The following is a 43194-nucleotide window of genomic DNA, read 5'->3' on the forward strand; positions in this document are numbered from 1 at the left end:
GTTCAAGATAATGCCATCAGTAATTACACGCAAAATGGGATTCATTTGACTCATATATTTTCTCAAGGTAAATCAAATATACCTACAGAACCTCATCATGAAGCTGATATTAAAAAAGACAGCCTATATGATAATTATCAATCCCAGTCTAAGCCTTTTTTAGTTTTAGGTGTTGGTTCGGTACATTATCGAAAAGGAGTTGATCTATTTATTGCAACGGCAGCAGAACTTAAGCGATCTTACCCGCAATATAATATTAAAATGTTATGGGTTGGTTCAGGATATGATCCTGAGCATGATATTTCTTATTCCTGTTATTTAGCAGCACAAATTGAACGCTCCGATTTAACGGGTCACTTTGAATTGATTGATGAAGTTTCTAACTTAGAGGCGTTGTATCAACAGGCCGATTTGTTTTATTTGTCCTCTCGTTTAGATCCCCTGCCTAATGTGGCTATTGATGTCATGATACTTGGAAAACCTCTGATTTGTTTTGATCAAGGAACTGGAATAGCTGAGATCTTACAGCAGGATTTCAATACTGCTGAATGCATCATACCTCATTTAAGCATTATTAAAGCAACACAAAAAATTGTTCAACTCCATCAATCGCCCGAATATTATTCTTTAATTTCATCAAAAATCAAAACAATCGCTCAAAATAATTTCAATATGGCTGGTTATGTTTCTAATTTGCTGCTTCTTTCGAAGAATCAAAGCTCGCTGGTAAGGCAAGAAGAACTTGATTGTATTACTCTAGAAAGTTCCGCTTATTTTAAAGAGGATTTCTTTTTAAAAACGGGTGTGAGTAGACAGGAGGCTATACGAAAATATGTTCGATCTTGGCATAGTAAAGTAGGTTTACTTAGAAAACCAGCACCAGGATTTAATCAAACAATTTATCATATTTATAATCCAGACAGAGGGGGGATAGTAGAGCCCTTTGCCGACTATCTTCGTTCGGGAAGGCCAGAAGGACCTTGGCAGGAACAAGTAATTACTCCAAATGATAGTTTTATTATTCATGAGAAAAAAGTACGATGCGCTATTCATATCCATGTTTTTTATGCGGATCTTTTAAAGGACCTCATGGATCGGATTCAACTTAATGAAACAGCTTTTGATGTTTATGTCAGTACTAATGAATTCTTATTCGAACAGGTGTCTCAAATTTTAGCAGATTACCAACAAATTAGTACTAAAGTTAGAATTGTTCCCAATAGAGGTAGAGATATTGGCCCATTGATAAGTGAGTTTGCTGATGAATTACAAAAATACGATGTAATCGGCCATTTCCATACTAAAAGAAGCTTAGACATTAAAAATGCTCAATTTGCTCGTGATTGGTTTCTTTTTCTTATAGAAAATTTGTTAGGCGGCCAACATTTAATGGCTGATCGAATTATGAATGAATTTAAAAAGGATGTAAAAATTGGTTTAGTTTTTGCTGATGATCCGTATTTATTAGATTGGGGAAAAAATAGAAGTTTTGCTGAGGAATTAGCAAAGCAAATGAAGCTTTCTGATATACCCGATCATCATTTTAATTTCCCTGTAGGGACTATGTTTTGGGCAAGACCTGAAGCAATTAAACCTATATTTGAATTACAATACTCATGGGATGTGTATCCTGAAGAGCCATTACCTTATGATGGTTCGATCTTACATGCAATGGAAAGACTTATTCCAATTATTGTATCAAATCAAGGATTTACACAGGCATTAACTAATATACCCGGTCTAACACGTTAATTTATAAGTTGATCTGAATTTATGAAGATATCTGATCTCAATATCTTAGTATTAGGTGGTAATGGCTTTATTGGCTCTCATTTAGTAGATGCACTTGTGGAGCAAGGCTGCTCAGTCAGAGTATTAGCACGCTCATCAACCCCTGCCTATTCAATCAATATCAATGCAAAAAACTTTCAGTATATTAGAGGTGATTTTGCTAACGAGTTAGATATTGCCAAAGCGATGCAGGGTTGTGATATCTGCTTTCATCTGATTTCTACTGTCTTACCAAAAACATCTAATTTAGATCCTATTTTTGACTTAGAAACAAATTTAATAGGGTCGGTTAGATTATTAAATCATGCAGTTAAGGCAGGGATAAAAAAAATTATTTTTCTTTCATCAGGAGGAACGATTTATGGTGCTCCATTGTATCTGCCGATTGATGAGAATCATCCTACAAACCCCATTTGCTCCTATGGTATTGCAAAGTTAGCAATTGAAAAATACCTGGCGTTATATAATCAACTTTATGGCCTTGACTATACAATATTGAGATTATCTAATCCATTTGGGGAAAGGCAACGCATTTATTCAGCACAAGGTGCTATTGCTGTATTTTTGAGAAAAGCTTTATATCAAGAACCAATAGAAATTTGGGGCAATGGATCAATTATAAGAGATTATATCCATATATCAGATGTAATAAAAGCAATGCTTAAGTCTATGACTTACAAAGGATCAGAGCACATATTTAATATAGGATCAGGAAAAGGAATCAGCTTAAACGAAGTACTCAATGAAATTGAAATCACTACTGGAAACAAAGTTGAGCGAACTTACACACCAGGTAGGAGATTTGATGTATCAACAAGTATTCTTGGGATTGGGCTTGCGGTACGAGAACTTGAATGGAGTCCAAGTGTAACATTTAAAGATGGGCTTAGGCATATGGTAGATTGGATTCATGAAAACCAATATAAGGAAATGGATTTCAGTGTTCGATGACATATAAAAATCATTACATTTGAAAGGAAAAATGTGTTTATTCATTCAGTTAGCTTTAGGTGATTTATATTCCCAAATCCAAATAATCAAGAATTGGCAGAAGTTGTAATAATATCAATTTTATATAAAAATAAGTTGTAATTTATAATAAGGACAGTTTTAATGTTAGGAATACTTTCAATTAGGGAACGCTTTTCAGCCGTAATTGCATCCTTTGTTCTCGCTATAGTAGCTCTTTTTATTAATTTCAATTTAAGTTTTTCTCCACATTATACGGATTTTATAGTGGGCAACATTACATGGGGTGCTCAAACAAAACTGCAAGATTTAATTGCTGTACCATTGTTTATAACTGTTCTATTTTTGGGATTTTTATTGCTTCAATTGGCACTCGCGAAGCAAAAACATATATTTGGTAATGAATATACTAATAAGTTAGCAAGCCAGTTTCTTTGGTGGTCATTGCCTTCTATCATTTCCCTTTCTAGTCTTTTTTTAGGTAAATCGATGGATAAGCAGTTAATTTACCTATCCGCTGTGGGTATCATAGTGCTAGGAGTTAGTGTTTCTTACCACACTTGGAAAAACGTAGAAACCAATCCACTTGTCATTAGTTTATGTATGTTAATGGTTTTTTTAATTGGTTTTTTTCCAATAGAGACTGCACTTTTGTTGGGCCGTTTTTCAGTAGTTAGTAATGTTAATCTGGATTATTATGTAAAAATAATGCACATCATTTGGGGAGTTGGTACTCTATTTATGATGTTGTATTCAATTAAATATCCAAAAAAATTAAATCAACTGCTCACCCAACTTGTTTTTATTGGTCAAATCGGGTTACCAATACTTTTTCTTACATTGTATCCCGCTAATCTTTTGAAACCTGACGGTGCTTTAACACATTACCAAACACAAATATCTCTTAAAATTCTTGTGTTAATCATGGTTATCTGGGGGATATACGATGTAGTAAATCGATATTGCAAGTATAAGTATACTTCTGAAGATTGGCTCAATATTTTTTCTCCAGTAGCTTTTTTTGCCTTATTTCTTGGATTTAAAATTGGAATCACTTCTGCGCCGTTAATTAACCCTGACGATTATCATTTTGGAGAAAAACTGTTAGGTTGGTGGTCTTATATGAAGGGCTCACTTCCGTACGTGGACTATATACCTAGTCATGGATTGATTGATGATGATTTAGGTGCTTTTATATCTTATTTTTTTTATGATGGAAGTGCGGCTAGTATATCTGAAGCCTCCCGCCTTGGATTTGCGATTTTATCATTTTTTGCATATATGTCCTTATATCTTTATTCAAGAAGTATTCCTTTAGCATTAGTTTCTTGTTACTTTGCTGGAATTCGATTCAGTTGGCTCTTTTTGACTCCATTTATTTGTCTCTGGTTTAGTGAGTTTTTAAGAAAAAAACCGGAGAATTGGTTGAGTGTCTGGATACTTACAGCCCCATTTTTGATATTGGGAGTACCCCCACAAGGGTTTATATTGGCAGCCGCATCCGGCATCATGGTTTTATATTTCACATGGATATTACTAGTCCACTCTAAAAAAGTAAGATGGAAAAATATTATATTATCATTGCTTTTTTTGGCCATTTTAGGGTTGACAACGTCATTGATTCCATTGCTTAAAGCTGCAATTCAATATGTAATAGAAAATGGAGCCATCAATCAAGAGGCTTATGGAATTCCTTGGGTTAGCAGCTGGAACATGGAAAGTGGTAGTTTTTTATTGGAATTGATCCGTAATTCTTGGATCCTCATTCTTATGGGGGCTCTACTTTTAATGTACTCAAGTACAAAAAATAAAGAATTGCGTGAAAGTGTTTTATTACCATCTATGGTGACTCTATTATTTTTTGTTTTATTAATTCCATACGCAATGGGGAGAATTGATCCACAAGCTATTTCCAGGCCAGGTCTAGTATCTATTTTTGGATGGTCAATTTTTATCCCTGTTTTAACCTGGAGTTTAATCAAACCATATAATAGAGTGCTTTTAATTTTAGTGGTAGCGTCAATGGGGGCTCTTGAATATGGCTCGTCTATTTCTTTAAATGCGTTTATTTCAGCAGCGACCTCAAAGGTTCCTACAGGCCTGCTCCGGGATGGGCCTAGTTCTGGTCTCCCTAATGTTGGTTATGCTTTCGTTGAAAATGAACATTGGGAGCGACTGATTAAGCTTAATGATTTGCTAAATAAAAAATTAGCACCAAATGAAACTTATCTTGATCTAACGTCTAGAAATGCTCAGTATTATTATTTAAATCGAAAACCTGTGGTGGCTATAACAGCACCATACAATATGGTTTCACCTTACCAACAAAAGAGAATAACAGCACATCTTTCTTTAAATCCACCAAAAGTGGTTCTTATTGAGGGAGCTAATATAATACATGATGGAGGCGGGCTGGCGCTTCGTAATCCATACTTATATCGTTTTGTAGTTGATAATTATCTACCCAGATATGAAAACGGCTTTATTATCGGTGACCTTAAGACTGATAATAAAAATCAGCATACACCATTAATTGATGTTGAGCTTAAAAATTTTACAGATGTTAATTGGGAGCGAGGAGTAAATCGTAATAATGCTGCTGTAATTATTGATAATCCTTTTTTAATTACGCTTCTTAAAATTGGTACTAAAGTACGAGTGAGTAGTAATGACGTTCGATCAATTACCAATATATCTCCTGAAAACAATACAATCTGGTTTGATGGCCCAGTTTTTGATCCTACCCAAATAGGTTACCCACATCGAATTGAAATTGAAAATGATACTCAGTTTGATCAAGACTATAGAAATTTATTATTTGAAAAAGCATTTGCTCATCCTGATCTTCATAAAATACCAGTTGCGTGGGGCAACTCTGAAAATACCTTAAAGAAAAAAATGAATCTAGTTAAAAAATTCGACAACATTACTCCTTCTTTATATGAAATGAGTGTAACAAAAAATGGTTATGAAATTACTGGAGCCGATCCACAGTTAATATTTGATATAAGTGGCTATAGTGTATCTGGACATAATGCAGGCCTTTTGCGACTTAATTTCTCATGTGTGGATAGACAAGGAGAGCCTAGGTTGCAAATATTCTGGTGGGGAGATAAGGAGGGAGGCCCATCAGAAACCGCAAGTATAAAATTCACTGCGGATGATGGAGTATTAATAATACCACTGGATTCTTCGTCACGATGGTTAACATTGAATCAAATCAAAGGAATTAGAATCGATCTTGATAATGCAGTGGCTTGTAAAGCAATTACTGTCAATAACGTTGGTTTATATCAAAGGAATTTTAATTTGTTATAACGTTTGTTAATCAAGATACTATCTATTTGCGTTATGGGAGAAACTAGGTGATGAATATATTTCATCAAAAGAGACTAGTGGGGGTTATCAGTTTAGGCTTGATAATAGTTATAAGCACTCTTATTTTTTCAAATAATATCACTAAAAGTGCTTCTGAATTTCAATTTCGCTCTTATCGAGATGGTTCAGAAGCCCTTGTTTTAGGAAAGATTTTTGCTGATTTAGAAAAGATATCTACTAATCAAGCGAATCTGGGATTTATAGAAAAGGATAAAATAACAAAAAATGCAAATGTATTAGCAAGTTACATGCGAATTGATCATCCCAATATTTTAGTTCCTGTAGATATTAATGATCCTAATTGGGTTCATGGTTTTGGTGTTTCTACTTCTGTTTTTTTGTTAGCACGAGCACAGGTCGCGAAATTAGGTTATGCAGAAAATGAATTAAAGAATGGACAGAAAATACGTTTTTCTAATGGTGAAACAAGAATCATAACAAAAATAGAAGTAAATGATGCGTTTATACAGGTCTATTATTCCGGTGTAAAAATTCCTTTTACCCAGCTTACATTTCCCAGTCAAATAAAAATATTGGATAAAAGCAACTATGTTTTTGATGAATACAAATCTCAATATGGATTGCGAGGGATATTTTTTTCATGGCTTTATAAACATTCTTATTTTTTTTCGACAGTTTATTCACTCCAATTTTTATGTGCTGCCTTAACTGCAATGGTGCTCATTTTACTTTGTCGAGAATATGGATTAGTCTTTGGTAGAGCATTTGGTGTAATATTTGTAGTTTCTGTCTTAGAATCACCTTGGATTGTATCAATTGCACGAAATCTATATTGGGTACCATTTCTTTGGTTTTTTCCTGCACTAATAACAACGTGGATATATAGGTATTCTAAAGACTCGAAGAAAATTGCTTTTTTATATATTCTCTTTTTTTTAGCTATTTTTTTGAAAAGTTTGGCTGGCTATGAATATCTTTCATCTATTGTTCTATTTTCTCTGAGCATTTTTTTTGTAGATCCTTTCTGTCCTATTCCCAAATATAGTATTACAAGTACAATTAAAATTATTGGTGTTCTTTTTGTTTTAAGCGTTTTAGGATTTAGTGCTGCTTTACTTTTCCATGGGAGTATCCGAAGTGATTCAATTATTAATGGGATCAAGAACATATTTCAAAGCGAGGCAATAAAATATACACAATTAAGCAAAGTTGTTGGCAATATTTCTCTTGGTATGGATATGACTCTTTGGGATGTATTAAAAAAATATATCGCTCATTGGGAGAGTCCTGTTATCTTAAGATTAAATAATTCATTTGTTTTTCTTACATTAATTATTTTTACATGTATTTCAATTGCAGTGCAATATCTTATTTCTGATAGCTTAAGACATAGAGATCTGGCCCTAGTAATCTTTATGTCGCTGCCGCCACTTAGTTGGTTAATACTTATGAAGGGCCATTCGGTTATCCATACTCATCTAAATTATGTACTGTGGAATTTTGGATTTTTACCTACAATTATTTTTGTTGCATGGAGGGGCTTGATTTTACTAATTACCAATCATCAAAGAATTTTTTCCTATCAAATATTATTAAAAGAAAAAAAATATTAAGTTTAAAGATGTTGCTGTTTTCAAAGGAATATAATAATGGCTAGAGTAATGTTGTCTGATTTTGAAAATAGTAGGACAAATAATTTCACTGTTTTAAGATTAATTCTTGCTTGGATTGTTCTTATGGGACACTCTTTCCCGATATGTGGAAAAGGTTCTGATTTCATTTCTCTTTTGATTATGCCCTATGCATGGATTGGGAGTATTTCAGTTAGCCTTTTTTTTGCAATCAGTGGCTATCTTGTAACTGCTTCGTTTATAAAGCGAGGTATATTTACTTATTTAACATCAAGAATTTTTAGGCTGTATCCCTGTGTTATTATGTACTCATTTATTATGATACTAGTTATTGGTCCTCTGAGTACAGATATACCGATTTTAGATTATTTTCAAGCACACCCATGGCCGTATTTGTTAAATTCGTATTTATGGGAGTGGAATTATAATTTACCCTATGTTTTTAACAGTAATCCTCTTTCCACTACTAATGGATCTGCATGGACTTTACCTGTTGAATTAAGATGTTATGTATTAGTGGCTTTTTTGGGACTACTAGGTTCATTTAATAGGCGCATAAAAGCAAATATTATATTATTAATAGTACTCTTTATTATAAAATTTCACTTCTCATATCTTCTGATTTTTAGTGAATTGACAAGAGCAGAAGAGCCTCTTACCTATTTCATTCTAGGCTCCCTATTTTGGGTGAACCGACACCTCATTCCGCTTAATTGGTTTATTGCCACCATTGGATTTTTCTGTCTTTTTCTTGGGGTTAAGCTCAACATATATCCTTTTATTGCTCCCCCAATAATCACATATCTTTTATTTATGTTAGTGTACAAAACACCCCATTTAAATGCGGATAAATTTGGAGATATTTCTTATGGAATTTATATTTATGCATGGCCTATACAACAGATGGTGTGGGCTCCTGGACAGAGTGCTTATATGAACATAGTATTCTCAACAATTATAGTTGTTCCTTTGGCATACATTTCTTGGTGGTATATAGAGGCTCCCTCTTTAAAACTACGTTATACACTTGCAGAAAAAATAAAAACTTTTAAATTATTAGGAGCAAATTTCATTTTTAATAAAGAGTTATCTCCGAATTTGTCTTTTTCTGAACGTAATTTTAAACTTCAAACTTTAGATAGGAAACTGCTAACATTTTTTTGTATTTCATTTATTATGATTGCATATACCTATTCCGTTTACTCCATTAACTTAAAAAGACCATCTATAACTCCGTATTATCTAACTGATCAAAATTGGTTAAATGGCATAAATAGAAATGTAGCCGGATTTTTTGTTAGAAACTCACCATTAAATATGGAGTTATACAAAATTGGTAAATTAGTAAAATTTTCTGATGGAGTTTCAAGAGAGATTATTCAAGTAGGAGGCACCGCTACTTATTTAAATATATTTTTAAGTGGAGCTCCTCTAGATGGGAAAAAAGTTGGTTTTCCACATAAAATCGAAGTTGTTTAGTAACCAATTATCATTGCTAATTCATCTAATTACCAAATATACAGATGATTTTTACTTACTAAAGCTATAAATCAGCGATAAGGTAATTGATAAATTGACTTATTTTATATTTACAGATTAGAATGACCTAGATTTTTAAAAGGCTATACCCACTAACATTAAGTATTCTGGGGGGGTAAATGGATTTTTTCCCGATTTTCTTTTCTGTCGTTCTTGTTGTGCATAATCAGTCGGATCAAATCAAAAAAATTGTAATGGATGTTAAAAATGCTATTTCTGACTTGGTTAGTGATTATGAGCTGATTATTATTGATAATGCTTCTGAGGATGAGAGTATTACTACTCTTAAAACCCTTACAGATCAGAATGGATTTCCTAATCTTCAGGTATACGCGTTAACCAAACGTGTTGATACAAATACAGCCTCCTGGGTTGGTTTGGAAAATGCTTTAGGAGATTTTGTTGCGGTCATTGATCCATTTATAGATGATATTAACTTTTTGCCTGAAATGCTTAATAAAGCTGTTTGTGGTGCTGATGTGGTTTTTGCAAATAATAATCAAAAGCCCAAGGAAACCTTTGCTTACCGCTGTGCTTTCTTAATGTTTAACAATCTTTATAGATGGTTCAACGGTGTTAATTTGGCTAAGGAAGCACCGCAATATCGTATTTTAAGTAAGCGAGTCATTAATTTTATTCTTCAGCATCCTCAGCCGGCAATTACTTATAGACATCTGCCAGCTACGGGAGGTTTTACACGAGTTAATCTTAATTACAGTGCAATGCCAAAGATCTCACATACTAAGCGATTAGGGGAGAGTATTAATAGAGGTGTACGACTATTAGTTTCCACCACTCAAGGGCCAATGCGTTTAGTTACTTCGCTTTCTTTGTTTGGTGCTATAGCTAATATTTTCTATTCGGTATATGTTGTCCTCATAGCATTTATTAAGTCAAATGTTACACCTGGTTGGGTTAGTCTATCTCTCCAGCAGTCAGGAATGTTTTTTTTAATTTCTTTGGTTTTACTCGTCCTGGGAGAGTATATACTACATATGACGCGTCTTTCCAATGATGGTCCTCTTTATAATATTGCTCAAGAGTTCACTAGCTCTCGCTTGCTTCGTCATGAAAAATTGAACATTGAAGAAGTAATGTCAAAACCGATTCATCGAGCAAATAAAATTCCAGAGGTAGTCTAAAGATGTCTGCCCTAGATGCAATTATTATCGGAGGCGGATTTTATGGATCTGCAATTGCAATTTATTTAGCGAAACAACGCGGTTTTAAGCATATAGTTCTTGTGGAGCGTGAAGATAGACTTTTAAAGCGCGCTTCTTATAATAATCAGGCTCGAGTCCATAATGGCTATCATTATCCCCGTAGCTTTACGACAGCTTATAGAAGCAGAGTTAATCTTCCTAAGTTCGTACGGGATTGGCCAAATGCGGTGAAACAAGACTTTACTAAACTTTATGCTATTGCTCGGCAAAATTCAAAAGTTACTGCAAAACAGTTTGAGCGTTTTTGTTATGAAATTGGTGCAAAAATTCAATTAGCAAAATCAACTTATAGTTCCTTATTTAATCCTCAACTGATTGAACGTGTATTTCTGGTTGAAGAATATGCTTTTGATACAAGTAAATTAGAAAAATGGGCTATTCAAGAGCTTGAAGAGGCTTGTGTGACTCTACATTTTAAATCAAGAGCAACAGCAATATTTAAAGGTCCTGACAAACTATTAAATGTTGTTGTGAAAAAAGAAAACCGCACTGAAGAATTATTAACTTCTCACTATGTATTTAATTGTACTTATAGTGGACTCAATCAATTTAATGGGGATTATACGGGTACTCAAACTCGTCTTAAACAAGAAATAACTGAGATGGCATTAATGCAAATGCCTTTGGAACTGGAAAATTTGGGGATCACAGTAATGGATGGGCCTTTTTTTTCTATGATGCCATTTCCAGCTCTTGGTATGCACTCATTATCGCATGTACGATATACACCTCATATAAACTGGCTTGATCAACAAGGAGTCGACCCTTATGAACGCCTTAACAATTATGAACAGGCATCTCGCGTTGACCGTATGATAAGAGATGTTAGCCGTTACCTTCCTGCTTTATTCGGAGCTAAATATATAGATTCATTATTTGAGATTAAAACAATTTTAGTTAAAAATGAAAGCGATGATGGTAGGCCTATTTTATTTGAAAAGCATTTAAATTTGTCAGGATTGTTTTCTGTATTAGGCGGAAAGATTGACAATATATATGATGTTTTTGAGAAATTAGATATGGAACAATTTGAGGCAATTAAACCTCTCGAACAAGTGGTTATGGAGTAACGCATGGCTAACGCTTTAATTGGATTTTCTGGTTTTGTTGGTAGCACTTTATTGAAACAAACAAAATTTCACTCTCTTTATCGCTCCAATAATATGAGTACCATTCATGGGCATTCATTTAATCATGTGGTTTGTGCTGGAGCTCCCGCTCAAAAGTGGCTGGCAAACAAAAATCCAGATAATGATTGGCAAAATATTAATACTTTAATATCCCATCTAAAATTAATTCAGTGCCAAACATTTATTTTAATAAGCACAGTAGATGTATTTCACAACCCTATTGAAGTTGATGAAGATTCAGTTATTGATGAGACAGGGCTCCATGCTTATGGTTTGCACCGACGTCAATTAGAAAAATTTATTGTGAGTTTTTTTCCCAACCATTTAATTGTTCGTCTTCCAGGGCTTGTTGGGCCAGGATTGAGAAAAAATGTTATTTTTGATTTTCTAAATAACAATAATTTACATATGATTGATAGCCGATGTATTTTTCAATTTTATCCAATGGTTAATCTTTGGTATAACATTCAACGTGCGTTAGATTTGGGTTTAAAATTAATCCATCTTACTGCAGAACCGATTTGTGTCAGTGACATGGTTGCGGAAGGTTTTGGTAAAACATTTACTCAATCGTTATCTAATATTCCCATTCGTTATGACATGCGTACTCGATATGCTTCATTATTTGACACTGCTGGTAACTATCAATATAGCGCTCGCGAGACTATTCAAGCAATAAGAGCATATGCACAATCAGAACCTCGTCAAATACATGCTGATACTAGTGTGTCATTATGAGACTCGCTATTTCAAATATCGCATGGGATGCAGTCGAAGATAGCGCTGTTGAGCGTTTGCTTCATCGTTATGAAGTAAATGCAATTGATGTAGCGCCTGGGAAATATTTTCCTAATCCAGCATTGGCTACAGATGCAGATGTAACAAGGGTGTTTGATTGGTGGACTACGCGTGGGATTGAAATAACCGGCATGCAAGCATTATTATTTGGCACAACAGGATTAAATGTTTTTGGATCCAAGGAGTCACAAATTAATTTATTAAGCCATCTTACTGATATATGCAGGATTGGCAGCGGATTAGGAGCAAAATATTTGGTTTTTGGCTCACCAAAGAATAGAGATCGTAGTGGAATGAATGATGATGAAACATCTGAAGTGGCATTGTCATTCTTTCAACGTTTAGGAAATATCGCACAAACCTATGGTGTGTCAATCTGTCTTGAACCAAACCCACCTTGTTATGGGGCTAACTTTATGACAACAAGTGCTGAAACAGCACGAATAGTAAAACAGATATCACATCCAGCTATTAAAATGCAATTTGATACAGGGGCTTTAGCCATTAATGAAGAAGACCCTCTTAGTGTATTAGAGGATTGTGCTGCTTTTATTGGTCATGTCCATGCAAGTGAACCAAATTTACTTCCGTTAGGGGATAGCAACACTGATCATAACCGAATAGCTATTGCCTTAAACAAAGCATTACCTAATCATGTAGTATCAATAGAGATGCTTGCAACTCAAAATGAACCTCACATAAAGTCAATTGAGCGCGCAATAAAAACCGCTATTCATTACTATAGGGATAAATAGTCTGGAGTTAACAATGAAGTGGGTTATTTTGATTCTTGGTATTGCATCAAATGCTTCGGCAAGTGTTCTGATTAAAATGGCAATGATGCCACCACGAATATTCCCAACCTTTAGCAATTTTTTTTCAATTTTGGAAAATTGGCCCTTTTTGCTTGGCCTAGGACTGTATGGTTTAGCCTTTTTATTGTACTCAGCATCATTGACACATCTCCCCCTTAATATAGCTCATCCGGTTCTTACTTCTGGAGCTGTTGCAACTGTTGCGTTATTTTCTGTGCTGATATTCGGAGAGCCATTTCATTGGACTACAGGGATAGGGATTATTTTTGTTCTTACAGGTGTAGTCATGATCACTTACAAAGTAGCATAATTTTAAGGAGAGGAGCACAATTATGATTAATGATATTGATCCCAAAATACGTGCTACTTGGCAAATTCCATCATTTAAAAAACAATTCTGGTTGGGGCGCTCACAACCCTGGTGTGTAGTCATACCCGTTATTAATGAAGGCAAACGAATCTCTAGCTTGCTTTCGCGAATGATGTCTCTTGGAATATGTCAAATAGCAGACATCATTATTATCGATGGAGGAAGCACTGACGGTTCATTGCATCAAGAGTTATTACAAAAAAATGAAGTGAGAGGCTTATTGGTTAAATCAGGGCCAGGTAAATTAAGTGCTCAACTTCGTTGCGCCTATTCCTTTGCACTAGATCAAGGATATGAAGGTATTATAACTATAGATGGAAATGATAAAGATGATCCAGAAGCCATTCCCAGGTTTGTAGATGCAATGAAGCAGGGAATAGATTTTGTGCAGGCTTCGCGTTTTATTCAAGGAGGGACGGCAGAAAATACACCTAAAATACGCGATTTTGCCATACGTTATATTCATGCTCCTATGCTCAGTTTATTTTCTGGTTTTAAATGGACAGATACTACGCAAGGATTTAGGGCATATAGCCGAAAAGTCCTGCTTGATCCTAAAGTAGCACCTTTTCGAGATATTTTTATGACATATGAGTTATTGGCTTATCTTTCCTATCGTATACCTAAGCTTGGATATCATTGTGTCGAACTTCCTTCCATTCGGCGATATCCCATAGGGGAGATACCTACAAAAATTAGTGTCTTTAAAGGGAATATATCTGTTTTAAAAGTTCTTTTTCTAGCCTGCTTTGGTCAGTATAACTAATTTTTTAATACAGTTTTTCAGTTACTCTTCCACAAGGAATCACGAAGCGAATTATATTTAATTAATGGATAATAATAATGAATATTAATCAATTGACTATTCGTAAAGCTGTTTTTCCCGTTGCAGGTCTAGGAACTCGTTTTTTGCCTGCCACTAAAGTCTCCCCTAAAGAAATGCTTCCCATTGTAGATAAGCCTTTGATTCAATATGCAGTTGAAGAAGCTTATGCAGCAGGTATACGCCAAATGATTTTTGTGACAGGACATAATAAGCGAGCAATTGAAGATCATTTTGATACCGCGTATCAGTTAGAGGCTGAATTATACAATAATAAAAAAAATGAACTTCTCTCTATAGTTCAATCCGTAAAACCTGAAGATATGGATTGCTTTTATGTGCGTCAACCAAAAGCATTAGGTTTAGGTCACGCCGTTTTGTGCGCAGAGCAACTAGTAGGGACAGAATCATTTGCAGTTCTTCTTGCAGATGATTTGATTATGAGTTCGAAACCTATTATGCAACAAATGACAGAACTTTATGCTGAACATAGATGTAGTATTTTAGCAGTGCAAGATGTGCCTTGGGAACTCACACAAAGCTATGGTATCGTTCAAGGCGAAGCTCAAAATGATCGTTTATTGCGAGTCAACAATTTGGTAGAAAAACCTAAACCTAGCATGGCGCCTTCTAATATTGCTGTAGTGGGGCGTTATATTCTTACTTCTTCTATTTTTGACCAAATTCGTTCTTTACCAACGAGCAGTTTTCCTGGTGAAATTCAACTTACAGATGCAATAGCAACATTATTAAAAAAGGAGGATGTATTAGCTTATCGCTATGATGGAGTACGATATGATTGTGGAAGTAAGCTAGGCTTTTTAAAAGCTAATGTTGAGTTGGGGAAAATCCATCCGGTTGAAGGAGAGGCATTTTCGCAGTGGCTATTGGACACACTTAGCTAGTATTTTTATAAGTATATTTTTAATGATTTCTATACTAGAGCTTAGTGAGTCTTTTGTCATTTCCTTATAAGGACGCTCCTGGGATTTTGCATCTATTTATGCTATCTTAAATTTTTAAATATCCAATGTACAAGGTAGTTTCCATGAATATTTTAGATACAAGAATACCAGAAGTTAAAATTATAGAACCTTGTATTTTTAATGATAAACGAGGTTTTTTTTATGAGTCGTTCCAGGTTAGGCGTTATGAGGAATTGCTGGGTATTCAAGAAGCTTTTGTCCAGGATAACTTATCTAGATCGTCTAAAGGAGTTTTGCGGGGATTACATTACCAAAGTCAACGGACTCAAGGAAAGTTAATCTCTGTTTTAGCAGGGGAAGTTTTTGATGTGGCTGTAGATATTAGATTAGGTTCACCCACCTTTGGATTGTGGGTAGGGGCTATACTTTCTGGAGAAAATAAGCGCCAGATTTGGATTCCTAAAGGTTTTGCTCATGGGTTTTATGTATTAAGTGCTACTGCGGATTTTTTTTATAAGTGCACGGATTATTATCATCCAGAAAGTGAGTTATCAATTAATTATCAAGATCCCGAGTTAGCTATTGATTGGCCTTTAAATGATGATATTCAGCTCTCAGCAAAAGATGTTCAAGCCAAGCCTTTGAATTTGATTGATCCAAAATTCTTACCGAGGTATCAATGAAAATTTTAGTTATAGGGGCTAATGGTCAAGTAGGTTCAGAAGTTATTTTGCAGTTTAGGTCTTCAGGGCATGCAGTTATTGCTCTGACAAGAAAAGACCTAGACTGTGTTCATCTCGATGAAGTGGATTTAGTCTTCTCCTCAATACAACCCGAACTGGTTATTAATGCAGCTGCATATACGGCTGTAGATAAGGCCGAGGATGAAATCAGCTTGGCTCATACCATAAATGCAGAGTTTGTGCAGCAATTAGCTGTATATTGCGCACAGAAGAAAATACCATTAGTTCACTTGTCCACGGATTATGTTTTTGATGGTACTAAAGAGGGGGCCTATAATGAAACAGATATCACTTGTCCTCAAGGCGTATATGCCCAGTCCAAATTAGCGGGTGAGCACGCAATTACCTCCCAACTGAAAGAACATATTATTTTACGGGTGAGTTGGGTATTTGGGATTTATGGAAATAATTTTGTAAAAACAATTTTAAAATTGGCTTCGTCTAGGAATGAATTAAGAGTTGTTGCAGATCAATGGGGTAAGCCTACGGCAGCTCGAGATATTGCCAGAGTATTACTCGCAATTGTTACCAAAATAGATTCCTCATCTTTTAAAGATTGGGGAATTTACCATTATGCTGGAGCGGGTGTAACTAATTGGTATGAGTTCTCGCGAGTTTTTATTGATCTTGCGCAAAAAAAGGGAATGATTTTGCCACTCACACAACTCAGTCCCATCAAAACAGAAGAGTATCTTACTAAAGCGGCAAGGCCAAAGAATTCAGTTTTGGATACAACGAAAATCGAACAAATATTAGATATTCGGTGCCAGAGCTGGAAAGATTATTTGCCCGAAGTTGTGGATAATTTCATAAAACAGAGCACACATCTGGCGGCAAACACATAGCATAAGCTTTTTGATTCCAACGAAACTTTATCCTATTTTTTAAATTAGAAGTAATCGCTTACTCTCCTAGGTTAAAATTAAACTAGGGGCAGCTTTATTCGCCTCACGGATTGGATATTGTTTTGGAAAATTGGTTAATTTGGTGTGGTTTTATACCAACTTATTTATTGAGGATAGACCTCCCGCTTTCGCGGAAGGTGACGAGGTATTTAGATGTTAGACCATCCGCTTTCGCAGAAGGTAACGAGGTTCTGGATGGTAGACCTCCCGCTTTCGCGGAAGGTGACGAGGTATTTAGATGTTAGACCATCCGCTTTCGCAGAAGGTAACGAGGTTCTAGATGGTAGACCTCCCGCTTTCGCGGAAGGTGACGAGGTTCTTAGATATAGCCTCCTGCTTTCGCGGAGGGTAACGAGGTTCTTAGATATAGCCTCCCGCTTTCGCGGAAGGTGACGAGGTTCTTAGATATTAGCTTCCCGCTTTCGTGGAAGGTGATGAGGTTCTTAGATATTAGCTTCCCGCTTTCGCGGAAGGTAATGAGGTTCTTAGATATTAGCCTCCTGCTTTCGCGGAAGGTGACGAGGTTCTTAGATGTTAGACCTCCCGCTTTCGCGGAAGGTGATGGAAGTTCATATACGTGAGGATTTTATGTAGGTTAATAGACTAATAATCTTTTCACATCACTAATTGTTCCACATCAAATTTAATTTGCCTTTTATCATTTTGATCCGCCAGCTGAAGTAAATAAGTCCCATAACTATTTTTACAGAGCTTTCTACCAATTTCTGCAAGCATTTCTTTACTGATCCAACTGTTTTTGTAAGCAATTTCCTCTAAACAAGCAATTTTTAATCCCTGACGATGTTCAATAGTTTGGACAAAAGAACTCGCTTCTAAAAGACTTTCATGGGTTCCTGTATCAAGCCAGGCAAATCCACGTCCAAGCAATTCTACTTGGAGATTGCCGCATTCAAGGTAGAACTGATTAATACACGATATTTCTAATTCGCCTCGATAGGATGGTCTTACTTGTTTGGCAATATCTACTACTTGGTTGTCGTAAAAATAAAGTCCAGTCACGGCATAGTGTGATTTGGGATTTTTAGGTTTTTCCTCAATAGAGATAGCCCTCATTTGAGCATCAAACTCTACGACGCCAAAACGCTCAGGATCCTTTACTGGATAACCAAAAACGGTAGCACCTGTTTGGCGGGCAGCCGCTTCCCGTAACTGTTTGGTAAAGCCATGGCCATAAAATATATTATCACCAAGTACCAAACATACATTATCTTGACCTATAAACTCTTGGCCAATAATAAATGCTTGGGCTAAACCATCGGGTCTTGGTTGTAATGCATATTGTAACTGTATGCCAAACTGTTCCCCATTTCCTAAGAGTCGTTGATAGGCGGGATAATCTTCTGGAGTAGTAATTACCAAGATTTCACGAATACCCGCTAACATTAAAACGGATAAAGGATAATAAACCATGGGCTTATCATAAATAGGGAGCAGTTGCTTTGAAATGCCTTGGGTTATAGGATAAAGACGTGTTCCGGAGCCTCCTGCGAGCACAATTCCTTTCATGCTGATAATTCCTTTTCAATAACTTTGGATTGTTTTTGTTGTAGTTTGTTTAAAATAGCTTGGCACCAATTTTGATGATCGAGATACCAAGCTACGGTTTTCCTCATTCCTGACTCAAAGGTTTCTTGGGGTTTCCATCCTAATTCTCGTTGAATTTTTGTTGCATCAATTGCATAACGACAATCGTGGCCTGGCCGGTCTTTAATATGCGTAATTAAGTTTTTATACGAAGAAATGTATGGCGGTTTTTGCGGCACTAATTCTTCTAATAATTCACAAATTGTATGGACTACTTCAATATTTTGTTTCTCATTATGTCCGCCAATATTATAGGTGGAACCGATAATGCCATTTTTTAAGACCATGTAAAGGGCATGAACATGATCGTTAACATACAACCAATCTCGAATCTGAGTTCCATTGCCGTAGACAGGTAAGTTTTTTCCGGCAAGGGCATTGAGAATGATGACTGGAATTAACTTTTCAGGATATTGGTATGGGCCATAATTATTAGAGCAATTCGTGATTATTGTGGGTAATCCATAAGTTCTGTACCATGCTCTTACTAAATGATCGGAGCTTGCTTTACTTGCTGAATAAGGAGAACTTGGCGCATAAGGAGTGGTCTCCGTGAAGAGCTCTTTGGTATTATCTAAATCACCAAAAACCTCATCTGTAGAGATGTGATGAAAGCGAAATGATTCACGTCGATTTATTGGCAATGATTGCCAATAAACCCGGGCCACTTCAAGTAAGTTATAAGTCCCAATTATATTCGTTTGAATAAATTCAGCAGGCCCATCAATCGATCGATCCACATGACTTTCTGCTGCTAAGTGCATGATTGCATCAGGCTGAAATGCGGAAAAAATATGATTTATTTGATCATGAGAGCGAATGTCGACTTGTTGAAAAATATGACGTGGATTGTTGATAATGTTATTAAGTGATTCTAAATTTCCAGCATAGGTGAGTTTATCTACATTGATTACTGTATCTGTTGTGTTCTCAATAAGATAGCGTACCATTGCCGAACCAATAAACCCTGCACCACCAGTAATTAAAATTTTCATATATTAAATTGATTACCTCTGAAACGTCCCTATTATCTTTAAGATGCTTAAAATTATATCTTATTGATTCTTACCAATTATTCTCAATCACATAGGTTATTGTCAAGAGTCAGGTATTTTATTAAACGTATTGTTAATATTGCTACTATGACCTAGTCAAAATGATATAGATTTCTCTGCATTATGCTTAGCGCGTGTTGTAGGTTACTATCCTTAAATACATCCTATTTTTATTCATTTTCGGGAGTGGTCAATAAAAAAATGAGGCAACTTGTTAGGATCTCAGTAAATGCCATTGGCAGTGTGAATTTACGCAAAGAGTGTTCAACTATCATGCATGATGAGATAATTTCAATCCAACTATGGCAATAATGATTAAAGCAATGCAGCTGATTCGTATTAATGTAGCGGGTTCTCCAAGAAAATAAATGCCATAAATAACTGCACCAACTGCTCCTATACCTGTCCAAATTGCATACGCAGTTCCAATCGGTAATGTTTTTAAAGATTGAGCAAGGAATGCAAAACTTAATACCATGGCAAAAATGGTTATGAGTGAAGGGTAAAGCTTTGAAAAACCTTCAGTATCTTTTAATTTTACTGCCCATACTACTTCTAAAAGTCCTGCCAGAAATAAATAAACCCATGCCATATTGTTCCTTAACTAATGTGTATTATCCTGGAAAAAATACGATTATTTTTATGAATTCTATTCTTTTTCCAGGATAATTAGAACTGATAAGTATAGAGAATTTATCAAAAAGCCTAGTTTTTTAATAACAAGTGCTATAATTTTTAGCATCCCCATTAAAATAAGTTTTATGTTGTATGGCTACAATTAAAGATCTCAGAGATGCTCTTGATAATTATTTATCAAATCCCCAGCTCAATAATCTTGCTTTATTTAATCGTATATTGAATGAACTATCAAAAAATGAGGTTCAACGATCCGAACTTAATTTATTAATGGAACAAGAAAAATGGCTGATCCAACTGTCGAAAGCTCAAAAAGATGATCGTGTAACGTCTATCTTAGAGGTTTTTAAAAATCATGACTTTAAGATCCCCGCAGAGACGAGTGCAGCACCAAATTTATTACCTTTTTATGTTCATCCCAAAAATAGGGCAGATTTAAGGCTTAAAGATTTTCTCGCCTATCCACAGGTGTTGACTTGGGATGAAGTATATTCCGATCATAAACCGCAACTAATTAGTTGTATTACTGAAAAAGGCAATTCACTTGATTTAGTGACTTACAATGTAGCATTAACCGGTCCCTTAATGGTTAATAACATTCGTGATAAAGATAATACGGTGCAAAGCAGTTTATGGAAGGGGGTTGTTGAAACAAAATATAATCTGAATCGCTTTAATGAAGCAAACGAATCACAAAGTAATGATGCCAAGGAAATAATGGGTCGTATGCATGCTGAGCGCGAGCAAAGACTCATTAAAACGTTAAAGAATCAAGCCATGTCGGGTAAGCCAATTCTTTTATTACAGGAAACTACTGAGGATTTTGCTAATAAATTGAAAAAAGAATTAGGTGACGGCTGGGGGGTTAAGTTTTCGGGTGATGGTAAAAATATTGCAACTTTATGGGATATGAGCAAGCTTACTTTAGCGGATGAGCAAGTTGAAGAAAATCCTAAAAATATAATTAGTTCAACAAATTTTATCTATCAAGGTGAAACTATTACTATCTCCAATGGTCATATCCCTCATGCAGATACTGCTAAAGAGGGTGAGCCCGCTGTAATTGAAACCTTACAAAACTCTAAAAATCATTTCTTTTGTGGTGATTTTAATCGCCGTCTTCCACCTCTTGATGATGGATTTCATCATAATGGCACAGGGAATAACAATTATAATTCACGTGAAGAATATGATTGTACGGATGGTGGATTTACATTTAGAGACGGGCAGATGGTTCGATTGGAATCACAAATTATCGATGAGCAAACAGGCCGTATTGCCAAACGGCGTGACGTAACGGTTGCTGAAGCTTTGGTAAGTGATACTTTTCAAGAATGTATTTTTCCTAAAAATTATTATCTAGATGGATTCCATGAAAAAATTTCTAGATTGAACATTGCGATGGACTCAATGTCACTTGAGAAAAATATTTATAATGTGTCTCGAGTAACGATTAAATCCAAAAATAACATCATTAATGAACTTGCAAAGGAATTTCCATACCTGGAAGGAGCTAAAAATAGTGAAGGAGAATTTACCTATGTAATATATACTAGTCCTTATGTGATGCAGGCTAAATTAATAAATGGACTTAATCAAAATCCGAATAAAAATATTGAGCCATTACTCAAAGCAACGAGTCAAGCTCTGGACTCTAATTCAAATTCTTCTTTAAAGCGACAAGCACTTAATGATTTTAAAGCTGCGACAGGGGCAATGGTTGCTTCAAAAAGTAAACGAAGTACCGGATTTAAAATATCTTCTGTGGTTGCCGCTGTTGCAACTGTAGCGCTAATTGCTCTAGCAATAGTCTTCTTGCCTCCTTTAGGCATTGCTGCTGGAGTTACTGCTTTAATCGCTACTGGACTTGGTGCAAAAGGAGTATCTGACGGAAAAAAAGCGAAGCAGATCACGGCAGCAATCACTGCTGGCGAACAGTTAATCAACAAGCAAATGGAACAAGAGAGGCTGCAAAGAAGGACAAAACCGCTAGGCGCTGATTCGCCTTCTGCACGCAAAAAAGCCGAGGAACAAATTAAAGCTTCAAAAAATGAAAGACTATTATTAGCAACTGGAGTTTCTAATCAAGCTCAAATGATACAGCAACTATTGGCCAAAGATAAGAAAATGTCTGTTTCTAAAGAAGAGAAACTTGCCCGAATTCATGAAAAAACTAAGGGTGAGTTACGAAATGAGGGGGCTACACAGGAGCAGATTGAACATGCTTTGGCAAAATTTACTATGGATACTCCCGATCATTTGGTTAATTTGGCCTACCAATCTACTTTAAGCAATGTATCTAAACCAATATTTGATGCTTATGACAGTGACTCTGAAATTGGTATGAGATGGCAAGCTCTTAGCAAAGAGCAATGGGAGAATATGTCCATGCTCGAAGAGTATTTAGATCAACAGGATTACAAGCAAGCCGCAGGAGTTTTAAAAAAACTTCCATCCGATATACGTCAAAATATAGGGATGTATTTTAAACCGGGATCTGCAACTTTAGAAAGTTTAAAGCATGCTATGTTAGATAAAACATTTAGAGAAGCAAGAGTCAGTAGGGATGTTAAATTAGATAGAACACAGCAGCAAGAGGATACTTCAGGAAATCTAAAACCAGAGGTGTCTTCAAACTCACCCAAGGATACCCTTCCCCCTTCTTGCATAATCTGATATTTTTTATTTGCATTCAATAAAATTATTTAAACAAATCTGAATGGGATCCAGTCCGAGACAGTCTTAATAACTGCACGCTTTCATTTTTAACAATTTTATATATCAGCAACCAATCAGGAGTTATATGACATTCTCGGTATCCTTGCCAGTCACCTGATAGATTATGATTCTTATGTTTTAACTCCAATGGCCTTTTATTGGTCAATATGCATGATTTGTGCAATAAAAATAACTATAATTTAATTACACATTTTAAAAAAGGATTGGTATGGAAGGGAATAAACTATATTTATTCACAATTTTCACAGCCATAAATACATGAGTTCTCGTTAAAATTGCTTGAGCAATGCCCACACTTTTCACATTGATAAATCCCATCAAAAACTGATAAGCAACTTGCGCAAACCAGGTGATCATCTAAATAGCCAATTGAGTTGTTAGTACTGCATTCTGTACAATATGCAAATTCATGAGGTGATCTATAATCGTCATAAATGGATACAATAGAATTAATAACTTCATCCCTATTTATATAAATTTTTTCATTACATTCATCATTAGTGCAAAAATTGTTCTAGCTCATACACAATTAACTGTTTTACAGTTGCATTTTAATTTTTGAATAGAATCAGATCATTTCTACTTAAAGTCTACTTTTCGAAGTAATCAGACTTATATATTGAATCCAAGACTCACCATAGCAACCTATCTAAGGACCTTCTCTTTGGTTTTGAGATTAGAATGTAATTACATTCCTTTGACCAAGATGGTATCGTAAGGAGTTGAAAATTGGACAGTTTGCTCTACAAATGAGAGCAAAAAATACTTTTCTTGATTTACACGTCTTTTTCTTTAATATGATTATAACGAGTTAGATAAAATCTGTTACAAAGCATACGAGGTTTGCTTCTCATTACAGTAAGCACTTCATATTAACGAAATTTTGGCAATTTAATTGAAAAATAAAGCAATACTCATTTCAAGCATGGGTAACATTATAGAATGGTTTGATTTTGGGTTATTTATTTTTATGGCCCCAATCATTGGGGCAAAATTTTTTCCTCAAGAATCAGCAAGCACTTCAACTATTGACGCTTTAATGGTATTTGCAATTGGCTTTCTTTGTCGTCCTATTGGCGGTATTTTTTTTGGTTATTTTGGAGATACTCGCGGCCGGGCAAAAACATTAAGAATTTCAATACTCATTATTACATTATCCACCTTCTTTGTTGGCATTATTCCATCTTATGATGAAATAGGATTATTAGCTCCGACCCTATTTATTTTACTGCGATTAATTCAAGGATTATCCATAGGTGGTGAATACAGCGGTATAATGATTTATCTGGCTGAATCAGCTTCACCTAAACATCGGGGATTTATCACTAGTTTTGCAGCAAGTGGAGCAAATTTAGGGTTTTTATTTGCAACATTAACATTAATATTACTTAATTTATTTTTTTCTGTAGAAACTATCAATACTTGGGCCTGGCGATTACCTTTTCTTGTAGTAGGTATATTCGGTTCATTACTTACATATTATCGTTTTCAATTATCTGAAACCAAGGTGTACTCATATTTAAAAACAAATCATCTTATTGAAAATAGACCCTTTATAACAGCTATGAGATATGCCCCTTACCTGCTCATTAAAATTTTGGGGCTTACTTGTATGAGCGCCACATTTTATTATTTTTTTGTTGGTTATATCTCCACCTATTTAGAACATTACATGGGTTTCCCCTTCAAAACAGCGTTAACTTTTCAAACTATCATATTAATTACCATGTTATTTATCGTCCCCTTTGGAGGAGTTTTTGGAGATTATTTTAGTCGAAAAAAAATGATAATAATCACAAGCTTAGCTATTATGTTATTAATTTTCCCTTGTTTTTATTTATTGCAGTTTAAATCATTATTAATGACTTCTTTAGCTCTAGGTATAGCAACCCTTCTTAGCTCCTTAGACCAAGGTAATACCATGACAGCAATTATTGAAAATTGCCCTGAAAATATACGTTACAGCGGCATAGCTTTTTCATACAATTTAGGAAATGCCTTATTTGGTGGGACTACCCCGCTAATTGTTACCTTACTTATAAACAATATTAGTCCTACAGCCCCCTCATATTATCTATTTTTTATGACCATTATAGGTTTGATTACAGCAATAACATTGCTTCCAAATAATCAATCCAGAAAGGCAATTTCTCCCGTACGGCCACCAGATCTATCGGTTTTGCCCATATTAAGCAAAACTAATAAGTAGGTGCAAAATCTAGAGGTATTTGGCTTAAATTTTTGTAAATAAAAAGTACACTATCGTATAAATATATCGAAAAAACAGTAGCCGTCACAATCAATTCTGCACTACATGGTTTTTAAGAGGTGCGTCTTCTGCATTAAGCGAACAAATTATCACCCAATGTGAAAACCGATTCAAAAATGCGCTATATTTAAACACACGGCACAGCTGGGGACAGCAATGACTGTGAGGGTATAAACGAAGGGGCCTCATTGCCGGCCCTTTCACCCCGCTAGGATATTTTTGGAGGGTATTTTTATGTTAACAATGTCTCTGTTCGGTAACATGAAAACTGGTTATTGAGAAATTTTCATCAGACTCATTCTTTGTAAATTCTCTTTATCAGACGATAAAGACAGAAACTCTAATGTATCTTAAAAAGATTTGTTTGAAGCTTAATTTAAACAAAAACTTAGGGCAGCCATTCAGTTCCCGACGTCCCGCGGGACGTTGCGTTTTGGACGACGAATTGTCAACAGTCCCTAATTCATCTCTTTCTTTAACATGGAAGTACCAAATTTTGATTATTGTTTAAAAAGTTTTATCCACCCGAGTTTTTGTTTGTGGCGAGACCTTTTGAGTAAAGCAAGATCAAGGATCTTTTTAATATCGGATCTTTTTAAAAACTCAATGAGTTCTTTTTTATTGCTAGTATGCGTGATGTCTTTTAGTTTTTCCAATCGCTTTTCAACGGCTTTGATAGACACATAACATGCTTTGGCGATTTGCTTATAACTCAAACCTTGAAGTAAATAATATCCTGTATGCGCTAAGGTATAATTCAGATCAAGGTGTTTTCCTTCTACATTAATTGAAATAGACTTAATTTGCGTATTTTCTATAAAATAATCAATTTCACGATAAAATTCTTGTTGCTTCAGTGCATTTTTTATCATGCCTAAATCACGTAAAGAAATGGCATGGTCCAACGCTCCCTCAATAATTTTTTTAGCCTTGTCTTTAAAATAAAGAATAAAGCGCTCTAAAATCTCTTGATGCTGTATGTAGAAGTTATTAATTTCATCGTTGTAACTCATGGCAGCAAAGTTAAAGTGCTCTTCTTTTGAATCAGAGCTTTTGATAATGGTCACACCATGAGCGATATTAAAATTTTCTCGAGCATCTTTCAAAATCGTCATCAAAGGGCTGTCTTTGGGCAGACCATCCCAAAGGATAAAATCATGTTCAGGCTGCATTACGGGAAGATAATTGACATAATTTTTATCAATGCAATTTTTCAGCCATGGGTAATTATTGGTGAGTAGCACGAATTTATCACCTACAGATAAGCGATACGAAAAAAAAGTTAGGTCAAAAGACTCAAAGAGAGGTTGAGCAATTTTTTCTATAGCACGACAAGTCGCTTTAAGATATTTCTCATTCGTTTTGCTTAAATATTTATTTCTCAATTTAGGCCTCAACGATTTTGCTTAGAAATTAGCGCCATCCATAGTCGCTGGTGCCATATTCTTCTCCAGTACTCACATTTTGGGGGTTAGAATTTGTTGTCTTTGTACAAGAGCTAAGAAATAATGTTGCCCCTAAAAAGCATATAACTAGAGTAATTCTTTTAAATAATTTAATTGCAGTCATTGATATTCCCTGTTCAAAAACGAATGTCATTCACAATTACTTCTCTAATTCTAAGAGAAAATAGTTTATTAAAAACAATTATGTTCTTGGGTTCAGAATACAACATAGCCAGATAAGCTTCAATTGCATAAATCTGAGCTTCTTGTTGTTATAAATGGAATAGAGTGCGTTAACAATTGATAGTTAGTCTGGCTTCGAATTTTTTTGCTGAGAGTAGGCAAATATTTTGCGGATGAGCAGATTAGTTTTTTAGAATAAGTTAGAATAGTAGGTCATAGAAACGCCTCTTTAAGACACTTCCTCTTAACAAGCAAAGATATGATTCAATGACTATGAAAAATAGACGTAATGAAAAAACAATGCTTAATCTTATTGTCCAAGTAGCAAAAAGTGATGAAAGAATTAGAGCCGTGATTATGAACGGCTCAAGAGCAAGCCCGTCTGCAAAAAAAGATATTTTTCAAGATTATGATATCGTATATTTAGTCACAGATGTGGTGCCATTTGTTGATGATAAAAACTGGGTGAATCAATTTGGTGAGCTACTCATCATGCAAATGCCTGATGAAATGGATGGGAACTGGCCTAAATCTAAAGACAAATATGTTTATTTAATGCAATTTAAAGATTGGAATAGAATAGATCTCACTTTATTGCATATCAATCAACTCACGACCATGCCGCGAGATAGTCAAAGTATTTTATTACTTGATAAAGATCAGTTAATTGAGTCTTTTGATCCACCCTCAGATCATGATTATTTACCAAAACCGCCTACAGCAAAGGATTTTTTTAATTGTTGTAATGAGTTTTTATGGGTAAGCACTTATGTAGCTAAGGGACTTTGGAGAAAACAGATCACTTACACAAAACATGTTTCAGAGCAGGTCGTAAAAGAAGAGCTCATTCGGATGTTAATTTGGTATGTAGGAACCGAAACCAGTTTTAATAAAACGGTAGGTGCTTATGGAAAATACATTGAAAACTATCTTGAACCTAAAGTATGGCAAGCATTTTTACAAACCTATGTTGATGCAGATTTTAAAAATATGTGGACTTCATTATTCAAAATGTGTGAACTGTTTTATGATTTGGCAAGCAAAGTTTCAAATTATTTTTGTTTTTCTTTTAATCAAGAGGAGTTTGAAAATGTGATAGCCTATTTACATGAAGTTAAAAATAGCGCCTATCAACATGAAATATTGCTTAATTGTAAAAAATAGGAGCTATTTGATGAGTGTCAATTAATGGATAATTAAAAGCTGTTGACAGTACAGAAAAAATGATTTACGTCTATTAAAATCTCTGCTGAACATTTATAAATACGTTGAAAATAAACTTTTTTAATTAGGAAAAACTAAGGGGGGCTGTTGACAATTTGACCAGGATCAAAGCGGTGTCAACAAACCCTATAAATTCTAACTTTTATTGAGATCAACCCACTATGTACTTTATAAGACTCATATTTTTATTATCCGTGGTGAATATAGCGTTTGCAAGTCCATGGTTTACCGGACCTTTGCTCGCGCCAGCAGGCAAAACAATACCCGCGGGACATGTTAATATTGAGCCTTATGGTTTTTTTACTGGCTATCCTAAAGGATATAGAAATATTGAGGGGGTTCCAATTATTAGTGTGGGAATCGCTAGCTTTTTAGATTTACAAACCTCTATCCCTTATGATTACAGTTGGGTTAATGGAGAGCATGGGAATGGCATCGGTGATTACAGTGTGGCTTTAGGAATGCAGGTTTTACGACAACAAGAAAACTCTTGGCTTCCTGATCTGCGTTTTGTGGTACAAGAAGTTTTCCCCACGGGACGTTACGAAAATTTAGATCCTAAGAAGCTGGGGACCGATCAGACAGGTTTAGGTGCTTTTCAAACACTTTTTGGGTTTAATTTCCAAAAATTGATGCAGTTAAAAAACGAACATTATTTACGTACACGGTTGAGTTTGGTTGGAGTAAAGTTCAGCGATGTTATTATTCATGGACCCAATGTCTTTGGTGGCGGAAGTAAGACTCAAGGTAGAGTAAGGCTTAAAAATGCTTATTCTGCTGATTTTGCTATTGAATATACATTAACGCAAAATTGGGTACCCGTTTTTGAAGTGTTGTATGCGCATAGCCCAGAAAGTCAATTTGATGGGAATCCTGGATTCACTCCTGGAGGTACTGCAACGGCAGGTGTAGGAGGAGGCTCTAATGAGCAAGTTTCATTTGCTCCTGCTCTCGAATATAATTTTACCTCAAACTTAGGTGTTATTGGCGGAGTATGGTTTTCTGTAACAGGACCAAACTCCTCTAAATTTGTATCTGGAGTTTTTGCGATTAACTATTTCATTTAGAGCAAAGACCTCAGATTTGTTTGGATCGATTCTGACTACATGCCGCGCTTTTATCGCGGCATTAGTTGACTCTTGATAAGTGTCTTTTATCAAAATAAAATCAAGCACCCTGCAAATTTATTTGTTTCATATGCTAAATTTAGCATAATGAATTACTTTTTTGTTTTAAGAGTTTTATGGCCCCAAAATTACTTACACTCAGTTTATTAGAAGATCTAGTTCGTATTGCTGCATTAAATCAGGAAGGTAAAACTGCGGATTACATTCCGGAACTGGCTAACGTGAATCAAGAATTGACAGCAATTGCTGTGCAACCTATAGGTAAGGCGTTTGTTTCTTATAGTAATAGCACGCTTCATCCAGTAACGTTGCAAAGTACCGCCAAAATGATCCCATTGATAGGACTTCTTGAAGAATATGGCGAGGAGCAACTGTTTAAATGGGTTAAGGTTGAGCCATCTGGCGATGACTTCGCTTCAATTACTCGCTTAGAACAATTCGGTCCTAAACCATCAAATCCTATGTTGAATGCTGGGGCCATCACTTTATGTTCCCACATTCCTGGCAATGGCGAGCAACAATTTCGATGGTTAGAGAATTGGGTGCGAAAATTATTTAATCAACGCCTCAGTATTAATCCTTTGGTTTTTGCTTCAGAAAAACGAACGGGGGATCGTAATCGCGCGCTTGCGTATATTTTGAAGAGCCGAAATAATCTTGGTGCTGATATTCAGGAAACATTAGATTTGTATTTTACTCTATGCTCCTATGAAGCAAAATTAGAACAAATGCTTTTCTTACCTACTTTGCTCGCAAATGGAGGAGTAGATTTTGATAGTGGCGAACAAATTATTTCTGCTGAAACGTGTAAGATTGCTTTAGCAATTATGGCAACTTGTGGCTTATATGATGAAACCGGTACTCATATGGTTAAAACAGGGATGCCGGCTAAAAGTGGGGTGTCTGGCTATACGATTGCTGTTGTTCCTGGAAAAGCCGGCATTGTGGTATTAAGTCCAAAAGTTAATGCTAAAGGAAATAGTATACGAGGTGAAATTATGTTGGAAGGTTTATCTAGGGCGTTGAATTGGCACTTTGCTTTGCCTTAACTTGGACCCTCTGCTTTTGCAGAGGGTACCGCTCTTTAAGCGATTTAGAACTTTGAATGAGTAGATTATTGTATGAGCACTCTTAAATTGCCATACAATGATCTTCATGAGTAGAGTCTAGTGCATCGGATAATATGGCAATAGGGTAGGTGACAAACATTGAGGCAAGCGCAAGGCTTATACCAAATGAAGCAATTGTAAATGTGATTGAGGTAATTGCCGGTAGAATCGGAACAACTGTCGATAAAAAGAGACATACACCGATCCCTAAAATAAGATCTTCTGCTTTGGGTTTAGAATCAATGAATGCGTCCATTGTCAATAAATAAGGATATATGGCTACTTCTCCACATTTAAAAAAGAAAGAACCATAAAAATGAGTTAATGATTTAGTTGCTGACATACATGTTCTCCAAGGCTTTTATTTTAGCGCAAGTATACTGTTGAATTATTAAGAAAATATTAGGTAAAATCGCATTGATTTTCAAATTTTTTTCCCTATTAATATATATTTGTTTTCTTATAAAAATGCCCCAATCTTTACAAACCATGATTTATGTACTTTAATATTTTTAAAGGTGTCTAAGATTAATAGAAATAAAAAGCTAGAGTCTGTTGATAATTGGCTCTAATCTTCTAAATGTCGCATTATGCACGACATCCAGTTTTTTCAAGAGCCTAATATTAGTTCAAATAGATTCACTGTTCGGCCTTTCGCATAAGCTCGAGATGTAGGGAGCCGAATAGATTGTCACCAAACTCTATAATATAAATAGGATATTTATTTTGAGCTTAGTATCCTCTTAAAAAGGAGTTTAATGATGCACTTAATTTTACTTATTATATTAATTTTACTTTTAATCGGCTTACTTCCTAGATGGCCCTATAGCAGAGAATGGGGATATTATCCAAGTGGTGGAGTGGGTTTACTTCTTATTATTTTAATTATTTTGTTACTTATATGACCTTAATTTTTGGATAATATAAGCATTAGAAAAATTAGCCGATTGGGATAAGTTGGTGACATGCAAATTAATGGTCCAATCTTATGCCTCAAATTGCAACTTTGAGGAAATAGATAACTTATTTCAATCATCATTTTTTAAGAGTTTTAAGCCCGGGTAATAAATTTTTATATTTTCTAGCGTTTATGCGATTATCTTATCTATTTGATTATTATGAATTTGTCATTTCTTATAATTATTAAATTGAATAATATATAAAATAATTAATCAAATTTTACGCAAATGGTTCTAAAATAAAAAATGAGACAAGTAAAAACGCTCTCATATCTTATTTTCCATAAGCTATTTCTTTTGTTCTAATTTAAATAAGCTTTGATAATTCTAATTTGTTATAAGGAGATAATTATGAAAAGGATATTATTAGCTTTATTAACATTATTTATTTTTTCAACATCAAATGCAGTAGGTGGTGCTGGAGGCGCAGGTGCCACGGGTGGTGGCAGCGGAGTAGGTGGTAGTTCTGGAAACAGTGCTGGGACTGGCATGAATAATGGCTCTGGGCCTGGAACCGGTGTGAATAGTGGAACTGGTGTTGATAACAGTACTAGCACTGGAACTGGTGTTGATAACAGTACTAGCACTGGAACTGGTGTTGATAACAATACTAGTACTGGAACCGGTGTTGATAACAATACTAGCACTGGAACTGGTGTTGATAACAATACTAGCACTGGAACCGGTGTTGATAACAATACTAGCACTGGAACCGGTGTTGATAACGGTACTAGTACTGGGGCTGGTGTTGATAACAATACTAGCACTGGAACCGGTGTTGATAACAGTACTAGTACTGGAGCTAACCAATAAACTGGAAAAATCTATTCAGAGTATACCTGAGGACAATATTAAAGTATTTTGCCTCAGGTATCGTTGACTTAGCCGATAAACGGGCGAGTATTTGTAGTCAATTTCATTTTAGAATAATCATTTTTTTACGACATATCTTTCCTTGTTGGGGGCTATCCCCCAATGTTATAACCAGATTGACTTAATCCAGCAAAAGACAGTATAGTTTTATTTCGATTGTTTTGAGCGTCATATTCCTATTTAGCTGGTGGTAATCGTTGTTGTAGCTCATCTACAAGAACACGTTTATTTTCTGAATAATCAATTGGAAAAACAATAAGATGAACTCCTCCAGTTGTGAACGCATTTTCTAGAATAGATTGAAAACTTTCAATAGTTTCGACTCTTGTACCGCGCGCTCCATAAGATTCAGCATATTTGATTAAATCAGGATTGCTAAACGTCATACCAAAATCTGGGAAATGATCAATAGCTTGTTTCCAGCGGATCATACCAAATGCGTTATCTTCTATAATGAGTATCACTAAGTTTAATTTAAGCCGCACCGCAGTTTCTAATTCTTGACTGTTCATCATAAAACCACCGTCCCCACAAACAGCCATCACACGACGATTAGGATATAATAGAGAAGCCATAATTGCCGAAGGAAGACCAGCTCCCATTGTCGCAAGCGCATTATCGAGTAAAATGGTATTGGCCATTTGAGTTCGATAATTTCGAGCAAACCAGATTTTGTACATGCCATTGTCTAGTGCAAGAATTCCATCATGAGGCATTACCTGTCGGACATCATGCACCAGTCGTTGGGGGGTAAATCGATTTTCAGTAGATCGGGCAGCAATTTTGCTCAAAATACCCTCTCGTAAAGGAAGAAGCGCATTTGCATGAGGAATTTTTCCTTCTATTTTATCTGCAAGTAATTTTAAAGAGGGTCCCATATCACCAATAACTTCTGCTTGCGGAAAATAAACTTGTTCCACAGTCGCCGTTTGATAGCCTACATGGATCACTTTAAGGTTTGATTGTTCCATGATAAAAGGAGGTTTTTCTACGGTACTGTGCCCAATCGTAATAATGAGATCCGCTTTTTCTATTGCTTCATGCACATAATCTCGTGCTGAGAGTGCTGCGGTGCCCATGTATAATTCTGTTGCTCCAGAAACAGTCCCTTTACCCATTTGCGTCGTGAAATAGGGGAGTTTGGTACGCACGATAAATTCGGCAAGAGCATTAGTTGCTCTTGGTCGTGAAGCCACTGCACCGAGCATGACTAAAGGGCGCTTAGCTCGCATAATCATTTCTGCGGCACGATTTAAGGCTTGCTCGCTCGCAATGGGGTATTCAATGGGATGAGGTGGAATGAGAGGAATTTTTTTACTTTTCTCAGCGGCAATGTCTTCAGGAAGTTCTAAATGAACTGGACCTGGACTTTCTTCTTGTGCGAGGTGAAACGCTTCTCGTACTAGGGTAGGGATTATAGAAGGCGAAACAATTTGACGCGACATTTTGGTGAGTGGTTGCATTGTTGCTACAGTATTCACCATCTGAAAACGTGCCTGATGCGAGGATAAAACCCCCTTTTGCCCGGTAATCATGATCATTGGCATTCCACCAAGCAGGGCATAAGCGGCTCCAGTAGTAAGATTAAGTGCGCCAGGACCAAGAGTTGTGATACAGACGCCAGGTTTTCCTGTTAATCTCCCGTAGGTTGCTGCCATAAATGCTGCTGCTTGTTCGTGTCGAGTTAACACGAGTTTGATGGACGAATTGCGAAGTGCTTCGACAACATCAAGATTTTCTTCTCCAGGAATCCCAAAAATATATTCTACACCCTCATTTTCAAGGGCTGCAATTAGGAGTTCAGAACCTTTGATCATCTCTTTATTCCTTATTTATTCCATAAGTAGTCCTTATTTTAATAGTATAACTAAAACTGTCTTTCTATGCTCTTGATAGGATTTAATTAATGGTTAATTTTTTCAGACTCAGTTATTCTTTTGAAAAAATATAGGATAAGGATCTGTCTTATGAAATATACCATTTTTTCATTGATATTAGCTCTCACTGGTTGTGCAGTGGCTCAGGCGTCGCAAAAATCTGTTATATGTCATATGAAAGGTATCGAAGACCCTCTCTCTTTTATCGTCCCTAGTAAAATGGGTGATTTTCCTAAAGTTGATTTTGCTTATCCCGTTAATGTGACGCGATTTAGTATGAGAGAGAGCAATTTACTTCTAGTCGCTATGGACCAAGATGAGCGTGATCGCCCGAGAATTTTTATTTCAGCGCAATTCAACCAACATGACCGGGTTTACATAGGGCAATATATGACAGATTTAGGGGGCAATCAATTGCAATTAGATAATGGTTCCGTTTCCTGCATATTAAAATAATGTTACTGCAAGTTTAATTTATTAGGAGTATTGTCCTTGAGTTAAGACATGGTCATTTTGGATGCTGATGAATTCATTTACCAGGATGGAGGCTAGAAAAATATGAATCTCCGCCTAGGTATATAGGCGGAGATTCATTGAATGGCAAGCATCTTAGGATAAGCCTGCATTAATGATTATGGTTTAAACGTCCGATTTGATAAGGTGTCCAAACTATGTAAATCTTTCGTTCGAGTGGCTGCGGCTGCAGCAAAATCAGCACCAATGCCAAACTCATTCCGTGATAAGATTTTTTGTTGTGTGGTATCATAAGCAGGTAATACCCAAAATGGTTCATCAAAGGCTCGAATCTTGGCTCCGAGTAATTTTGCCAATTTTTTTCCAAATGCATCGCTGACAACATCGGAACAGGTATATAACCAGATTTCAGTAGCTGGAACCCAGGCTGTTTTGAGTTTGGTGAGTAACGCTTTAGTGGCAGCTTTTTTGCTGATAGCGGTGATGAGTGCTGAATCCAATCCAGCTGATTTTACATCATTGCCAAGTACAGCGTCCCACTTTCCATTAGTGGTTAACGTTCCTTGAAATCCCACGTTTCCACTTTGAGCGTATAAAAACAGATTAAGCCTGAGTACTCTTGATGCAGAAGATGTTCCAAATCCAGCTACTTTTGGGGCAAAATAATTCACTGTATTAATTAAATCTTCCAGAGAGATAATGACTTGGCCAAAAGGTTTAGTTGCTTGATTATTGGCACTAGTAGCCGCAGGACTGATACTGTCGAAATCTTCAGCTGATGGAAGCCATTTATTATTCGCTAAACCTTGGACTTCATCTGCTTCAGTGGCCCATGGTTTTGGAAAGTTGGCATAACAGGCGAGTTCATAACTAATGACCGCCCCACTTGTAGTTGAGCCGCCGCCGCTTCCACCCCCTTTATCTTCATAACTGGCAGGAATAATTGAAGCGCCTGATTGTCCTAAACTTCCCCAGTTCATTTTTGACAGTACTTCATCTGCTCGACTAGTGCCGCCAAAGAGATTACGCACATCATCGGGTACCCCAGGCATAATTGGATCACTCGTTCCGGAGCTACTATCCCCAGATCCATCTATAGTAGATCCATCATTTCCTAGACTAGAAGATGTGGAGGAGGGAGCTGTTCTTGGTGATTGCTTATCCATTTCCTTGGCAGTATTCAATAAAGCACCACCTTCAGAAATGTTTTTAGTAGAGCCCGCATTTGCTGTAGGTAAACCCATTGCCGCCAAGGCTAGTTGTGCAGCGATTTTCTTTTCTTCAATATCTTTTTGAGCCGCAACAGCTAAATTAGCTGCGGCTTGTTTACCGGCCTCAACACCTGCTGTAGTTGAATTAGAGCCTAATGCTTGTGCTAAGGCTGCAGTAGATGCAAGACCTGCCATGTCACGAAACATGCTACCGTTTTGAACAGCATTTAATATAGCTCCCACTCCCGTTGGATCAGGCAGGGCTGTAGGATTCATAATATTCAACACCGGGGACCCTAGCTGGCCAGGGGTAACATCAACGGGTTGAGAACGAGACTCCATCTGAATTGCTGCAATTTCGGGTGGCTGTAGTGGTATAGGCGAATCTTGCCAATTCCAAAAACGAGTGGCATCAAGTAGTTCTGCGCAGTTAGAGCGACCCAGTACTGCTTCAGCAAAAACCCCGCCAGTTGGAATGGGGATCAGTTGTTCTATTGCTGTGTCTGTACCTAAGATTAAACCACGATCTTTTAACCACCCACGCCAATTTTTATGGGCTTCATCTTCAGTATCTGAAGTATTAGTTTCAATTCCCACTGCTTCAATAAAGCTTGGCATGCGAAATACTAAATAATTGCTTGCGACCATGACCGGATTGGGATCAATTAAATCTCCTATGGGTTTACCTTCAAAGGTATATGAGGATAAAAGAAGAGCAATTTGTGACGGGTCTAGGGCGCGCCAAATTGCTTGGCTATAATACAGTCGATTTTGCTCCAGGTGCATTTCTAATTCAGTTTCGTCACTTTGGTTGACCAAAAAGCGACAGAGTTGCATTTCTACTGCATTAGGACTAATTTCAACAGGTAAGCTAATAGGAAATTTAGCGCTGTTGTAACTGAGCTGCAACGTTAACCTCCCTGTTAAGTAGCTTGTATTTGCGGAAGTAATCCTGATTGCAGCAATCTCTTGAATGGGAATTGCTTCACTAGCGATCCAATTGATTGGACTAATGCTGGTTAATTTAACTATATTTCCAGATTGTAAGTCTATATTTACTGCAGTAATGGAAATGGATGAACGATTTTGTGCCGTCAAATCCAGTGAAACTCCGTAAAATTCGGTTTCACCCGGTAATGATACATTGTTCGTACTTGGTTTTGTTATGCTTCCTAAAGTGATGCGTGAGGCTCTGATTAATTCATCATTGATCCAATAAGGTCCACTTGCCTGAGGTGTTGTTGGTGACGTTGTGGGCTCGGCTTCTGCAGACGGTGTATTTGCGCTGTCCGCTGGGTTGTTTGTTATGGCAGACATGCGCATAGAAACACTGCTTATTCTGTCGATTGCGGCTACATTATCAAATATGGAGCGTATTGGTCGAAGAGGCAAGGTAGGTTGAATCATTACAGAGCCGAATTCTCTGCTTAATAATTCTCTTGCACGTTGACTAATCGCTGCATTGGCAAGTACTCCTTGATAACGTTTAATTGTTGCATGGTTAAATTGGAGTAATTTCATGGGCACAAAAAGACAGCGCTCTACTTGTTGTAATTGAACATTGACCCGATAAATTTCAATCACTTCATAATATTGGATTGTTAAAGCATGCATATGATTGTAGTTGGCAATAATTCGAGTAGATACAGATTGGTGCTCTTCTTCTGAAACCTCTTTGACTACGGATGCGCGGCGATCTCGTACTGAAGATGCTGCCTGCTGCGTTGCATCAGTAACACGCTGATTCATAGTGGCAGCAAGGTTACGAGTTCCTGATGAAGTTGAAAAGCTTTCAGCATTAGAGCTCGATGTCGCGGAAGATCCACTTCCACCTAAGGTTAATGGCCCTAAACTTAATCCTAAACCGCCACCACCGGCAGAAGTAGTGGAACTGCCGCTGGTTTTAGAAAATCCCGTTTGAACTTCTGAGGCAACCGCATTTTGTACTTCACTAATTGCACGATTATGGGTGGTAGTATTCGTTAAATTTTCTGCTTCAGTGATTGTTTCTTGTTCCGAAGCTTTAACTTGTCGAGACCAATCCATCACCGCAATACGAGTACTTTCACCGGGGGCTAGTGCAACACTATGCAATAAATTGCCTAAGGTGACTCCTTGTGCAAACCAAGATTGGGCAAAGGTTAGCATTGCTCCAACAGCGGGTACTTTAAAACCAAAATCAGAAGAGACAGTGGGCGCAATGTCAATGGGGCCTGCAGTATTTAAATCCGTTGTTTCTTGGGCGCTAACCTGATCAATAACTACCGAACGATAATAATGTCGCTCCGTCGGATACTCCCCTAGTCTGGGAACCAATTCACTCCCTTTTTCTTCTCCATCTTGGTTTAATTCTGGAATTCCTACATCTAATATTACTTGAGAGGCGCAAAAAGGGGGCCAGCGCCCCAAATCACCGATTGTGTCAATTTGCAGGTTATTTTTGATTTCATTAGCAATAGCAGTACTTATATCTCTAAAAACAACAATATCAGCTCCTACTAAAGCATCGGGGGTCAGGGGTGAATCTGGATCAATAATGCTTGATGAAATTCGACCTGAGCGAGCAATAATTGAATGACCTTCTCCGTTTGCTGCCGAAGCAATCTCTTGGGAAATCAAGAATAGAGGGCAGGTTGCTAAATCGTAAATTGTTTTAATGCCTAACTTATTCAAGGTTTGTTCTGTTTGATTCGATACTCCTAGTAAGGTTGAAACAGGTTGACTTAAGGCTTGTAGTGCATCCATTTTAGTAAATTGGAATTTTAATCCATCACGGTATCCCATTTTAAACTCCTTTATTACTTCCATGTATTAAAATTATACGACACTTTTTTAACCTCTATCGTATTGAGCAACGGTTGCCTAAGTAAATCCGTGGCGTTTTTCTTTTTGAAGATACAGCTATCTCAAGGTTAGAGACGTGATATTCTGTTTCATTTTGTTGCAGCAAGCTATGCTAAAGTGATAAAGCTTAAAAGATATTAGTGATATAAAATAAAGTTATTTTTTATATAGAACCGTTTTTATTTGGGACAGGATTCTGTATAAATGCTACTCATTTTACGGGATAATATTCTTTTAACGACATAAAAGACATTTCTATGCCTTTTATGTCGAGCTCACGTAGTTAGGAATCTTATATGCCAGAATATTGTATTCAAGCAGCTATGTTCCGGATCCCTTTTTTTCTTATTAATCGTTTTGTACACGATTTTTGGATTTTAAGAGAAGTTGGAAGTAAGAAGGTAGTGGCTCAATTGCACGGACTTGCCACTTCGAGGAAGACCGGTAAAATAGTGCCTATTGGCTACAGCCGAGGGCATAGTTTAAAAGCTCATTGCATCACTTATGATGCCAATTTTGCGAATCTACATGGATTACAATTAGGCTCTTTTGAACTACCTATTCATGCCTATCACACCGTATGCACAAATAAAGATTGCATACAGCACTGGTTGCGAATAAGAACAGCAGTAGAAGTAATAAATAATTTAGATCTTGATTATCCTCCAGGTGGATTTAGCATTCCTTGGTCATCTACAATTAACAGTAATTCAATTTATCATACTTTTTCTCAGGTTATGGGTATCCCAATGCATATATTTAAGGGGTTTGTCCAAATTGGGATACAAACATCGATTTATGATCAGATTAAAAGTTATTTATAAAATAAAATGATACTTTAATGAACAGTAATCTATTTTTCAGATAATATATCAATTTTACTAACAAAACATTTTGTCTCGCCACTCCAGGGAAGGGTGTAGGCATCACAATGATAGCTAATAATTACATGTTTATTATTTTCCATGGCAAAATCAGCTTGTTTTACTAAATCGGTGTTGAATTGGCCTAGCGTAAAATGAAAAGCACGGCCGCTTGCGCCAGTGGCATTTTCTAGACCACCTAAGATCATTTCCCCTTCATAGGTTCCCCAAAATTTACCTTCTTTTGCAACCTTAACAATAATTCCTGATTTTTGTCCTTTTTGTACGGTCCAGCACCCTGTTAACAAACTTACGGTGACAAGCAGAACAGAAGAAAAGAGTATTTTTTTCATAATAGAATCCTAGAATCAGGTGAAATGAGCTGCTCATATAAATTGTATTGTAGAGCAGCTTTATTGCGGAAATAATAATATGACGTTCAATTAATTTAAAGAATTCTTTTATGTATTCTATACGAGTAACAATTTATAGTGCTCCCTGATTTGGGTATTGTTTAAAAAACTTGATCATTTCAGATAAGACATAAGGTAGGGCTTCTATATGATCGAGTTGGTCACTGACAGATTTAATAAAGACCTCACTATTATGTTGTATCAATTGGTTATAGGCTATTTCGGCTCCAGAATAAGGCACATCTTTATCTCCTTTTGTGCCAACAAGTAATAAAGGTGCTGTTGGAGTAAAATCATAATGATTAAAATAGTGCTTCAGTTTCTCTGAATTGTTTTCAGTATGATTTAAGATGGCATAAAAAAATTCTGATTGAAAAATTAATGCTGGATTTGGAGGTAAAGCATTAAGTATCTCATTAGTGGAATGCAATCCATCAAATAATTCAGGAATGATGGCATTATAAGGACTGATAAATATTTGATTTAAATCAGTCCAATAATTTTTGTAAGTTTGTAGCGAATAGAAAAAATAAGCTAAATATGCAGTTGCTCTTGGCCCAGGATTGAGCATAATAAATTGCATGGTTTCCTCCCAGTCGTAGGGGGCTGAACCTAAGGCAACAGCGGTAACGGGATGTTTTGAGTCTTGTGTTGCGAGTAACTCAAACATGACTAAAGAAGAGAATCCTCCTTCTGAATAACCAGCAATATAAAGCTGATCATTGGTTTCAAAATTTATTTTTTCTGCAAACTCTTTAGCAGCTAAAAGCATATCTACACTACTGCTGGCTAGTGTTTCATACTGTACATACGGATGTAATGCTAATTCATTATCACCCAGGCCAAGATAATCAGGCATAACAGTCAGATAACCACCGTGACTGGCAAACAAAGCCGGATAAATGTAATCCTTTTCATTCATTCTAGAAGGAACTTCTTCGCGATTAAAACGAGTCCCATGTTGATAGCTGACAATTCCTGCCTTAGCTATCGTTGAAGGCACAGCAACTAAGCCAGAGGCAATAGTGATGTGGCCATCTGGTGCCGGAGTTTTATAGTTAATTTTATAAAGAGACACATCGTAATTTGCTTCAAGTGCATCAAGAGGAGGCATTTTATTTAATGCGATTTGTGCTACTTCTGTGGAGAGTTTTCCTATAGGAGCATAACTAACCAAGATTTGCTTTTCATTTTCTATGGATTGACTGTAGGAAACGGTATTTAAAAAGAAGCATAAAAAGAAGAAAATTATTTTTCTTAAAGTGAACATGGTTATGTGATTTTTATAAAAGAAATAGGACATAAAAGCTTATTTAATTTTTACTTAAATATCAACAAATTAATTATTCATGAGGAAAAAATTGTGAAGAAGAAAACTTTTACGGATGGTTAACGAGGAGAGTAACCACATCCATGTGGCAGAGCATCATCCATAATGCTATCAATTCCTTTTAAGACATCCATTGTCATTCCTCGTTGTTGTAATCATAACAAACTGCCCTAAATTGTCATCCCTATATTCTCTCAAATTCGTGTAAGAAATTTCTCAAAGTAAAGATGCGTATTCACATAAAACAGGAACAGTCTCAATTTGTATTTTTCAAGAGGGTAGCTACACTAATTATTATCTACCTCAAAATTAAAATAACCTAATCAATATGAAGAAATACAATTTCTATACACGGGTTATTCTATTATTTATTTCTTTATCTTTTTGCGAAGAGATTGTTTTTGCTCAAAGAGCTCCTTTTTTGAATGATTTTTTGCGAATTAGAACGGTCAGTGAGCCAGATCTCTCAAAAAATGGAGATTGGGTGGTTTATAGTGTAGAGGAGGGTAAGGTTAAGACAGAAGGAATTAAAAATATTTGGCTTGTATCCTATGACGGTAGCATAACGAAACAACTAACACACAGTAGGAAAAACAGCAATTACTCTCCTAAATGGAGCCCTGATGGTCAATGGATTGCTTTTTTATCTGAAAGTGGTGACGATAAAACGTCAATCTTGAAATTATTCTCCAAACGAAGGGGAAAAGTGATTCGGTTAACCAATACGCACTATGACATTAGTGATTTTGTTTGGGCTCCCGACTCTAAAAATATTGTATTTATTGCGAGTAAAGCAAAAGATGAAAACCAATCAGAAAATGAACCATTGGTTATTACCCGATATATATTTAAAAAAGATGAAGAAGGTTATTTAGGTTCAGATAGAAGCCACCTGTATCGTATATCAATCCAAAAGAAACAAGCAGAACCGTTAACTTCTGGGCCTTATGATGAATGGGCTCCAGCTTGGTCTACTGATGGTAAGTATATTGCTTTCGTCACTAAAAGAGAAAAAGATCCCGATAGAAATTTCAATTCAGATATCTATTTGATAACACCATCTTTGGGAAGTAAAGCCGTACAACTCACTCATTTTCCTGGAACAGATCTGGATCAAGAATGGGAGTCTGTTCCTTCATGGAGTTCGGATAATTCCCAAATAGCCTATATACGCAGCGCTAATGCTCAAGCAATGTATTATGACTACGCACCTACTCAATTAGCTATAGTTGATGTTTCTAATGGCCAGGAACGAGTTGTGGGGCCTAGAGATCATTGGTTTACAGAACCACAATGGTCCGAGGATGGTAAAATTATTTATGTATTAATGGAAACAAGCAGAAATATTCATCTTAGCACAGTTGATGTACATACTGGTAAGGTACAAAGGCTAACTCAAGGTGCTCGTGTTGATGAATATTTTTCGGTAGCGCATCAACGAATAGTGGTTGTTTCTTCTGATGATCAACATCCTAGTGAATTGTTTGCACTTGAAAAAAATGGTTTAAGACAATTGACACATCATAATCAAAAACTTTTAGAAGAAGTGCGTTTTGAACCCACTGAAGACATTGAGTTTGATAGTTCTGATGGTACTCGAATAGAGGGGTTATTGCTAAAGCCCGCAAATTATAAGCCTGGAAAGCTATATCCTGGGATTTTAAATTTACATGGTGGTCCCGTTGATCAATTTACTCATGAATTTAATTTTGAATGGCAATGGTTAGCCGCTCAGGGATATGTCGTTATAGCTCCTAATCCAAGGGGAAGCTCTGGAAGAGGATTCAATTTTGCTAAAGCTATTTATGCTGATTGGGGTAATCTGGATGTGAAAGACGTTTTGGCGGCGGTAGATTATGTCATAAAACAAGGCATCGCTGATCCCAATAGACTGGCTGTAGCGGGCTGGAGTTATGGCGGTATGCTTACCGATTATGTTATTGCGAGCACAAGCCG

At 36.2% G+C, this 43194-nt stretch carries 34 protein-coding genes (1 of these 34 only partly in view); 24 read left to right on the top strand and 10 right to left on the bottom strand.

The genetic code is table 11. The features are described from left to right. The 14 genes from Lsan_RS21440 to rfbD form a co-directional block, all read left to right on the top strand. Positions 1 to 1752, top strand: partial view of a glycosyltransferase gene (locus Lsan_RS21440; protein WP_083505091.1) — the 3' portion only. 2694 nt of this gene lie to the left of the window's left edge; only the last 1752 of its 4446 coding nucleotides appear in the window; its start codon lies off the left edge, out of view; it ends in the stop codon at positions 1750 to 1752. Positions 1753 to 1773: 21 nt separating this feature from the next. Next, the gene (locus Lsan_RS05725) at positions 1774 to 2742 is read left to right on the top strand and encodes an NAD-dependent epimerase/dehydratase family protein (RefSeq protein ID WP_058513539.1); all 969 of its coding nucleotides are present in this window, start codon (positions 1774 to 1776) and stop codon (positions 2740 to 2742) included. 162 nt (positions 2743 to 2904) lie between these two features. Continuing rightward, a complete protein-coding gene (locus Lsan_RS05730; protein ID WP_058513540.1) occupies positions 2905 to 6078 on the top strand; it encodes a hypothetical protein in 3174 nt (1057 codons plus the stop codon). 50 nt (positions 6079 to 6128) lie between these two features. After that, entirely contained in the window at positions 6129 to 7712 is a 1584-nt protein-coding gene (locus Lsan_RS05735; protein ID WP_058513541.1) for a hypothetical protein, read from the top strand. Between the two features lie 36 nt (positions 7713 to 7748). Continuing rightward, the gene (locus Lsan_RS05740; protein WP_058513542.1) at positions 7749 to 9209 is read left to right on the top strand and encodes an acyltransferase family protein; all 1461 of its coding nucleotides are present in this window, start codon (positions 7749 to 7751) and stop codon (positions 9207 to 9209) included. 179 nt (positions 9210 to 9388) lie between these two features. Then, positions 9389 to 10411, top strand: a complete 1023-nt coding sequence (locus Lsan_RS05745) for a glycosyltransferase (RefSeq protein WP_058513543.1) — start codon at positions 9389 to 9391, stop codon at positions 10409 to 10411. Between the two features lie 2 nt (positions 10412 to 10413). Then, a complete protein-coding gene (locus tag Lsan_RS05750; RefSeq protein ID WP_058513544.1) occupies positions 10414 to 11562 on the top strand; it encodes an FAD-dependent oxidoreductase in 1149 nt (382 codons plus the stop codon). A 3-nt stretch (positions 11563 to 11565) separates the two neighbouring features. Beyond that, a complete protein-coding gene (locus Lsan_RS05755) occupies positions 11566 to 12360 on the top strand; it encodes an NAD-dependent epimerase/dehydratase family protein (protein WP_058513545.1) in 795 nt (264 codons plus the stop codon). Next, on the top strand, positions 12357 to 13175 hold the full coding sequence (locus Lsan_RS05760) for a sugar phosphate isomerase/epimerase family protein (RefSeq protein ID WP_058513546.1): 819 nt from the start codon (positions 12357 to 12359) through the stop codon (positions 13173 to 13175). The genes Lsan_RS05755 and Lsan_RS05760 overlap by 4 nt, the downstream gene beginning before the upstream one ends. Before the next feature lie 13 nt (positions 13176 to 13188). Continuing rightward, positions 13189 to 13545 carry an EamA family transporter gene (locus Lsan_RS05765; protein ID WP_058513547.1) on the top strand — a complete coding sequence of 119 codons (357 nt, stop codon included), beginning with the start codon at positions 13189 to 13191 and terminating at the stop codon, positions 13543 to 13545. Between the two features lie 22 nt (positions 13546 to 13567). Further along, a complete protein-coding gene (locus Lsan_RS05770; RefSeq protein ID WP_058513548.1) occupies positions 13568 to 14371 on the top strand; it encodes a glycosyltransferase family 2 protein in 804 nt (267 codons plus the stop codon). Between the two features lie 77 nt (positions 14372 to 14448). Further along, positions 14449 to 15333: a UTP--glucose-1-phosphate uridylyltransferase GalU gene (gene galU / locus Lsan_RS05775; protein WP_058513549.1), complete on the top strand. Its 885-nt coding sequence runs from the start codon at positions 14449 to 14451 to the stop codon at positions 15331 to 15333. Between the two features lie 143 nt (positions 15334 to 15476). Continuing rightward, entirely contained in the window at positions 15477 to 16037 is a 561-nt protein-coding gene (rfbC, locus tag Lsan_RS05780; protein ID WP_058513550.1) for a dTDP-4-dehydrorhamnose 3,5-epimerase, read from the top strand. Beyond that, positions 16034 to 16942: a dTDP-4-dehydrorhamnose reductase gene (gene rfbD, locus Lsan_RS05785; protein ID WP_058513551.1), complete on the top strand. Its 909-nt coding sequence runs from the start codon at positions 16034 to 16036 to the stop codon at positions 16940 to 16942. The genes rfbC and rfbD overlap by 4 nt, the downstream gene beginning before the upstream one ends. Before the next feature lie 675 nt (positions 16943 to 17617). Here the strand turns inward: rfbD and rfbA are convergent. From rfbA to sugE, 3 genes are all read right to left on the bottom strand, one after another. Further along, a complete protein-coding gene (gene rfbA, locus Lsan_RS05795) occupies positions 17618 to 18529 on the bottom strand; it encodes a glucose-1-phosphate thymidylyltransferase RfbA (RefSeq protein WP_058513553.1) in 912 nt (303 codons plus the stop codon). Continuing rightward, on the bottom strand, positions 18526 to 19602 hold the full coding sequence (gene rfbB, locus Lsan_RS05800; protein ID WP_058513554.1) for a dTDP-glucose 4,6-dehydratase: 1077 nt from the start codon (positions 19600 to 19602) through the stop codon (positions 18526 to 18528). Before rfbB ends, rfbA begins: the two co-directional genes overlap by 4 nt. Positions 19603 to 19933: 331 nt before the next feature. Further along, positions 19934 to 20254, bottom strand: a complete 321-nt coding sequence (gene sugE, locus Lsan_RS05805; RefSeq protein ID WP_058513555.1) for a quaternary ammonium compound efflux SMR transporter SugE — start codon at positions 20252 to 20254, stop codon at positions 19934 to 19936. Positions 20255 to 20430: 176 nt separating this feature from the next. Between sugE and Lsan_RS05810 the strand changes: the two genes are divergently transcribed. Beyond that, on the top strand, positions 20431 to 22974 hold the full coding sequence (locus Lsan_RS05810; RefSeq protein ID WP_058513556.1) for an exonuclease/endonuclease/phosphatase family protein: 2544 nt from the start codon (positions 20431 to 20433) through the stop codon (positions 22972 to 22974). A gap of 25 nt (positions 22975 to 22999) precedes the next feature. Here the strand turns inward: Lsan_RS05810 and Lsan_RS21445 are convergent, their stop codons facing one another. Further along, entirely contained in the window at positions 23000 to 23200 is a 201-nt protein-coding gene (locus Lsan_RS21445) for a type II toxin-antitoxin system mRNA interferase toxin, RelE/StbE family (protein ID WP_083505092.1), read from the bottom strand. A 732-nt stretch (positions 23201 to 23932) separates the two neighbouring features. On the opposite strand from Lsan_RS21445, the gene Lsan_RS05815 reads away from it, so the two are divergent. Further along, complete coding sequence (locus Lsan_RS05815) at positions 23933 to 25246, top strand: MFS transporter (protein WP_133134210.1); 1314 nt, start codon at positions 23933 to 23935, stop codon at positions 25244 to 25246. Between the two features lie 560 nt (positions 25247 to 25806). On the opposite strand, the gene Lsan_RS05820 is transcribed toward Lsan_RS05815, so the two are convergent. Continuing rightward, positions 25807 to 26691 carry a helix-turn-helix transcriptional regulator gene (locus Lsan_RS05820; protein WP_058513558.1) on the bottom strand — a complete coding sequence of 295 codons (885 nt, stop codon included), beginning with the start codon at positions 26689 to 26691 and terminating at the stop codon, positions 25807 to 25809. Positions 26692 to 27207: 516 nt separating this feature from the next. On the opposite strand from Lsan_RS05820, the gene Lsan_RS05825 reads away from it, so the two are divergent. The 3 genes from Lsan_RS05825 to glsA all read left to right on the top strand — a co-directional run bounded on the left by Lsan_RS05825 (position 27208) and on the right by glsA (position 30334). Beyond that, complete coding sequence (locus Lsan_RS05825; RefSeq protein WP_058513698.1) at positions 27208 to 28098, top strand: aminoglycoside 6-adenylyltransferase; 891 nt, start codon at positions 27208 to 27210, stop codon at positions 28096 to 28098. Positions 28099 to 28319: 221 nt separating this feature from the next. Continuing rightward, a complete protein-coding gene (locus tag Lsan_RS05830) occupies positions 28320 to 29225 on the top strand; it encodes a hypothetical protein (RefSeq protein ID WP_058513559.1) in 906 nt (301 codons plus the stop codon). A 176-nt stretch (positions 29226 to 29401) separates the two neighbouring features. Then, entirely contained in the window at positions 29402 to 30334 is a 933-nt protein-coding gene (gene glsA / locus Lsan_RS05835) for a glutaminase A (RefSeq protein ID WP_058513560.1), read from the top strand. 82 nt (positions 30335 to 30416) lie between these two features. Here the strand turns inward: glsA and Lsan_RS05840 are convergent, their stop codons facing one another. Further along, complete coding sequence (locus Lsan_RS05840) at positions 30417 to 30737, bottom strand: hypothetical protein (RefSeq protein WP_058513561.1); 321 nt, start codon at positions 30735 to 30737, stop codon at positions 30417 to 30419. 415 nt (positions 30738 to 31152) lie between these two features. On the opposite strand from Lsan_RS05840, the gene Lsan_RS21450 reads away from it, so the two are divergent. Next, positions 31153 to 31299 carry a DUF3309 family protein gene (locus tag Lsan_RS21450; protein WP_272947135.1) on the top strand — a complete coding sequence of 49 codons (147 nt, stop codon included), beginning with the start codon at positions 31153 to 31155 and terminating at the stop codon, positions 31297 to 31299. Between the two features lie 405 nt (positions 31300 to 31704). Next, on the top strand, positions 31705 to 32166 hold the full coding sequence (locus tag Lsan_RS05845; RefSeq protein WP_058513562.1) for a hypothetical protein: 462 nt from the start codon (positions 31705 to 31707) through the stop codon (positions 32164 to 32166). A 236-nt stretch (positions 32167 to 32402) separates the two neighbouring features. Here Lsan_RS05845 and Lsan_RS05850 read toward each other — a convergent pair whose 3' ends face one another. After that, entirely contained in the window at positions 32403 to 34043 is a 1641-nt protein-coding gene (locus tag Lsan_RS05850) for an acetolactate synthase large subunit (protein WP_058513563.1), read from the bottom strand. 150 nt (positions 34044 to 34193) lie between these two features. Here Lsan_RS05850 and Lsan_RS05855 point away from each other — a divergent pair, with 150 nt between their 5' ends. Next, positions 34194 to 34559: a hypothetical protein gene (locus tag Lsan_RS05855; RefSeq protein WP_058513564.1), complete on the top strand. Its 366-nt coding sequence runs from the start codon at positions 34194 to 34196 to the stop codon at positions 34557 to 34559. Positions 34560 to 34735: 176 nt separating this feature from the next. On the opposite strand, the gene Lsan_RS05860 is transcribed toward Lsan_RS05855, so the two are convergent. Next, positions 34736 to 38572 carry a hypothetical protein gene (locus Lsan_RS05860; RefSeq protein WP_058513565.1) on the bottom strand — a complete coding sequence of 1279 codons (3837 nt, stop codon included), beginning with the start codon at positions 38570 to 38572 and terminating at the stop codon, positions 34736 to 34738. Between the two features lie 356 nt (positions 38573 to 38928). Here Lsan_RS05860 and Lsan_RS05865 point away from each other — a divergent pair, with 356 nt between their 5' ends. After that, positions 38929 to 39456, top strand: coding sequence for a hypothetical protein (locus Lsan_RS05865; protein ID WP_058513566.1), 528 nt, complete (start codon positions 38929 to 38931; stop codon positions 39454 to 39456). Positions 39457 to 39485: 29 nt separating this feature from the next. Here Lsan_RS05865 and Lsan_RS05870 read toward each other — a convergent pair whose 3' ends face one another. Next, entirely contained in the window at positions 39486 to 39848 is a 363-nt protein-coding gene (locus tag Lsan_RS05870) for a hypothetical protein (protein WP_058513567.1), read from the bottom strand. Between the two features lie 133 nt (positions 39849 to 39981). Then, complete coding sequence (locus Lsan_RS05875; protein ID WP_058513568.1) at positions 39982 to 41178, bottom strand: alpha/beta hydrolase family protein; 1197 nt, start codon at positions 41176 to 41178, stop codon at positions 39982 to 39984. Positions 41179 to 41659: 481 nt separating this feature from the next. Here Lsan_RS05875 and Lsan_RS05880 point away from each other — a divergent pair. Next, positions 41660 to 43194 (top strand): S9 family peptidase (locus Lsan_RS05880; RefSeq protein ID WP_237762053.1); only part of this gene is annotated, 1535 nt, incomplete at its 3' end.

This window comes from Legionella santicrucis (assembly GCF_001468135.1).
GTDB classification, from domain to species: Bacteria; Pseudomonadota; Gammaproteobacteria; order Legionellales; family Legionellaceae; genus Legionella; species Legionella santicrucis.

What these genes read in the sequence shown, in the direction of transcription:
- Lsan_RS05860 (WP_058513565.1), bottom strand. Translation starts at nt 38,572, where the DNA reads ATGGGATACCGTGATGGATTAAAATTCCAATTTACTAAAATGGATGCA.
- Lsan_RS05845 (WP_058513562.1), top strand. Translation starts at nt 31,705, where the DNA reads ATGAAAAGGATATTATTAGCTTTATTAACATTATTTATTTTTTCAACA.
- Lsan_RS05735 (WP_058513541.1), top strand. Translation starts at nt 6,129, where the DNA reads ATGAATATATTTCATCAAAAGAGACTAGTGGGGGTTATCAGTTTAGGC.
- Lsan_RS05855 (WP_058513564.1), top strand. Translation starts at nt 34,194, where the DNA reads ATGAAATATACCATTTTTTCATTGATATTAGCTCTCACTGGTTGTGCA.
- rfbB (WP_058513554.1), bottom strand. Translation starts at nt 19,602, where the DNA reads ATGAAAATTTTAATTACTGGTGGTGCAGGGTTTATTGGTTCGGCAATG.
- Lsan_RS05725 (WP_058513539.1), top strand. Translation starts at nt 1,774, where the DNA reads ATGAAGATATCTGATCTCAATATCTTAGTATTAGGTGGTAATGGCTTT.
- Lsan_RS21450 (WP_272947135.1), top strand. Translation starts at nt 31,153, where the DNA reads ATGATGCACTTAATTTTACTTATTATATTAATTTTACTTTTAATCGGC.
- Lsan_RS05760 (WP_058513546.1), top strand. Translation starts at nt 12,357, where the DNA reads ATGAGACTCGCTATTTCAAATATCGCATGGGATGCAGTCGAAGATAGC.
- Lsan_RS05810 (WP_058513556.1), top strand. Translation starts at nt 20,431, where the DNA reads ATGGCTACAATTAAAGATCTCAGAGATGCTCTTGATAATTATTTATCA.
- sugE (WP_058513555.1), bottom strand. Translation starts at nt 20,254, where the DNA reads ATGGCATGGGTTTATTTATTTCTGGCAGGACTTTTAGAAGTAGTATGG.
- Lsan_RS05755 (WP_058513545.1), top strand. Translation starts at nt 11,566, where the DNA reads ATGGCTAACGCTTTAATTGGATTTTCTGGTTTTGTTGGTAGCACTTTA.
- rfbC (WP_058513550.1), top strand. Translation starts at nt 15,477, where the DNA reads ATGAATATTTTAGATACAAGAATACCAGAAGTTAAAATTATAGAACCT.
- rfbA (WP_058513553.1), bottom strand. Translation starts at nt 18,529, where the DNA reads ATGAAAGGAATTGTGCTCGCAGGAGGCTCCGGAACACGTCTTTATCCT.
- Lsan_RS05745 (WP_058513543.1), top strand. Translation starts at nt 9,389, where the DNA reads ATGGATTTTTTCCCGATTTTCTTTTCTGTCGTTCTTGTTGTGCATAAT.
- Lsan_RS05875 (WP_058513568.1), bottom strand. Translation starts at nt 41,178, where the DNA reads ATGTTCACTTTAAGAAAAATAATTTTCTTCTTTTTATGCTTCTTTTTA.
- Lsan_RS05850 (WP_058513563.1), bottom strand. Translation starts at nt 34,043, where the DNA reads ATGATCAAAGGTTCTGAACTCCTAATTGCAGCCCTTGAAAATGAGGGT.
- Lsan_RS05770 (WP_058513548.1), top strand. Translation starts at nt 13,568, where the DNA reads ATGATTAATGATATTGATCCCAAAATACGTGCTACTTGGCAAATTCCA.
- Lsan_RS05750 (WP_058513544.1), top strand. Translation starts at nt 10,414, where the DNA reads ATGTCTGCCCTAGATGCAATTATTATCGGAGGCGGATTTTATGGATCT.
- Lsan_RS05870 (WP_058513567.1), bottom strand. Translation starts at nt 39,848, where the DNA reads ATGAAAAAAATACTCTTTTCTTCTGTTCTGCTTGTCACCGTAAGTTTG.
- Lsan_RS05830 (WP_058513559.1), top strand. Translation starts at nt 28,320, where the DNA reads ATGTACTTTATAAGACTCATATTTTTATTATCCGTGGTGAATATAGCG.
- rfbD (WP_058513551.1), top strand. Translation starts at nt 16,034, where the DNA reads ATGAAAATTTTAGTTATAGGGGCTAATGGTCAAGTAGGTTCAGAAGTT.
- galU (WP_058513549.1), top strand. Translation starts at nt 14,449, where the DNA reads ATGAATATTAATCAATTGACTATTCGTAAAGCTGTTTTTCCCGTTGCA.
- Lsan_RS05840 (WP_058513561.1), bottom strand. Translation starts at nt 30,737, where the DNA reads ATGTCAGCAACTAAATCATTAACTCATTTTTATGGTTCTTTCTTTTTT.
- Lsan_RS05730 (WP_058513540.1), top strand. Translation starts at nt 2,905, where the DNA reads ATGTTAGGAATACTTTCAATTAGGGAACGCTTTTCAGCCGTAATTGCA.
- glsA (WP_058513560.1), top strand. Translation starts at nt 29,402, where the DNA reads ATGGCCCCAAAATTACTTACACTCAGTTTATTAGAAGATCTAGTTCGT.
- Lsan_RS05865 (WP_058513566.1), top strand. Translation starts at nt 38,929, where the DNA reads ATGCCAGAATATTGTATTCAAGCAGCTATGTTCCGGATCCCTTTTTTT.
- Lsan_RS05740 (WP_058513542.1), top strand. Translation starts at nt 7,749, where the DNA reads ATGGCTAGAGTAATGTTGTCTGATTTTGAAAATAGTAGGACAAATAAT.
- Lsan_RS05825 (WP_058513698.1), top strand. Translation starts at nt 27,208, where the DNA reads ATGAAAAATAGACGTAATGAAAAAACAATGCTTAATCTTATTGTCCAA.
- Lsan_RS05765 (WP_058513547.1), top strand. Translation starts at nt 13,189, where the DNA reads ATGAAGTGGGTTATTTTGATTCTTGGTATTGCATCAAATGCTTCGGCA.